Here is a 57,671-nt window from a genome sequence, read left to right as displayed (position 1 = left end):
GGAGCGCGAAGTTCGAGAAGGGCACGGTCGCCGGCGAATGGACCGTCAAGATCAGTGACGAGAAGGGCAGTGTCGCGACCAAGAACCTGAAGTTCATCGGCAGCGTCGTCGATCCCAGCACCGCCAAGATCGAGGTCGAGGATACCACCAACAACTTCAAGGTGACCTTGGATTTCTCGGCGGTGCAGTCCTATTCCTCGGGCGACGTTTCCAACCTGCGCGCTTCCTCGATCGACGGGCATGGCGTGGGCGCGCTCACCACGGTGACGGTCAATGCCACCGGCCATCTCGAGCTCGCCTATTCGAACGAGCAGAAGCTCGATCTCGGCGCGGTCGCGCTCGCGGACTTCCGCGACACCCAGTCGCTGATCGAGAAGGATGGTGGGCTGTTCACCTATAGCGGCAGCGGCGAGCGCATGTATCTCGCGAGCGACGATCCCAGGGTGGGCCTGGTCAAGGCCAAGCAGCTCGAGGCATCGAATGTCGACCTTTCCAAGCAGTTCGGCGACCTGATCCTGATCCAGCGCGGCTTCCAGGCCTCGTCGCAGATCGTCAGCGTCTCGAACGACATGATCCAGCAGCTCTTCGGCATCCGGGGGCAGGGATGACGCTTCCCTTCCGACTCTGGCTGCCCGACGGTGCGGCGACGCCGCCCGCGGCCCAGCGCGCGCTTGCCGACATGATCGAGAGCTGGTCGGGCGAATGGTTCGCGGGCGAGCCGATGCGCGTCGCCGGGGCGCTCGCGCGCATCGCGGCGCCGCGCGGCGAGTTGCGCAAGGCGGTGTGGCACAGCTGCGACGAAGGCCTGGCGATCGGCCTGCCGCCGGCGGGAGCGATGGCACTGGGCGCGATGGTCCTTGGCGTTCCGGCCGCGGCGGGCCAGCGCAATGCGCATGATCAGGCGCTGCTCGAGGCATTGGGCAAGGACTGCCTCGACGGCCTCAAGTCCCGCCTCGTCCAGTGCCTCGCGCTGGGCCGGCCGGTCTGGCACCAGTCGGAAGCCGGGCGCGGCGAGGGGCCGGTGCATCGGCTCGAGATCGTCACCGCCACGCGCGGGCTGACGCTCCAGATCGAGCTGTCGGCGCCCGTTTTCGCGCGCTTCGTCCGCGAAGCGCTGCCCGAACCGGCGATCGGTGCGCCCCTCGGTTCCGGCAGGGCGGCGCTGGCCGATATCCCCGTGTCGCTTTCCGCGCTGCTCGGCCGCAGCCGCATCACCGTTGCCGAGCTCGCCGGGCTCGGCTGCGGCGATGTGCTCGTGCTCGACCGGGCGACCGACGACATCCTGCCGCTCGCGGTGGACGGCGTGCCGCTGGCACGTGGTCGCTGCGCGGTGGTCGAAGGCGAGCGCGGCCCCGCGCTCGAGATCGTAGAAGCTCCAACCCGATGAGTGATCCCGTGACCGAACCGAGTGACATCCTGCCCGCCGAGACCCAGCCCGTCACAGCCAGGCCCGAGCGGCCGGCACCGGCACGCATCAGCAGCAAGCTGATCGAGAATGTCGGCGTCCAGCTCGAGGCGTTTCTGGGGGGCGCCCCGATGACCGTGGCCGATCTGACCGGCCTCGCCGCCGGTGCGGTGGTGACGCTCGACGCGCAGCTCAACACGCCGGTCGAGCTGCGCCTCAACGGCGTCGCGGTGGCGCGGGGAGAACTGGTCGCGGTGGGCGAGAAGTTCGGCGTGCGCCTCACCGAGATCGCGCAATGGCCCGATTGACCGCGGCATGGGCGGGCCTGGCGGTGTTTCTGGTTCATGCCCCCGTCGCCCTTGCGCAGCCGGGGCGGCTGGGCGGCGGCGGGAGCCTGAACCTTTCGCTCACCCGGATCGTGATGGCGCTGCTCCTCTGCCTGATGCTCGCGGCGCTGGCTGCCCTGGCGCTCAAGCGTGGCGGCGGGCGGATCGCGCTCCCGCGCTTGCGCGGGTTGGTCGCCGCGCTGCCGGCACAGCGGCGGGTGGAGGTGCTCGAAACGCGCCGCGTCAGCCAATATGCCGATGTCTGCCTGTTGCGCTGCGACGGCCGCGAATATCTCGTCCTGTGCGCACAGCAGCAACAGCTCCTGCTGCGCGAGAGCGAATGCGCGGTTCCGGCGCCGGCCCCCGCTTCGGCGGAGCCGGCAGGCGCGGAGGGGGAGGCCGGCTGATGCGCCCTGTCCGCGCCGCCCGGGCCGGCCTGCTGGCCGCCGCGCTGCTCACTCCTGCCGCTGCATTCGCCGCCAATGGCCCCGGCATGAGCACCGACCTGGTGCGCACCATGCTGCTGCTCACGCTGCTGGCCGTCGCCCCGGCGATCTTCATCAGCATGACCAGCTTCGTGCGCATCGTCGTGGTGCTGGCGATGGTCCGCCACGCCTTCGGCATGCCCGAGACGCCGCCCAACCCGGTGCTGATCAGCCTTGCGCTGTTCCTGACCGCGTTCACCATGGGGCCGACATTGACTGCGGTGAACAGCCAGGCGCTCAAGCCGCTGATGGCCGGCAGCGTCTCTGTCGAGCAGGCGATCGAGAAGGGCAGCGGGCCGCTGCGCAACTTCATGCTCGCCCAGACCCGCGACGGCGACATCGAGGCGATCTATGCGATCGCCAAGACGCCCGTGCCCGACCGGCCCGAGCAGGTGGACCTGCTCAAGCTGACGCCGGCGTTCATTCTCAATGAATTGCGCGTTTCCTTCACCATCGGCTTCGTCATCCTGCTGCCGTTCCTGCTGATCGACCTTGTCGTCGCCTCGATCCTGCTCGCGCTCGGCATGATGATGGTCCCGCCATCGACGATCTCGCTGCCGATCAAGATCCTCATGTTCGTCCTGATCGACGGCTGGGGGCTGATCCTGCAGGGCGTGCTGGGAAGCTTCAGATGAAGCAGCGCCGGCGCGGCACCTCCTCGGGGCTCGGCCTGTTGCTGGTGCCCCCGCGGGTGGAAGCGTCGCTGTGGCGGCGATTCCGCTTCGAGCGCGAGTTCAGGTGCCGGGAGCAGATATTCACGCAGTATCGCTCGCTGGCGCGCGCCATTGCCCGGCGCCAGCTGCGCGCGCGGCCGCGCAACGGCGTCGAGCTGAACGACATGGAGCAGTTCGCCTATGAGGGGCTGCTGGTCGCGATCGACCGGTACGATCCGTTGCGCGGCATTCCCTTCGGCGCCTTCGCGCGGCGCCGGATCATCGGCAGCATCGCGGATGGCGCCGCCCGGATGAACGAGAGCGACGCGCAATATAGCTATCGCCGCCGGATCGAGACCGAGCGGCTCCGCTCGATCGCGGCGGAGGCCGGCCCGGCCGATCCGCTCGACGCGCTCGCCGACCTCGCCGCCGGGCTCGCGATCGGCCTGATGCTGGAGGGAACCGGCCTGGTGGAGCCCGAGGACGGGATCGACCGGCGCCCCAATGCCTATGAGAGCCTGGCATGGCGCCAGCTCAACGCCCAGCTCGACCGCGAGATCGATCGCTTGCCCGAGCGCGAGGCAGCGATCATTCGCCAGCACTATGAGAACGGCGTAAGCTTCTCGCAGATCGCGCAGTTGCTCGATCTGTCCAAGGGGCGGGTCTCGCAGCTCCACGCCCATGCACTGGCGAAGCTGCGGACACGGATAGGATATCGTTGATGGAGACGGACATGACGCTTTGCAGTGACGAGGAGATGGCGCAGCTGCTCGCCGCGATGCATGCGGGCACGCCGGACGAGCTCGGCCTCGCCGAGCGGCTGATCGAAGCCTATCCCGACGATGCCCGGCTCCACTTCCTGCGCGGCTCGATGCTCGCCGGATCGGGCCGGCCGATCGAGGCGCACGCGGCGCTGAGCCGCGCCGTCGCCCTGGCGCCGGACTTTGCCCTGGCCCGTTTCCAGCTCGGCTTCTTCGAGCTGACCTCGGGCGAGGCGGCGCGTGCGCTCGCCACCTGGGAGCCGCTCGATACGCTGCCGTCCGATCATTATCTCGCGCATTTCGTCCGGGGGCTGCGGCACCTGATCCAGGATCATTTCGGCGAGGCGATCCGCGAGCTGACCGAAGGGATCGCGGTGAACGAGGAGAATCCGCCGCTGAACCGCGACATGCGCCTGATCATCGACGAATGCAGCCGCCTGGCCGGCGACGGGGCACCGGCCGCGCCCGCCGATGCGGAGGCTTCGGCCACGTCGTTCCTGCTCGACCAGATCGGGCGGGGAACCTCGCACTGAGCGCGCGCGCGACATGACTCGCATCGGCAATGTCGATCAGGTGCTGCTGCTCCTGCACGAGCAGCTGCAGCGGACCAGCCGCAACCGCGGCACGGCGCGGCAGGGCCGGACCTCCCGCGCCGAGGCAGCGTCCGCGCGCCCGCTCGACCGGGTCCGCGCGCTGGCGGCGCTCGACACGCTGGATGAGGAGGAGCTGCGCCGGGCGATGGTCCGCGGGCTGCTTGCCGAGCAATTCGGCGAAGCGGTGGGGAACGATCCGGCACTGATCGCGATCGTCGATCAGGTCAGCCGGATGATCGGCGAGACGCCCGAAGGGCGCCAATTGATGGACCGGGCCCTGGCCCAGTTGAGGGAATCTCGAGCATGAACCAGACCGCCGCCGCACAGAGCCGCCACGATCGCCTCGCGGCATTGCTGGCTGAGGATCCGGACAATGTCGCGCTGATCGCCAATGCCGCGGAAGCCGCCTTCGCCGAAGAGCGCTTCGATGCCGCCGAGGAGCTGCTCGATCGCCACGCCCGGCTGCGGCCGTTGACGCCCCAGGCCCAGCATCTGGCCGGACTTGTGGCGATGCGCCGGCTCGACTGGACGCGTGCCGCCGACCTTTACGCGGCCCTGCTCGCCGGAGGCGCGGACGCGCCGCCGGTGCGCTTCAACCTTGCCTGGTCGCTCGCCATGGCCAAGCGCTTCGACGAGGCGCTGGCGGCGCTCGACACGGCGACCAGCGCCGCGTTGCCCCAGGCCGCGCAGCTTGAAGTGCAGCTGCTGCACCAGCTCGGCCAGTTCGACCTTGCCGGAGAGCGCGCCCGCACGCTGATCTCGCTCCATCCCGAGCATCGCGGGCTCAACGCCATCGTCTCGACGCTCGCGATCGATATCGAGGACACCGATCTCGCGGCGCGCACGGCGCGGATGGCGGGCGATCATCCCGATGCCCTCACCACGCTCGGCACGCTGGCGCTCAGCGAGGACGATCCCACGGCCGCGGCGGAGCTGTTCGAGGCGGCGCTCGCCCGCGCGCCCGGCGCTCCCCGTGCCTGGATCGGGCTGGGGCTCACGCGCATGCTGGGCGGCGACCAGGCGGAGGCGGCGCGCGATCTCGACAAGGGCGCCGAGATGTTCGGCACGCATCTCGGCTCGTGGATCGCGGCGGGCTGGGCCCATGTCCTGGCCGGCGACCGCGTCGCCGGTCGCGCCCGCTTCGAGAAGGCGCTGGCGCTCGACGACAATTTCGGCGAGGCGCAGGGCTCGATCGCAGTGGTCGAGCTGCTCGACGGCCATGTCGAGGAGGCGCGCCGGCGCACCGCGATCGCGCTGCGGCTGGACCGCGAGAGCTTTTCGGCCGCGCTCGCCTCGATGCTGATCGCGGCAGGCGAGGGGAATAGTGCGCGCGCCGCCACGATCTTCGAGACCGCGCTCCACACGCCGATCGGCGCCGATGGCAAGACGCTGGCCCATTCGCTGGCCAAGCTGGGCGCGCGCTAGGGTCCGGACTCCACCGGCGAACCCATGACCCCCGCGAAACCCCGCCATCCCCGGGCGGGCGGGGACGGCCGGGCGCCTGGGCTCACCCTTCCAGCCGGACCACGTCGAACGACTTCAGATTCACGCGCATCGGGATCTCGCTCACCGACAGGATCGAGAGCTTGGGGATGCTGCGGCGGGTGAGGTTCTTCAGATGGCGACGGATCTCGCCGCCGCACAGCAGCACCGGGGCGCGGCCCTGGCGGAACATCTCCTCGCTCATCGGGGCGAGGCGGCGGATGATCTGCTCGGCCAGGCGCGGCTCGACCGCGAGCGAGCTGTGCCCCGCATTCGCGCCGATGCTGGCGACGATCTGGTTCTCCACGCGCGGATCGAGGCTGAGCACCGCGAGATCGCCATGGCTGCCGCGCAGCTGGTGGCAGATGGCGTAGCTCATCCGCTGGCGGATCTGCTCGGTCAGCTCGATCGGATCCTTCTGGATGCGGGCCAGGTCGACAAGATGCTCGACGATCAGGTCGAGATTGGCGATCGAAACGCCTTCGCCGAGCAGATTCTGCAGCACGCGCTGCACGTCGGAAAGCGTCAGCGTGTTGGGGATCAGGTCCTCGACCAGTCCGGGCTGGCGCTCGCGCACTTCGTTCAGCAGCCCGGCGACGGTGGCGCGGGTGAGCAGGGTCGAGGTCTCGCCGCGCACGATCTCGCCGAAATGCGTGACCATCAGCGTGATCGGATCGATGATCGTATAGCCCGCTTCGCGCGCGGCCTGGGTCTCGCCCTCGGCGATCCAGAAGGCAGGCATGCCGAAGGCCGGGTCCACCGTTTCCTCGCCGGCCAGCCTAGCCTTGGCGCCCTGGTTGGCGATTGCCAGCACGCGCTCGGGTCGTACTTCGGCCGCGCCGTAGCGGGAGCCGAACAGCCGCACCTCATATTCGAAGCTGCCCAGCCCCTGGCCGTCGACGAGCTTGACCGCCGGAAAGCCGATGCCGAGCTCCTGCTCCTGCGCGCGCCGCAGTCCGGCCAGGCGCTCGAGGATGATGGCGCCTTCCTTTTCCCAGGCCTGTCCGAGCTCGGCGCCGAAGCGGATCTCGACCGCGGGCACCGGCGCCGTGCCCGAGGCCATCGTCTCGCCGGCGGCGTCGTCGCCCGCGCCGCCCTGCGCGGCGGCGCGGCGGCGCAGGCGCCACCAGGCGAGCCCGGCCGCCGCGCCGATCAGCAGGATCGGCCATTTGGGCATGCCCGGCATCAGCATCAGCGCGAGCAGCACCGCCGCGACGATCAGCGGGATGCGCGGTTCGGACGCGAGCTGGCGGAAGACTTCGGTGGAAAGCTGCCGGTCCGCCGCGGACCGCGTGACGATGATGCCGGTGGCGATCGAGATGATCAGCGCGGGCAGCTGGGTGGCGATGCCGTCGCCGATGGTGAGCAGCGTGAAATGCTGCAGCGCCTCGGGCCATTCCATGCCCATCTGGCTGACGCCGACGACCCAGCCGGCGATGATGTTGATCAGCAGGATGATGATGCCGGCGATCGCATCGCCCTTCACGAACTTCGACGCGCCGTCCATCGCGCCGTAGAAGCTGGCTTCCTTTTCCAGCTCCTCGCGCCGGCGCACCGCTTCCTTCTGGTCGATCAGGCCCATGTTGAGATCGGCATCGATGCTCATCTGTTGGCCGGGCATCGAATCCAGCGTGAAGCGCGCGGCGACTTCGGAGACGCGCTGGGCGCCGCTGGTGACCACGACATATTGGACGACCACCAGGATCGCGAACACGACCAGGCCGATCACGAAATTGCCCTGCACCGCGAAGGCGCCGATCGATCCGATCACGTCGCCGGCGCTGCCGCCGGTCAGGATGAGGCGGGTCGCGGCGACATTGAGCGACAGGCGGTAGAGCGTCGCGACGAGCAGCAGCGAAGGGAAGGTGGAGAATTCCACCGGCTTGCCGACATAGAAGGTCAGCAGCATGATCGACAGGCCCAGACCGAAATTGAGGATGATCGCCAGGTCGAGAAAGGCCGGCGGGATCGGCACGAACAGGATCACCAGGATCGCGATCGTGGCCCCGACGAGCGCCAGGTCCTTCTGGTTGCGGAACAGCTTGTCGAACATCATGCGGTTTCCGGAGCATGCGAGGCGCGGCGGAGCGCGATGTAGAGCTCCGCCACTGCCTCATAGGTGGAAGGGGGGATCGCGCTGCCCGCCTGGCAGGCGCGGAAGAGGGCGCGCGCCAGCGGCGGCCGCTCGACGATGGGGATGCCCAGGCGGAACGCCTCGTCCTTGATCGCCAGCGCGAAGCGGTTGCGGCCCTTGGCCGAGACCTCGGGCGCGATCATCCGCCCGGCATCGTAGCGCAGCGCCACGGCGAAATGCTCGGGATTGACCACCACCAGGTCCGACCCCGGCAACGCCCCCATGCCTTCGCTCTGCTTGGCGAACTCGGCATGGAGCTGCTTGCGCTTCTGCTTGATGCGCGGATCGCCCTCGCGATCCTTGGCCTCGCGCGTCACTTCGCGGCGGCTCATCCGCATCTGCTTGAGGAACTCGCCGCGGACCAGCACCTGGTCGAGGATCACGAAGCCGATCGCGATCGCGATGAACACGAAGACCAGCCGCAGCCCCGCGCCGGCAAGCGCCTCGGCCAGCCGCTCGCCGTCGCTCGCGGCGATCGCGAAGCGGGCGATCGCGTCCTTGACGACGAACCAGGCGGCGATCGCATAGACCGCGGACTTGAGCACCGTCTTCAGCGTCTCCTTCAGCATCCGCATCGAGAAGAGCCGCTTGAGGCCGGTGGCCGGGTTGAGCCGGTTGAAGTCCGGCTTGAGCGGCTGGGTGGTGAAGATCAGCCCGCGCAGCTGGAGGATCTCGAGGAAGATCACCACCGCCATGATCGTGCCGCCCAGCAGCGCGAGCGGCTGGATCGCCGCCCAGGCGATGGTGCCGATCATCGCCTGGGCCTGTTCGGGATCGCCCGCCCGGTCGATGCCGGCGGAAAAGGCCTTGCGCATCAGCTCGGCGATCTCGCCGACCATGGCCGGCCCGGCCACCGCGCCGAAGCCCGCCAGCGCGATCAGGCCGCCCAGAAAGCCCAGTTCGGCGCTGCGCGCGACCATGCCCTTCTCGCGCGCCTTCTTCAGCTTGAAGGGGGTCGGCGCCTCGCTGCGATTCTGTTCCTGCTCGGCCATGTCAGATCAGCCGCGGCATGGTTTCGAGCGCGGTCCGCATCAGCCGGGCGAAGAGCGCGCCGGAGAAGGACAGGGCGAGCGGCAGCGCCGCGATGGTGGCGAGCGCCTTCACCTGGAACCCCAGGAGCAGCACGTTCATCTGTGGCAGAGTGCGCGAGAGGAAGGCGACGATCAGGTCGAGCAGGAACAGCACCAGCAGCACGATCCCCGCCAGCCCGATCGCCATCAGGAACACCGTGCCCATATATTCGATCAGCGGCGCCGGATCGCCGCCCAGGCTCGCGGCGCCGAGCGGCACTTTCTCGACCGAGGCGGCCCAGATCGCGAGCAGGTCCTCGGGCGCGCCGATCGCGAAGAAGATCGCGGCGCCGGCATAGGCGAGCAGCGTGCCCGCCAGCGGCATCTGCGCGCGCGTGGTGGGATCGACCAGCACGGCCAGGCCGAACCCCGCCTGGATATCGATCGCCCGCCCCGCGGTGAGCAGGGCCGCGAAGGCGAGCTGGAGCGCGAGCGCGAGCGACACGCCCAGGAAAAGCTCGCCCAGCACGACCACGGGCAGGCCGGCATCCCAGAAGGGCGCGCGCCAGGTCGCGTCCGGATTGCCGGAGACGAGCCAGGCGGAAAGCGCGATCGCCAGGATCAGCCGCACCATCGCCGGAATGCGCAGCAGCGTGAAGGGCTGGGCGAAGCTCAGCGTCGGCGCGATGCGCAAGCTCAGCAGCAGCACCGCCACCGCCTGGTCGGTCAGGTCGCCCATGATCAGCTCGCGAGAGTGGGGATCACCAGGTACAGACCGCGCGCGAAATCAGTGATGCGCGCGATCATCCAGGGGCCGAGCAGGATGAGCAGCATCGCCGCCACCAGCAGCTTGGGCACGTAGCTCAGCGTCATTTCCTGCATCTGCGTCGCGACCTGCAAGATGCTGATCAGCACCCCGACGACGAGCGTGGCGAGCAATACCGGCCCCGCGACGATCAGGCAATTCCACAACATGTCGTCGAGCAAGTTGAGCGCGCGATCGGCTTCCACGAAATCCCCCCGGATTTTCCGATTGCCGTGCCGAATCGATGCCTTGGCACGGATTCGTTAACCATAATTCCGCGCGCGTAGGGGCCAAAGCAAATAGCTTTGAATTCAACGACTTTGGTTCAAATTCCTTGGGGGCCGCGATTTCCGCCCGCCGAGTGGCGTGTGGCGCTGGCGAGCGGGGCCGCCGGCGCGTGCAGGCAGGCGATGACGGTGGCGATGACGGTGCGGGTCTCGGCGGGGTCGCGGACCTGGATGGCGTCGACGCCGGTCCGGCGCGCGGGTTCGTCATTGCCGCCGGGATACAGGGCATCGCCGACGAACAGCATGTCGGCGATGGGAATGCCGCTCTCCTTGGCGAGCCGTTCCAGGCCATGCGCCTTGTCGATGCCGCGGCGCGTCACGTCGATGGAGGTCGTGCCGCCGAGCCGGATCGACAGATCGGGCAGCAGGCGCTGCAGCTCGGCCTGCAGGGCGGCGCGCTTGCGCCGGTCGGGATCCCATGCGGCCTTGGCCGCCAGCGGTGCCTGCTGGCCGAGCCCGGAAAAGGTGAACTGGCTGCCGCGATCCTCGATCCGCTCGCCCCAGATCCTCTCCGCCGGAAGGGCGACCCTGGCCAGCGCCCGATCGAACGCGGCGTGGATTGCCGCGCGTTCGGCGTCGCTGAAGCGCTCGGCATAGATTTCGCGCCATTCGCCGGCATAGCGATAGAGCTTGGTGCCGGTCGTCGGCATCAGCCACAGGCTTTCCCGCCGGGTGCCGGCGGGCAATTGCTCCGCCACTTGCTTTCGGAACTGCGGCCAGTCGCCGCCCGAGATCACGGCGGCGTCGGCGACCGTGAGCAGCCGTGCCAGCATATCGGCCATGTCGCGCGTGAGCGCCTGCTTGCTCTCGGCGAGCGTGCCGTCGAGATCGAAGGCGACCAGGCGCTTCACCCGGCCGGCTCCGGAGTGGGGGACGGAAGCTGGCGGAACCGTGCTGTCCTCATGGTGCGGCAATCGATCCGAGCAGGCGATGGTTCCGCGGCCCGGATCGGGATTGCCGGAAAACCGGCCGGGCGCGGCGAAATTTCCTCCCTGGCCTAAACTATCGTCGAATTCCGCCGACAGGTCATTTCGGGACGGCGCCTGTGCCGCCCGTGTTTGAGTATGGGGGGAATGATGGTCGCGATCTTCACCGGCGCTGGAACGGGGTTCGAGCGCGGTTCGGGAGGCGTCCTGGGATCGTCGGGCCTGCTGGGCTCGGCCGGCTTGGGGCGCGGCGGCGAGCAGGTTTTCCTCAACGCGGCCAATGGCAATCTGCTGATCAGCCGTCAGGACGAGTTCCTGGTCGGTCGCGGCCCGGACGCGGGCGTCGGCCGCACTTATAACAGCCTGGGCAATCACAGCGACGACAATGGCGACAACTGGCTGCAGAGCACGGACCGGCGCGTCTTCGGCCTGACGGGGGCGGCGAACAGCTGGGGCAGCACGGTCAAGCGGCGCTCGGCGGACGGCAGCGAGATCAGCTATGGCTGGGACGGCACGAGCTATGTCACGACCGATGGCGCGGGGAGCTTCGACCGGCTGCGCTACAACGGCTCGGGCTGGACCTGGACCGATGGCGACAGCCGCGTCACCGAGACCTATTCCGCTTTTGCCGAGTGATCTCGGGCGACGGCGCCTCGACGGTCTATGCCTATGAGGGCCATGGCCGGCTCTCGCGGGTCACGGTGGCACTGAGCCCGGGCGGCGGTGCCTATTCGACCTGGTACAGCTATGTCGGCGCGACGACCCTGGTGTCGCGGATCGGGCAGAGCGACGGCTCGATCCTCGACATCGGCTATGACGCGGTCGACCGCGTCACCAGCCCGGTCCAGACGGTCGCGTCGGGCGTCACTCGCACCACCGGCATCGCCTATGGCGTGGGATATGCCATCGTCACCGATCCCGCCGGCCAGGCGACCCGGCTCGATTATGCGCCGGGGAACCTGGTCCCGGACATCGCGACCTGGCCCAGGAGCAACCTGATGGCCGTGCCCGCCACGATCGATGGCGGCGCGGCGACCCGGTTCGAGGTCACGGACGCGGGCTTGGCCGCGATCAAATGGGCAGAACATCGCGACGGCGCGTGGCTATACCGCGTTCGGCGAACTGGCCTGGGAAGACGACGCTCATGGCCGGCGCACCGACTATGGCTATAACACGATGGGTCGGGTCCTCCAGATCCGGCGGCCCATGGTTTCCGTCGCCGCCGGGAACGGCGCGGTCTTGAGCATCCGCCCGACCGAGAATTTCTTCTACGACATCTCGGGCCGGCTGTTCTGCACGCAGGACGCAAACAGTGTGTGGATGGGCTCGGGGGTGAAGACCACGCGCCAGCTGCTGGCCGGCACCGGCTATGGCGATGGCGCGGCGCTGGTGGTGCGCGAATGGCATGCGGATCGGGCGTCGCCCAGTGACGGCATCCATGTCGCGATCCAAGCAGACCTTGCAGGACGGGAGCGCGGAGTATGATGCGGCGGGCAATATGCGGTCGATCGTGACGAGCTATCTGCCGGTGCAGGCGGATGGCAGCCTGTCCGGGACGGCGACGAGCCAGAGCTGGTGGTATCGCTATGACAGCATGAGTCGGCTGGTGATGACCAAGGGGATGCCGGTCGGCCCGCCGCTGCCATTCACGGCTCCGCGCAGCCCTTCCGGTCCGTGAACCATATCGGCATCGTCAGGCGCGTGCCCGCCACCACCGTCCGCACGCCGTGGCGCAGCGATGCACCGTGGAACCCGACCAGCGTTCCGGTCCGCGGCCGGATCGTCGCGCCGTTCTCGAAAAAGGTCTCGCCGCCGAGAAAGTCATCATTGAGATACAGGATCGCGGCATAGGTCGTTGTCTCCCGGGTCATGTCCAGATGGAGCGGCTGTCCGTCGCCCGGCGACCAGCGCACTATCTGCGTTTCCTCGGGATGGATCCCGGGGTCGCGGAAGAACTCGCGGAGACGCTCGGTCACGAGCCATCGGATGGCGCGCATCTGCCGCACGCTCCGATCGCCGGCCGGGGCCGCGACGCTCAGCTGGCCCAGGCGCAGGACGCGATGGGCGAAGGCCGGCTGGTCGTCGGCGCCGCCCAGGTGCCGGATATGCCGCGCGAAGCAGCCGATGAGCGCATGGCAGACGGCATCCGGCACGAGGCCCGGCGAGACGCAGATCACGGACGGGCGCGCGCTTCGGCGGGCGCGAGCTCCTCCCAGAGCCGCGCGAGATCGGGGGGAGACAGGTCTTCGGCCCATTGCCGCAATTCCACGATACGATCCGCGATAAAGGCTTCCCGCGTTCGGCCGTCCTGCGCCGCCGCGCGGCACGGCAAGTTGCGCCGCCATGGCTCGCTCCGCAGCAGCGTCTCCCGCAGCAGCGGCGTCAGCAGCGCGGAAAAGTCATGGGTGCAGCAGGTGAGCGTCAGCGCCAGCGAATAGTCTCCCGCCGTGCCCTGGTGCCAGGTGCCCGGCGGCAGATAGAGCACGTCGCCCGGCCGCAACAGGCATTGGTGCCAGGCGCTAGCCCCGGGTTCCGCCAGCGCGATCGCCGGATATCGCTCGCGGAAACGCTGGCGCCCCGCATCGGGGCAGGCGTCCATCCCCTCCGGTGGAAATGCCACCGCCGGGCCGTCTCCATAGCGCCAGTGCTTCTCGCCCTCGAGCTGCAGGATGAAGACCGATTGCGTGTCGAAATGCAGGCCGAACCCGCGCCCGGCCGGGGACAGATAGGCGTTGACGCAGACCGTGCCGGCAAGGCCCAGGGCCTGGTGCGTGTCCCGCGCGAGGTCGAGCAGCCTGGGCGCGCAGGTCTGGAGCTCGGTCACGCAGATCGTCTGCCCCTGCTCGAAGCGATGCCGGCAATCTGCCGCGTCGATATAGGGATAGCGGCCGGTGCCGTCGCTCTCGACCGAGTTGGCGCGAATGCTGTTCGGCGGAAGATGGTGGATCGCCCTGGCGAACGCCGCAAAATCCAGATCGAGCCCCTGGAAGCGTTCGGGGCTGCCATGAAACACCATGGAGCGCCGCTCCCAGACGCCGGCGACGAAGGCCGTCATGTCCAGCGGCTCTATCAGCTGCCGGAAGGTGGCGGCCTTGTCGCGAACGGCCATGGCGTCACCGATCATCCTGATGGATCCAGCCGTTCACCGTGAAGCGCGCCGCCCCGAACCCGTCGGTGGGCGCCCGGACGGGCAGAACCTCGTGCGGGATCGACGAGTCGAAGAATATCATCCGGTTCGCGATCGGCGGAAACGCCAGCGGGCCGCGCCACGCTCCCCTGGGCGCGAAGCGCAGCTCACCGCCAAGCGGCTGCAACGGCGAGCAGAAGAAATAGAAGACGAAGGTCAGCCGCCGGGTCCGGGTCGCCGGATGGCTGTTGTCATTGTGCCGGCGGAAGAAGCCGCCATTGCGGATGGCGGTCAGCTGAAACTCGAACCCGTGCTGCTCGAACGGCGGCCATCCGAGATGGTCGCAGACAAAGGGCAGATAGCGTTCGATGCGCCGCTCGAACAGCGCCAGGAACGGGCCCAGGTCGAAGAGCGTCTCGGCCGCGCGGAAGCTGCGATCGACATAGATGTCGGGCCGCTCGTTGCCGACGAGCGTGCCGACGCCGAAATCCGCTTCCCGCGACAGGACGAAATCGACAAGAGCCGAAATCTCGCCGGGCCCGAGAAACTCGTCGCAGGTGAGCACGGGCGCCGGATGCGCCCAGTCCTCGATCGTGGCGGCGGGCGCGCGCGGATCCCCCGTCCATTGCTTCAGCCAGCGCGCGGCGGCGACGGTCACCTTGTCGCCGGCGGGGTCCGGCAGATCCGATGCGATCGCGGCATGATGGGCCAGCAGCTCCGCAAGGCCGTGGCGCTGGAGCGTGGCGGACAGGTCAGGCTCGCTCAATCGATCCTCCCGCGAAAGTCTTCGGGAACAAAGTGGAAGAAGATCGAGATCGACATGTGCCCGGCGGGCAATGCGGGTCTCGAATGCGCGATTTCCCGGCCGCGGAAGATCAGTCCCTGCCCAAGGCGCTGGCGGATCGACCGGGGCTCGCCATCGCCATCGAGGTGGAGATGCAGGGGCCAGGGCGATGGCCCTTCGATGTCGGGCAGGTAATCGATCAACAGCGACAGGGTGAATGCGCATTGTTCCCGGTCGGTATGCCGGGGCAGCGTCGACCCCTCCGCATATGCGCCGAGATATAGGTAGGACGGCTTGACCGGCTCGCCGACGACCGCGGACATGATCGGGGTGAGCGCCTGATGCAGCGGGCGCGCCGCCGCTTCATTATGGGCGATCCAGCGGGTCGGGCATTGAGGGTCGCCATAGGGCAGCGCGGCGTGGCGGGCCATGTGGCGATAGCGCTGCCGGAGGAACGCGACGACCGCCGGGCACAGGAGGCCGGACAGCTCGGCATGCCCGCCCTCACGGAACGCCTGCATGGCCTGACGGAGCGTCCGCTCCCACGCCGCATGCGCGGCCGCGCCGGCATCGCCGTCGACCAGCACGCCCAGCGCCGCCAGCCGCTCCCGCAGCGGATCGGGAAGGCCGTCGATTTCCGCCGGATCGGTGGAGATCCGCCCGATCAGCGCCAGCATGGCCTTTTCCGCGGTGAACCGCGCCTCGATGCCGGTGACGGGATCGGGGACGACGACTTCATCGCCGGTGACGCGAAGCGCCTGGTTCAGCTGCAATCTCGCGGTGTCGTTGCGGATGAGCAGGCGATCGCGCCACAGCCCCGCCTCCAGATAGCTGGGCGGCGCGCCCAGGCCGGGCGCGCGGGGCTGGTGAAGTGAGAACGGGTCTCCTGGCGGGGGCGGGCTCACACCCGCCCCGCCTTTCCGCCCGAGATCGGCCTCGTGCCGGGGCGGAGTCACTTCGCACCTCATGTCCGGCGCTAGTTTTTCGGCTTGCGCTTGGCGCCCGGCACCGCGTCATCGCCGGGCTCCCGCGGCTGGGCGAGGTTGCCGGGATTGGACGGCGACACCTGGCCCGTTTCCGGATTGCCCGGGTTGCTGGGCGATACCTGCGGCGCCATGTCGCTGCCGGGAGGCGTGGGCGAGACCTGGGTGCCCGGGCCGGGCGGCACCCGCGACCGCAGATAATTGCCCGGATTGTACGGCGACACCTGGCTTCCGGGATTGTTTCCCGGATTCCACGGCGACACTTGCGGCGCCATGTTGTTGCCGGGGTTGGACGGCGACACCTGGCCCGTTTCCGGATTGCCCGGATTGCTGGGCGACACCTGCGGCGCCCGATGCGTGTCGGGCCAATGCACACCGGTGCCATGCCCGTCCACCAGCTGGCGGACCAGCTCGTCGGCCAGCGCATTCACGATCTTCCCGCTCACCGATCCGATGGTCGCGGATATCAGCCGTTGCGATACGGCCGCGTCGAGTGCGGCATCCCCGGTAGATTCTTCGCGTGCCTTCTTGAGTAGATTGGTGATCAGTCCTCGCTCGTTTGAAGATAGAACCCTATCATCGTCGAGTAATTCTGTGACTAGATTCGCCAATATGGATCTATTGCTCGCAGTGTTTTCCATTGATCGACTCGCATGCCAATGAAGTTGTTGTCATCGATAATTGTGCGGTTGCGGTCGAACAAGGTTTGCAAGGGTCTATTGCGTCCAAACATCGATTTCATTCGACGAAAAACGCCGGTCGATATTATGGTTGATAATGGCTTGACGATGAGGGGTGCTGTGAAGGTTTTGATATATATTGGAAAAATGTGAACAGGCGCGAGGCGGGGCGATTGCGCGCATGCCGAGGCCATGGGGCGGGATATCTCCGTATCGAAGACGATCGGGCGCTTTGAGGGCTTGCCGGCGCATCGGTGATCGCCGTGCCGGTTGTTCCGGCGCGCCGTTCGGTGGGGAAGGCAGCCCGCGCCTTCCCCTTTCCGGTTCAGAAGCTGCGATCGATGCTGCCTCTCACTGGCCGAGGCGATAGGAAACGGACACGAAGCCGAGCGGCTGGGTCTTGTGGGCGACGATCGGGCTGTCCTTCACTCTTCCGAGCAGCGTGGTGACGCCGCCGGTGGCGGCAAGGCTGATGCGGTCGGTCAGGCGATATTGGGCGGTCAGCATGGCCGAAGCGTCGCTGAACCCGCTCCCCGGGCGATATTGCCGCAGGCCCGAAGCGCGGGACTGCGCGGCGTTCACCCCGAAGAACCGATCGTTGTGCTTGCCGTCGGCCCAGCTCGCCGCGACGCTGGGAACGAGCATGAAGCGGGACGACACGAAGACCGGCCGGGAGAGGCTGGCATCCGCGATGAGGCCCTTGGTGCCCCCGGCGAAGCCCTTGGTCGCGCCGATCGTCGCGACGAAGCCCGCGGCCTTGAGGCTCATGAAGCCGCGCGCGCCGGCACCGAAGGAGAGCTCGCCGATCCCGCGGGGCGCGTCCTTGCTGCGATAGCCGGGCATCATTGCCACGCTCGCGCCGATCGTGACGTGATCCGTGTCGACGGCGTTGATGCCGATGCCGTTGCGCAGATTGGCGAAGAAGGGTCCCCACGCAATGTCGATCACGGGAAGAGGCAAGGCGCGATAATCCTCGGCGCCCGGATAGGCCGGACCATAGCCCATGCCGACGCCGATCACGACATGGTCGCCATTGCGCTGTTGCTGCGGCTGGACCTGGTTCTGGGATTGTGCCGCCGACGGGGCGCTCGAGAGCGTCAGAAGCGCGGTGGCGATCGCGAGGCAGAAGGGCGTGCTGATTGGACCGTTCACGGATACTCTCACAAAAATGGCTCCGCGGGGTTCGCGGGAGCGGTTGGGGATGGGATGGCGCGCGCGCCGGCATCGAGGCCGTCGCCAGCCGATGAAGATCGTGCGCCAGCCTCGGGCGCTGCGCGCGGGCAGGCGCCATGCGCTGCCTTGCCGGAAGCCCGCCGGCGCGAGGAATTCCTCGATCGCGGCGATCTGGCGCGGTTCATAGCCGGCGGCCCGGATGCGCTCGCGTTCGGCCGCCGGCAGGTCCCGGCCGTGAAGGCGGTACAGGATCGCGAAACGGCGAAGCGCTTCCAGGCGCGGGTTCGCCAGGGGCGAATGGGGACGGGGACCGAGCGGATAGAGCGCAAGCCGTTTCCTCGGCAGAATGCTCGACAATGGATCGCGGCAGGCGAGCGCGAGCACCGTGATTTCCAGGCTGGTCAGCGTTTCGTTGCGCACCGTCTGTCTCCTTTCCTGCCTGAGACACCGGCGCCTTCGACCACCCTCATCAAAAAAAATCGGCGCCTCCGCGCGCCGGGATCGGGGCCGCTCGTTACGCTCTCGGCACCGGATTGTTAGTGGCCGGCTCCAGGGCTAGTACCGCGGCATGTCGGAGGATGAGCGCGATGGGCAGAGTCTCGCCGGTGGCGGTCTGGTTCGGACCTTCACCGAGAGCCGCTCCGCATTGTCGCGCTATCTCTCGCTGCGCGGCGCGACCGCGGACGAGGCCGAGGACATTCTCCAGGAAGTTCATCTCAAGCTGCTGGAGGAGAGGATCGGCCCGGTCGCCGAGCCGCGCGCCTATCTCTATCGCATGACGAACAACCATTTCCTCGGATGGCGCCGCACCGCGGGGCGGCGCGTGCGGCGCGAGGAGGATTGGGTCGACGCGCATAGCGGGGAGGAACGGGAGATTGACGAGCGGCCTTCGGTCGAGGCGCATCTGATCGCCCGTGAGCAGCTCGCGCTCCTGCAGCGCGTGCTCGACGGGCTGCCGGAGCGGACCCGCACCATTTTCCGCCGCTTCCGGATCGACGGCGAACCCCAGCGCCGGATCGCCGCGGATCTCGGCATCAGCGTCAGCGCGGTCGAAAAGCATCTCGCCCGCGCCTATGAGGCCATTGCCGCCGCGAAGTTTCGGCTTGATGGGGATGGCGGCGGTTCGCGGCATCTCAGGATCGAGAGAGGTCGTCATGACATCTGAGGCACAGGACAGCGTGCGCGCCCGCGCCATCGAATGGCATATCCGACTGCGCCATGGCGACGATGCGGCATGGGAGGGATTCGCCGAGTGGCTGGCCGAGGACCCGCTCCACGCGGCGCTCTACGACGAGATCGAGCGGGCCGATCTCGCGCTGGAGCCGCTATTGCCCGGGGTGACCTTCCGGGAAGCGGCGAACGACGCCGACGCCGACGCCGATGCCGATGCCGATGCCGACCTCCGGCGACAGCGGCCGGGCTGGCGCTGGTGGGGGATCGGCGGCGGCGCGGCGGCCGTCGCTGCGCTGGCCTTGCTGCCGCCGGCGGCCAGCAGCCGGTACGAAGTGACGACCGAACCCGGGCAGCACCGGACGATCAGCCTGGAGGCGGGCACGCAGGTCACCCTCAACGGCGCGACGCGCATGCGCTTCGACCGCAAGGATCCGCGCTTCGCTTCGCTGGAAGCCGGGGAGGCGCTGTTCCAGGTCCAGCATGACGGCGCCAGGCCGTTCACGCTCGAGGTCGCCGGCCGCAAGGTCGTGGATGTCGGCACCGTGTTCAACGTGGTGCGGGACGCGGCGGCGGTTCGCGTGGCGGTCGCCGAGGGCAAGGTGCTCTACGAGTCCGGGGGGCGGAAGATTTCCCTGGATGCCGGGCAGGCGGTGTTCGATCCGTCTTCGGCCGGGACTCCCCGGGTGTCTCGCGCCGCGATCGGTTCGGTCGGCGGCTGGCGGACGGGGCGGCTCGTCTATTCCGGGGAGCCCTTGTCGCAGGTGGCGGCGGATCTCGGCAGGGCGCTCGGCCTGCGCATCGCCGCCGCTCCCGATATCGCGGACCGCCCGTTTTCCGGTGCGATCGCCCTGCGCGGCACCGGCCCCGACGAGCTCAAGCGCCTGACGCCGGCCCTGGACGTGACGGTTGCGCCGAGCGCCGGAGGCTGGACGATGACCGCTGCCGGTGCGGAACGTTAACTGGGCGGCACTCGCCGCGGCTTCCTTTTTCGGTGTCGGCATCGCGCACGCGCAGCGGTTCGACGTTCCGCCCGGCCGCCTGGGCGCGGTCGCGGCCGCCCTGGGCGAGCAGGGCGGCGCCACCATCGCGGTGACCGACCCGGACCTTGCCGCCCGGCGCTCCCCCGGCGTCAGGGGCAATGTGTCCCTGCGCGCCGCGCTCGACCGCGCCTTGCGGGGGACTGGCGCGGAAGCGATATTCTACGACCGCAATACCGTCCGCATCGTGCGGAAACGCGTGCCGGCGAAGCAGGTCCAGAGGCGCCCGTCGCCGCCCGCTCCGCCGGACCTGCCCGACTGGGCGCCGGAAATCGTCGTCACCGCCAGCAAGCAGTCGATCCCGATCGACAGCTATCCGGGCTCGGTCAAGCTGGTCGCGCTCGATCCCGGCTGGGTGGCGCGCAATGCCGCCGGGGGCACGGCCGCGATCACCAAGCTGCTGCCCTCGGTCGGGTCCACCAATCTGGGCTCGGCGCGCAACAAGCTGTTCATTCGCGGCATCGCGGACAGCAGCTTCAACGGCCCGACCCAGGCCACGGTCGGCCAGTATCTCGGCGACGTGCGGCTCAACTACAACGCGCCGGACCCGAACCTGAACCTCTATGACATGCAGCGCATCGAAGTGCTGGTGGGGCCGCAGGGCACGCTTTACGGCGCGAGTTCGCTTGGCGGCATCATCCGCCTCGTGCCCAACGAACCGGACACGCATGCACTGTCGACGACGGTGTCCGCCGGGGTCAGCGGCACCCGGCTCGGCGGCGTGGGGGGCGATGGCGCCACGATGCTCAACCTGCCGATCGCCAATGGCCGGGTCGCCGTCCGCTTCGTCGCGTTCGCCACGCGCGAGGCGGGGTATATCGACGCGCCCGCGCGCGGTCGGCGAAACATCAACAATACGACCAGCTATGGCCAGCGCATGGCCTGGCGCGTCGAGGATCTGTGGGGCTTCACCGTCGATTTCGGCAGCGCCACCCACAACACGTCCACCCAGGACGGGCAGTATACGGTGCGCGGCGATCCGCCGCTGACCCGGGACAATGCGATCGCCCAGCCCTTCAGGAACACCTATTACCTGGCCTATCTCACCGCGCGCCGGAAGTTCCGGCGTGCCGAGCTGGTCTCGACCACGTCGATCGTCCGCCACGACTTGCGGACCATCTTCGACGCGACGGGCCATGACGGCTCCGGGGCGCCCGCGCGCTACGAGGAAAACAACAATATCACGCTCTTCAACCAGGAGACGCGGCTGTCCGGCGGCGGCGCGCGCTATCCCTGGGTGGTGGGCATTTCGAGCATCTACAACATCAGCGCATCGTCCCGTTCGCTCGGCCCTCCCGAGGCGCCCGCACGGATCGCGGGCGTTCTCAACCAGCAGGCGGAGGCCGCCATATTCGGCCAGCTCTCGCGGCCGTTGTTCCGTCGCCTCACCGGCACGATCGGCGGCCGAGTGACGTTCGCGCGCAACGTCGGCAATCTGCTCGACAGCCCGGTGGAGAAGTCGAAGGAGCCGTTCATCAATGAGCTGCGCTTCTCGCCGACCGTGGCGCTGGACTGGCACCCGAGCAGGAACTTCTCGGCCTTCCTTCATTACCAGCAGGGATATCGGGCCGGCGGCCTGGCCGTGGCGCCGTCCGGATCCGCGCTGGAATCCCGCAAGTTCGCGACCGACGACCTGATCATGAGCGAGTTCGGCATTCGCCTGGGCAACCAGGAGCGCGACCGCCTGTCGGTCCGCGCCGCCTTCTTCTATGCCGACTGGAACAATATCCAGGCCGACCTCATCGACCGCTCGGGCCTTCCCTATACCGCCAATATCGGCAGCGGGAGGATCTATGGCCTGGATGGCGATATCATATGGCGCGCGTCGCCGGACCTGACGATCACCGCATCGGCCTTCCTGAATAACAGCGATCTCTACGCGCCCGCGCCGGAGTTCGTCGCTCCGGGCGAGCGGACCCTGCCGAACGTCGCGCGCAACGGCGCGCGCGCCGTTGCGGCCTGGCGGCGCGAGATCGCGTCGGGCATCACGCTCAGCGGCGAGGCCTCTCTGCGTCATGTCGGAGCGTCGCGGCTCGGCGTCGGGCCGCTGCTCGATATCCCGCAGGGGAATTATTCCGTGGGCGACATTGGCAGCCGCCTGGGCTTTGGCAGGTTCGGCATCTCGCTGGACGTCACGAACCTCGGCGACGTCCGCGGCAACAGCTTCGCCTTTGGCAACCCGTTCGGCCTGGCCCAGCGCAATCAGATGACGCCGTTGCGGCCGCGGACCATCCGCCTGGGCCTCGACGCGCGCTTCTGAAGGTTCCGCGCGCCTATTCCGGCTCGATCATGGGCCGGTCCTTCACGCGTCCGGCGCGGTTGGAGCCGGGCAGCCAGTTGCGCAGCAGGGGCAGATAGGTCAGCGGCAGCAAGGCGATGTGCGCGGCGATGGTGAGTGCCGCCACCAGCGCGATCGCGCGCGAGGTATCCGATCCGGCGCCCAGCGCGAATATCGTCGCGCCGGCAAACAGCGCGTCCTTGTTCGGGAACAGCGGCAGGCGCGAAAGCATCAGGCGGACCGTGGCAAGCAGCAGCAGCCAGGCCACCGTGGCCTGGGGGACGAGCACGTGCCACATCACCGCGAGCAGCAGGATCGACAGGAACAGACGCAGCAGATGGGCGGCGAAGATCTGCCAGAGCTGGCGGCTCGACAGGCCGAACAGCGCGTTGCGGAACAGGAAGATCGCCAGCGAGACGAGAGTCACCAGCCCGATGGATATGCCCAGCGCGCGCAGCCAGCCGGTATCGATCAGCGACCAGAGCATCGGTGCCGTCGCCGCCATCATGGCCAGCGTCGCGACGTTGCCGGCGGCGGCGGAGAGAATGGCGACGTCCTTCACCGCGGCGGCCGCGCTGGCGCCGCCCCCGTGCTGGCGCACCCATAGATAGAGTTGCGCATCGCCCGAATAGCCGAGCAGCAGCTCGTTCGCGACCTGCTTGCGCAGCAACGGCAGCATGCCGCTCGGCGGCAGGCGCCAGAGCTTGCGATAGATCAGCCATTCCACGCCCGGGACGAGCAGGTACGAAGCGATGAAGGCCAGCCAGAACAGCGGGTCGCCGGGCGTGGACCGCAGCAGGTCGCCGAAATCCAGCCCGCGAACGGCGAACACGATGGCGCCCAGCGTGACGACCGACAGCGCGATGCCGAGCCAGCGCAGCACGCGCTGGCGCTGCGGGTGCTCCTGATCGGACCTCGGATCCTCGGGCATCGGGTGGTTTTCCATCACGGATGCGTCCGTCTCACCAATTGACGGAAATGCCAAGGCGCGCGCTGCGCGGCCGCAACGGCGTCGCCTGGTCGCGCACGACGAGCGTGAAGGGATTGCCGAAGGCAAACCGGTTGGCGGCGGCATTGAAGAGATTGTCGATATCGAGCGATACTTCGACGCGGCCGATGCGCGCGCCCGCCGAAGCGCCCATCACCCAATAGCGGCCCTGGCTGATGTCGAGGAAATCGCCCGTACCGAGCACCGAGCGCCCGACATAATTGGCGGTCATGCCGAAACGCGGCGCGAAACGATGGGAGGGCGCGCTATAGGAGAGGCTGGCGGCGGCGGCGAGCGGCGGTGTTTCCGGAAGGCGCCGGTTGTCGCGCCGGGAGGCATTGGCGATCGGCCCGGTCACCTGGTTGGCGGTGAAGAAGATCGATCCGCCGGCATGGAGGCCGGCGATCGGCACCCAATCGAAATTGGCCTCGATCGCGCGGATCCGGGCGTCGCCGATATTCGCGGTATAGGGCTGCCCGCGCTGGGTGATGAGGTCGGCCTGGATATTGCGCCAGTGCGCGGTCGACAGATCCAGCGAGAAGGCGAGGCCGGTCGGGCCGGCGCGCAGCTTGCGAAGGCCGATTTCGCCCACCTGGATGACATCGGAAAGATAGTCCGCGACGCGGCCCGTCCCCGCCGCGACCGCGAGGCCGCCGGTGCGGTAGCTCGTCTGAAAGCGGCCGAACATCGCGAGCATGGGGGCCAGCCGCCAGGAGAAGGCGAGGGTGGGATCGATCCGGTGCGTCGATCGCCCCTTGGTGAAGCTGCCGCCGCGCGGGGTGCTGGAGGGTTCGCCGTCGTTGCGGCCCATGGTGGCGCGCGCGCCCAGGGTCAGCGAGATATCGTCGAACACCGCGAAGCTCGCCTCGCCGAACAGGGAGGCGGCGCGCGACACGTTGGTGACGCCGATCAGCGAACGATCCGTGGCCGAGGTTTCGAGCGCGCGCGAGAGAATGTCGCGATCGCTGACCAGCGCGAAGCCGACCACCCAGGAATTGCCGTTGCCGAGCGAGCGCGAGAGGCGGGTCTCGTGGCTGACGAGCAGCTTGTCGCGGTCGGCGCGATATCGCGTCGTCGGCCCCGGGCCGCGCGGCGAGGCGTCGAACTGTTCGACCGAATGCTGCGCGACGATGCCGTTCGCGATGATCAGGCGCAAGCCGCTGTCCCAGTCCTTCGAAGCGACGACGCGGCCCAGCCAGAGCGCGCTGTGAAAGGGCTGTGCGAGGCGCGAATAGCGCACCAGGGACTTGCCGGCGGCGTCGGAATATTGGCCGTCGCGCATGTCGATCGACTGGATCGCGCCGCTGGCCTCGACGCGCCAGCCGACGCCCGGATCGAGGCGCAGCGCCAGCCGGCCGCCGGTGGTGTCGACGCGATTGGTGTTGCGCAGGCGCCGGGTCGCATCGTCGATATAGCCGCCGTCGCGCACGCGATAGGCGACCGCGCGCAGGCCCAGCCGGTCCCGCACCACCGGCACGTTGACGATCCCGGCCATGTCGAACCCGGGCTCGCTATCGTCGGTGACGGTGGTGCCGGCGATCATCGACGCGGACGTGTCGGTCACGCTGGCCGGATTGGAGGTCAGCCGGATCACGCCGCCGATCGCTCCCGAGCCGTAGAGCGTGCCCTGCGGCCCTTCGAGCACGTCGATGCTGCGCATGTCGTAGAGCCGCAGTCCCGCGTCCGGGCCGGAATAGTTCAACTGGACGTCGTCGAAATAGACGCTGGTCGGCGATTGGGTGCTGCCGTTGAAGCTGCTGTCGGCGACGCCCCGGATGAAGACCTTGTTGCGGCCGGGGCCGAGCAGGGTGCTCTGCAGGATCGGAGTGGAGCCGGCGATGTCCGACAGGCTGTTCCCCGAGGGTGCCGGTATGTCGCTGCCGCGCAGGGTGGTCAGGCTGCCCGGATAGCGGAGCAGCGGCACGCGCTGCTTGTTGGCCTCGACGACGATCTCGTCGGAGTCCGCGGGTTCCGTGGCCGGCGCGGGCGCCGGCTTGGGCCTCTGCCTGGGTCGTGGCGGAAGGGGAACGGGGGCGATACGCACACGCACGACGCGATATCCGTGACCGGCGCGCTCCGCCTTGTAGCCGGTGCCGGCGAGCAGGCGGGAGAGCGCCGCGGCCAGATTGGGAACGCCGCTGATCGCGACCGTGCGCACCCGCGACAAGCCGGGCTCGGTACTGATGATCTCCACGCCGGCCTGGCGCGAGAGCATCAGCAATGCCTGGTCGAGCGTCGTCGCCGGTATCGTCAGCGTGGCCCGCTGCGCGCATGCGGGCGGGGACGGCAGCGCCAGCAGCAGCGCGAGCGCCGGCGCCCATGCCGTGGCCCTATGGCGTTTCCGACAATATCCAGCGATTGCCCTCACGTCGCGACGTTGCCCTGATCAGTTCGGCCAGATGCGGTACGTCGCGATCGGCAGCTCCGGTGAAGCGGACCATGCCCGTAAAGGGTTTGTTGGACAAGTTCGGGGCAAGTACCAATTCGGTACCGTAGAGGCGCGTCAGCGCCGCCGCCACATCGCCCACCTGGGCGCCGTCGAAGGAAAGGCTGCCCGTGCGCCATCCGCCGACCAGCGCCGGCGCCAGGCGCGAGCGCGCGATCTTTCCGCTCCCCCGGTCGAGCGCCACCGCGTCCCCGGCGCCGAGGCGCAGCGCCTCGCGCTCCGGCCGGACCATGACCGAGCCCTCGGCCACGGCGACATGGACTCGCTTGTCCGCCACGGCGAGGTCGAACACCGTGCCGAGGTCGCGCACCGCGACGCCGCCGGCGTCGACCGTGAACGGCCGGGCCGCGTCGTGGCGCACATGGAATACCGCCTCGCCGCGATCGAGCGACGCGACGCGATCGTCGGCGCGGTCGAGCCGGATCGAAGTGCCGCCGCCAAGCTCGATGCGCGTGCCGTCCCCGAGCGTCACCGTCCTGCGCTCGCCATTGGCCGTGGCGACGACATAGGTGCTCGACGCCGGCTTGAGCAGGCCCGGCTGGAGCGCCGCCACCGCGAGCGCCGCGGCGACCGCGCCGCCGCCGAGCGCCCACCGCCAGCGGCGCGGCGCGGGCGGATTGTCGTTGTCGGCGACGGGCGCGGGGGCCGGGGCGAACGCCGCCGCGTCCAGCAGCCGGTCGCCGATTGCCAGGCGGTCATAGGCCTCGGCATGCGCGGGATCCGCCTCCAGCCAGGCGACGAACGCCGCCCAGCCGCTTTCGTCCGCTTCGGCGAGCCGCAAGTGCCAGGCGATCGCCTGATCGACGATGCCCACTCGGTCAGCCGTCATTGCTGCCCCCTTTCGTCTCGCCCGAAGCATCGGGCTCCGACAGCGAATCGTGAATTTTGCGATAGGCACGCGCCAGCAGCTTCTCGACGCCGCTCACGCTGATACCCAGATGCTCCGCGACCGCCCGTTGCGGCTGCTCCTCCAGCCTGAACATGCGCAGCGCCGTCGCCATGCGCTCGGGCATCGCGGCGATCGCCCGCTCCAGCGCCCGCCGATCGTCCGCCGCGGCCATCGTGCTTTCCGGGTCGGCGATCGCGGGCGGCGGCGACTGCGCCGCGAGCCACGCACCGTCGCGCGCCACGCGGCGCGCGGCCGCGATGCGGCGATCCGTCGCGTGGTTCGCGGCCATCCGGTACAGGAAGGCCGCGGGCTGCGCGATCGGCGCCTGAACCTGGTCGAGCTTCAACCATAGGTCCTGGAGTGCATCTTCGGCATCGTCGCGACTACCCAGCCGCGCGGCCAGAAGCCGCCGCAACATGGGCCGCTGCGCAATGAAAATGGCCTTCAGATCTTCTTGCGACACTTTCGCGCCGACCCTCCGCTCGTCCGGGGAACGCCATCCCTGCGCGCGCAGCCATGTCGGCGATCGGGAGTTTGATCAAGGTCTCCGCTTCACGGCACCGCGCGCCGGCGATCGTGTCGTCCGCGCGCGTGCCGGCGCCGGGGTGGCACATCACCAGATGCATGCCGCGCCCGCCGCGCAGGAAACGGTGGAAGAGCCGGGCATAGTCCCTGGCGAAATCATAATGGCCGCCGAAGCTGTCATTGGTCGCGATGCCATAGGCGGCGGCGGCGCGGCGGAAGCCCCTGGTGTGGAAGCTGCTGCCGATCGCCTTGCCCAGGAAAGGGCGTTGCACCATCGAGGAGAACCGGTCCGAGCAGGCGCGGACCCAGCTCTGGGGCGCCCGGCAGGCGACTTCGGCGAGCACGATCTCGCGTATGCCGGGCAGGGCATGCGCATGCTGGTGGCCGTCCACGAAATCGGGCGCGCGGCCCATCGCCTGGACGAACGCCGCGAACTGCGCGCGGATCTCGTCGGCGATCTCGCCGAACGGCAGGTTCCAGCGCGCCGCCCTGCGCTGAAGCGTGTTGATGTCGGGCAGCACGCCGCGCGGCGCGAGCTCCGGCATCGCCGTGAGCGGCCGCTCGCCGGTGAGGGTGAGGTGCAGGCCGATCTGGACATGCGGCGGCACCGTGCGGAGCAGCAGGCTGTCCTCGTGCCAGCCCGGCATGCCGGTCATGCAGCTGATGGCGTTGAGCTTGCCCGCCTTGGCGAGCTCGACGATCGTCTCGCTCACCCCCCGCGAATAGGCGAAATCGTCAGCGCACAGAATGAGTCGGGACAAGCTCGGTCTCCTCGATCTGCTGGAACTGGCGCTCGCGGATGCACTGGCTGAGCAGCCGGCGTCGGCGGAGGCGCCGTGAAAGGAAGGAATAGAAGAACCAGTCGCCCGCCCAGGGCGCGGTGACGGAATAGGTCAGCCGCTCGAGCAGGTTCCAGCGGATCGAATGGCGATCGCGCTCGCGGGGCGACGGCATGCACCAGAATGCCTCGGAATAGAGCATCCTGCCCCTGGGCATCATGCGGTGGACCACCTCATGATCCTCCAGCACGAAGTTCCAGCGATCGGGATCGAAGCCGCCCACGGCGCGCAGCGTCGCGGTGCAGAAGGCCTGGCCGGCGCCGCCGGCGTGCGACTGGCGCGGCAGCAGGCGGGCGGCCAGGCGAATCGTTCCCGCCCGCGCCGCGCGGTCGTCCGCGTTCGCGCCGGGGTCGACGAAATAGGCGCCGGCAGTCACGCAATTGCGCCGCGACAGCAGCTCGCCCGCGGTGGCGAGATAGTGCGGCGGATACAGCGTGTCGGCGTCGCAGGTCGCGGTCCAGCGCGTGCGGGACCAGCCGAAACCGGCACGCAGCGCGGAAACCTTGCCGGGCGTGCGCTCGGTGACCAGCATATAGTCGAGGCGATGCCTGCGCGCCGCCGCCTCCGCGACGGCCGCGCTGCCGTCGGTCGAGCCGTTGTCGACCAGGATCAGCCGGAAGGGCACGATCTGCCGCGCGAGGCTGGCGATGGTGTCGGCGAGAAGCTCCCGCTCGTTGAAGAACGGGACGATCACGGTCCAGTCCACGGCGGCGTCTTCCGCGCCGCGGCGCATCGATAGCGGCAACTCGCGTTCCAGATCGACGTACATATTCCGTCCCAATCCCCGGCAACCTCTCGAGATCGAGCGCGGCGGCGGCGGGATTTCTCGCCCGGCGTCGCGTTTCGCTCTCCCCGATATCGCCCTGACGACACCGCGAGAGGCGATCCCCACATCGCTTCCCGAAAATAGTTTCCATGACGGCGCGGGCCGGACCGCATAGGATTTGGCGGGGCCGAACGGTGAAGGGCGAGGGGAATGACGAGGGGGCAGGCGCGCCGGAACGCGGTGTGGTTCCTGATTCTGCTGGTGTTCGCGGTGGCGGTGCGCTGGCGCGATTTCGGCAATCCGGCGATCCATGTCGACGAGCAATATTATCTGCTCGTCGGCGACCGGATGCTGCACGGGGCGCTACCCTATCTCGACATCTGGGACCGCAAGCCGGTCGGGCTGTTCCTCCTCTTCGCCGCCATGCGGCTGCTGCCCGGTGACGGCATCCTCGCCTATCAGCTGGTCGCGACGCTGTGCGCGGCGGCGGCGGGGCTGATCGTGGCGCTGGGCGCGCGGCGCCTGGGCGCCCGCCCCCTCGGCGCGCTGCTCGCCGCCTGCGCCTATGTGTTGTGGCTGTCGTTCCTGAGCGGGCGCGGCGGCCAGACGCCGGTCTATTACAATCTGCTGATGGCGGCGGGGGGATATCTGGTCCTGTGCCTGCCCGAGCGGGCGCGCCGCCGCGAGATCGGCGCGATCATCCTCAGCGGCGCGGTCGCCTGCCTGCTCGCCGGCCTCGCCATCCAGATCAAGTACACGCCGCTGGTGGAGGGGGCGTTCTTCGGGCTCGCTCATCTCTGGTATCTCCACCGGGCCGGCGCGCGGCCGGCGCTCACCCTTGGCGCCGGCATCCTGTGGGCGGCGCTCGGCATCGCGCCTACCTTGGCCGCGATCCTCTATTTCGAGGCGCTGGGCCCGGCGGCGTTCGACAGCTTCTGGTTCTCCAACTTCGCCTCGATCGCCCTGCGAAGGGGCTATCCGGCCGGCAAGATCGCCGCGCGGCTGGCGGGAACGACGGCGCAGCTCTCGCCCTTCATCCTGGCCGCCATCCTCGCCCGCCGCTTCGCCGATCGGCGCGAGGAACTGGCGCTCTGCTTCGCCTGGCTGGCGGCCGCGCTGATCGCCTTCGCGATGATCGGCGCGTTCTTCGATCACTATGCGCTGCCGCTGCTCGCGCCGCTGGCGATGATCGCCGGCCCGGCGCTGGGCGCGTCGCGGCTGGCCCAGGGCTTCGCCGCGCTCGCCGCGCTCGCGCTGGGGGTCTTTCATCTCTCGACCGAGCACGATTATCGCACGGGCATCTATGCGGCGGCGCGGGAGATCGAGGCGCATTCGCAGGCCGGCTGCCCCTATGTCTTCGCCGGGGATTCGGCGCTCTATGTCCTCGCGCATGCCTGTGTCCCCACGCGCTACGCCTTTCCCTCCACCCTGGCCTATGCCGCCGAGCAGGGCGCGACCGGCACCGACGAGGCGGCGGAAGTCCGCCGGATCGTCGCGGGGCGGCCGCCGGTGATCGTCACGCTGGATGCGCCGCTGTCGCCCTGGAACGCGGACAGCAAGGCCGTGATCGATGCGGCGTTGCGGCGCGACTATGCGCTCGCGCTGTCGCAGCCGCGCGAGGACGAGCGCCTCCTCGTCTATGTCCGCCGTGACCTGCCGGCGCGCCGATGAGGATTTTTCGCGGGCGGAAGTGAGAGTCGGTCCGTGCCGCGTCGTCTGACCCCGGGAAGACGATGGGGGATGGCGCGGAATGCACTGCACGCGGATTGGGATCGCCTTGGCAATCGCCTGGACTGCAATCGCCTCCGCGTCGGCGGCGAGCGCGCAGATCGGCGAGGATTCGGATTTTTGCCGGAACGGCCATGGCCCGGCCATCCAGGTCAATGTCCAGGGACTGAAGGATCGCAGCGGCGAACTCTGGCTCGAGCTCTATCCGGCGAACGAAAGCGACTATCTGCGCTCCGACACGGACCTGGTCGCCGAGGGGAAGGTCTTCCGCCGGACCCGGTCGCGTCTGCCCAACGCGGGCAATGTGGCGATCTGCGTGCGGGTCCCGCAGCCGGGCACCTATGCGGTCCTGCTCCGGCACAACCGCGTGGGGCGCGACAAATTCTCCTTCTGGAGCGACGGCGCGGGCATACCCGCGAACCGGGCGCTGGTGCGCAGCAAGCCGACCATCGAGCAGGCCAGGGTGGTCGCCGGCGCCGGCATCACGACCGTGAACGTGCAGATGCAGTATCTGCACGGTTTCGGCTTCTCGCCGCGGAGCTGACGTGATCGGCGGCATCTTCGATCGGTACTGGGGCGCGAAGATCGCGGTCCGGTTCGCCGTGATCGTTTCGATCATTCCGGCGATCCTTGCCCTGGAGAATCTGCGCCGCCTGCTCGCGGAAGTGGAAAAGAGCAGCGACGCGATGGCGCTGCTGGTCCGGCTCAGCGTCGCGCTGGTCCCGGAGCATCTGAGCGCCGCGGTGCCCGTGGCGCTGATGCTGGCCTCGGCGCTCACCGTGCGGCAGATGATCCTGCGCGGCGAATGGCAGATCGCGGCGGCGGCGGGCATGAGCCGCCTGCGCATCATGGCGGTTCCGCTCGCCTTCGCGGCGCTCGTCGCCGGCGCTCAGTTCGCCATCCGGTTCGAGCTGCGGCCCGCCGGCGAGCGGGCGCTCGACGCCATCTACCATGAGCTCCAGACGGGGGAGCATGGATTGCCCCTGCCGGTCGGCCAGCCGATCGAGCTCGATGCCGGGACCACGATCTTCGTCGGCGGCATCGGAGGCGGGGGCACGCGTCATCTCGAGGATGTCGTCGTCCGCCGCGGCGAGGACAGCTTCAGCGCGCCCCGCGCCGATATCGGCTTCTCGCCGGACGGCGGCGTGCGATTGCGGCTCCGCAACGGTGTCGGCGTGATCGGCGCGGGGCCGGGCCAGGCCCGCGCCGTTCGCTTCGATCGCATGGATTTTTCCGGCAGACCGCCCGCGAGCGGCGTGGTCGACAATGATGCGATGCATCAGTTCGACATGCTTTCGGGCGGCGCCCTGCTGCAAAAGGCGCGCGACGGGACGCCCCTGGAGCGCCGCCTGGCGCTGACCGCGCTGGTGATGCGGGCGGACAGCGTGCTGTTCTGCCTCCTCATCCCCTGGTTCGCGATCCTGCTGGGCAAGCCGCCCCGGCGCAAGGAAAGCGCGGCCGGGATCCTCGTGGCGATCGTGCTCGTCGTGCTGCATCTGAAGCTCGCGGCGTCGATCGAGGCCAATTTCGCCGCCCATGTCCTCTTGGCCGAGATGCTGAACCTGGGGTTGTGGACGGCGGCCGCCGCCGGGCTGGTCTATCTGGAGCAGGCCCATGGCGAGGGGGTCGTGGACGTGCTCGTCGCGCGCCTGGTGGAACCCCTGCGGCGGCTGCGGCGCGACCGGCGCGCCCTGCGGGGCCGCCCCGCGGCGCCCCGGGTCGGCGGAGCGGAGGTCGTTCCCTTCTCTCCCGGTTCCCGCCGCCCGGCCATGGGCGGCAGCTTCGTGCCCGGTCCGGAACGTTCCGTCTCGGCGGTGCCGCTTCCCAAGGCCGCCGCGCGCTGAGCCGCTGCCCGGCCGGGCCTGGACAGCGATTCGGATCGAGCCAAGTCTTGCATCGATCCATCGCGGCTTTGGTTTGGACGGCATGCCGCGGACTCAATAGCTAGCGATCGAACCAAGACCGCCCTCGAGCGATGGGCGGCGACTAGGAGACGATCGTGACGAGCTGGAATCCGGTTGAAATGGCACGCAGCCTCGGCGGCGGCCTCCTGTCCTTTCCGGTCACGCATTTCGATGCCGATGGCGGCTTTGTCGAGCATGCCTATCGCGAGCATTGCGCCTGGATGCTGTCGCACGAGCTGTCGGGCCTGTTCGCCGCCGGGGGCACCGGCGAGTTCTTCTCGCTGACGCCGGCCGAGGTCGTCACCGTCGTCGCCGCCGCGGTGGCGGAGGCGGCGGGCAGGCTGCCGGTGATCTCGGGCTGCGGCTATGGCACCGCCATCGCCACCGAGATCGCCCGGGGCGCGGAAAAGGCGGGCGCGGACGGCCTGTTGCTGCTGCCGCCCTATCTGGTCGGCTCGAGCCAGGAAGGGCTGGCCGCGCATATCGAGGCGGTTTGCCGCTCCACCGGCCTGGGCGTGATCGTCTATAATCGTGACAATGCGGTGGTGAACGACGAGACCCTGGCCGGCCTGTGCGAGCGCAACCCCAATCTGGTCGGCTTCAAGGACGGCGTGGGCGATATCGAGCTGATGACCCGCATCTTCGCGCGGATGGGCGATCGGCTCACCTATATCGGCGGCCTCCCGACGGCCGAGACCTTCGCGACCCCCTATCTCACCATGGGCGTCACCACCTATTCCTCGGCGATCTTCAACTTCATGCCCGAATGGGCGCTGGACTTTTATCGCGCCGTCCGCGCCGGCCAGCAGGACGAGGTGATGGCGCGGCTCAAGGCGTTCGTGCTGCCCTATATCGCGCTGCGCAACCGGGGCCGCGGCTATGCGGTGTCGATCGTCAAGGCCGGCATGCGCGTGGTCGGGCGCGATGCCGGACCGGTGCGCACGCCGCTCACCGACCTCACCGCCGCCGAGCATGACGAACTGCGGGCCCTGGTGGAGCGCGTCTCCGCCAAATCCGTCGTCCACGCGGCGTGACAGCACGCACGGAGGTGCGATAGACCCGGGGCATGTTCGAGCTCAGCCAGCTCCGCTGTTTCGTCGCCGCGGCCGAGGAACTCCATTTCGGCCGCGCCGCGCAGCGCCTGAACATGACCCAGTCGCCGCTCAGCCGGCAGATCCAGCTGCTCGAGCGCATCCTGGGCGTCATGCTGCTCGAGCGCACCAGCCGCCAGGTGAGCCTGACGCCCGCCGGCCAGGTCTTCCTGATCGAGGCGCGGCGCATCGTGCGGCTTGCCGAAAGCGCCTCGCTCTCGGCCCGGCGGGTCGCCCAGGGCGATGCCGGCAAGGTCGCGATCGGCTTCACCGCGGTCTCCGGCTATGGCCTGGTCCCGCACATCGTCGCCAATGCGCGCGCGAGCCTGCCCAATATCGATCTCGATCTCCACGAGATGGTGAGCGGCGACCAGGTCGATGCGCTGCTCACCGGCCTGATCGATATCGGCTTCGTCCGTCCGCCGGTGGACCGGCACGAATTCGACACGCTGTGCGTGCTGCGCGAGCCGCTGGTGGTGGCGCTGCCCCCCGGCGATCCGCGCCAGTCCCGCCCCGCTTTCGAGCTGGCCGATTTCGATGACGAGCCGCTGATCATGTATGCCCGCCAGGGCGCGGGCTATTTCCACGACATGCTGGTGCGGCTGTTCGACGATGCCGGCGTCTCGCCGCTGCATGTGCAGCACGTGACCCAGATCCATTCGATGCTCGGCCTCGTCCATGCGGGCCTTGCCGCGGCGCTGGTGCCGCAATCGGCATCGGGCCTGCACCTGATGGACGTGCAGTTCCGTGCGCTGCGCACCGATCCGGAGAATCCGGTGGAGCTCCACATGGCCTGGCGCCGCGACAACGCCAATCCCGCGCTCGAGCCGATGCGGCAGCTCTGCGCGCAGACGGCCGGCGCGTGATCGACCGGCGCGGCGTGATCGGCGGCGCGATGCTGCTGCCCGCCGGCGCGGCGCTGGCGCGGGCGCCCGGCGATCCGGTCGCGGCCACGCGCCATGGCCGGGTGCGGGGCGTGCACGAGCAGGGCGTGCTCGTCTTCCGGGGCGTTCGCTACGGCGCCGACACGCGTGCCCGTCGCTTCCGCCGCGCGCTGCCGCCGGAGCCATGGCCGGGCATCGCCGATGCCACGCGCTACGGGCGTGCCGCGCCGCAGACCAGGGCGGAGGAGCCGACCGGCGAGGACTGCCTGTTCCTTAACGTCTGGACGCCCGCGCTCGATGCCGGGAAGCGCCCGGTGATGGTCTATCTCCATGGCGGCGCGCATGCGCATGGCTCGGGGGCCGACCCGCTCTATGACGGCAGCCGGCTGGTTCGCCGCGGCGATGTGGTGGTGGTGACGCTTAACCACCGGCTGGCGGCGCTCGGCTATGCCTATCTCGCCCAGCTCGGCGGACCGGCGGAATCGGGCAATGTCGGCAATCTCGACATCGTGCTGGCGCTGCAATGGGTGCGCGACAACATTGCCGGCTTCGGCGGCGATCCCGGGCGCGTGACGATCTTCGGCCAGTCGGGCGGGGGCGCCAAGGTCGTGACGCTGATGGCGATGCCCGAGGCGCGCCCGCTCTTCCATCGCGCCGCGACGATGAGCGGCCAGCACGTCACCGCCGCCGGCCCGATGCACGCCACCGCGCGCGCCAGGGCATGGATGGCCCGGGCCGGCGCGGCGGATGTCGCCGCACTCGAGGTGCTGCCCGTCGAGCGGCTGGTCGAGGCGATGGGGATGACCGATCCGCTGGAGGGGAAGGGCGAGATCAGCTTCGTCTCGACGCTCGATCATGGGGTGCTGCCGCGCCATCCCTTCGTGCCCGACGCCCCGCGCGAGGCGGCGCATATCCCGTTGATCGTCGGCAACACGCGGGACGAGACCGGCTTCTGGATCGGCGATATCCTCCGGCGCGGCGACACCAGCTGGGACAATCTGGCCGAGCGGATCGCGGCGCAGGTCACCAAGGATGTCGCGCCCGATTGGGTGGTGAAGCGCTACCGCGAGATCTATCCGGAGAAGACGCCCGGCCAGATCCTGCTGGCGGCGAGCACGGCGGGACGCTCCTGGCCCGGCCATCTCATCCAGGCCGAGGAACGGGCGCGGATCGGCGCGCCGACCTGGATGTATCAGCTCGATTTCCCCGCGCCCGAGGCGGGCGGCATCCTGGGGGCGTTCCACACGCTCGATATCCCGCTGGTGTTTGACAATATCGGCGTGAAGGGCGCCCGCACCGGCGATGGGCCCGAGGCGCGGCGGCTGGCCGGGCGGATGGCGGACGCCTTCCTCGCCTTCGCTCGCACCGGCGATCCCAATTGCGCGAGCCTGTCCGCCTGGCCGCGCTTCGATCTCGAGAAGCGGGCGACGATGCTTTTCGATACCGACAGCCGGGTGGTGGACGATCCCCGGCGGGAGGAGCGGCTGCTCTGGTCGGTCGCGCCTTATATCAAGCCGGGCGGCTAGCCTTGCTTGCAATGTAGGATTGCGCCTGCTTCGCTCCCCAGGCGCGATGCGCATGCCGGCCGCTCTTTGAACCGTTGGGGAAATAGGATCACGCGCGCGCAAGGAAGTTGCGTGATTCGCTCATTTGCCGGGAAATCAGGGAAAATAGGCGTGCCGAAAAGCCGCCACTGGCGCGACTTCTGCGACCCTTTGCCCGGCGACTGGCCTCGCATTGCAGGATGCGCGTTTCCCGCTTAGTCTCGCCGCGAATACCCGACAGGAGATCGCGCATGGCGAAGCTGGTCTACGCGTTGAACCAGTCGCTGGACGGCTATGTCGATCACATGGCGTTCGCGCCCGATCCCGCGCTCTTCCGACATTTCATCGACGATGTGCGAGGCCTGGCCGGCAGCATCTATGGGCGGCGCATGTACGAAGTGATGCGCTATTGGGACGACGAGCATCCGGAATGGGATGCCCCCAGGCGCGACTATGCCGCGGCCTGGCGAAACATGCCGAAATGGGTGGCATCGCGCACCCTGGAATCCGTCGGCCCCAATGCCACGCTGCTCGGGGAGGATCTCGAAGCGGCGGTGCGCGAGCTGAAGGCGCGGCATGAGGGCGTAATCGAAGTCTCCGGCCCGGAACTGGCGCACAGCCTCACCGGGCTCGGCCTGGTCGACGAATACCGGATGTACCTGCATCCCGGCGTGCTGGGCGGCGGCAAGCCCTATTTCGCCGGCCCCCGGCCGCCACTCCGGCTGGTGGCCAGCGAGCGTATCGGCGAACAGGTGATCCGGCTGACCTATGTTCCTGCGTAACGCTTGTCGGCATCGAGCAAGACCGGTCTCGAGGATCGACGCGGTCGAAAGCCTGCCGGGGAGCCGGAATGGCCGCTGGCGGGTGGTTTGCGATATGTCCGCTTGATGACCGGAAGCGGGCCTACTGCTCGTTTCCGTCCGCGTCCTTCTTTAAGAATAAAACGCGAAATTTCATTACATCGTTGACCGTCGCCCTGATCAAGAATGCGATGAGCGGTAGGCCCACAAACGCAACGAGACAAAGGCGCGTCAGCGACTCCGTCATCCCGATATCCGTTGCGAAGTCAGTGAGAAACATAGACGCGCCAATCATGCCGATCGTCACGATCCAAACTGGTGTTGCCCATCCGAAAGCCTTCATCCATGTCATCGGCTGATGATGCCGTCCTTGTGGAATGTCCGCAACTGGGGCGCGAGTGGTCAACTTCGCAGCTGCCCCTCCACCCACTCCGCTCACCGTCCCCAGGGGAACGCCAGTGTCGGCCGGTTGGCAAAGCGCCGCATCGCCAGCCTGAGCCGCGCGCCGCAGCCGGGCTCGAGCCGCAGCGTGAAGTCCGGCCGGCCGATCCGGGTCTCGATCCCGTCCAGCGTCACGCTCTCGATCCGGTGCTCGGCCCAGGCGCCGCCCTGCACGATCACGGTACGGGCCACCTTGCCCAGATTGACCAGCGTCACCTCCGCCGAGGTGTCGCCCAGCGCATGGACCAGCGCCGCCACATCCTCGGGCACGCCCGCGCGCCGCTTGTCCGCGTCGAAATAGCGCAGCCGGCAATGCAGCGGCACCCCGCCCTGGTTGGGCGAAGTGGGTGACCAGGGCGGGCGAGCGATGTGCAGCCCGCCGGTCATCAGCTGGATCAGGCTGGTGACGCTTGCCGGGCTGATGTCGAGCGGCCAGTCGGCGAGCCGCGTGTCGGGCGTGGTCGGGTCGTCCGCCTGGGCCTGTTCCCGCGCGGCGATCCGGTCGAGATCGGCCTGCATCGCCGCGATCGGATAGCCGGGGTTCCGGCCCTCGAGGAACGACACCCAGGGATGCTCGCCCGCCGCCGCGCGATCCTTCGGGTCCTGGGTGAAATACCAGATCTCGAAGCCGTTGCTGCGATAGGGGCCGGGCTTCCAGCCATACCAGCCCTGGGCGCCAAACATGGTCGGCGCCTCGAAACTGCCGTCCTTCTGCCGGCCCGCCTCGTTGATCCGCGCATTCTGGCGGCGCCACAGCTCGATATAGGAAAGGTCGCCGGTCAGCACCGTGCCGTTGAAGAAGGCCGTGATCGAGCGCGGCACGCGGTTGCGGTCCTCGCGCTTGCCGGTCTGCGGCACGACCGGCGAGAAGCCCCAGCCATAGACGCCGCGCCACCAATTGGCGCCCACGCTGCCGTCCAGCCCGATATGACTAGGCAAAATATCGTTGTTCGCCCTGGCGCGATCCACCCAGGCGTCGAGATAGTCGAGGGCCCAGCGGCGATAGCGCTCGCCGCCGCCCAGCGCATAGGCGTTGAGGCCCAGCGTGGTCGCCTGCAGGTTGAGCGGATTGTCGCCGACCACCTCGCCATATTCGTCATAATGGTCGAGCGTCTGCTGATAGGTCGTCTCGCCATGCTCCATGTGGAAGCGCTCGCCCGCTTCGAACGGGTCGCCGGCCCAGTCGAGCGGGGTCGCCCGGCGGAGCATCGGGCCGCGGCTTCCGTTCATCACGCTGCGGATGATCCGGCGCTCGGGATCGTAGTTCCGCACCGTCGGGTCGCGGCCGGTGTAGAAATCGGCATAGCGCATCGTGCGCGCCAGCAGCCTGGGATCGCGGGGGATCGAGAGCCCCATCACGTTGAAGCTGGTCAGCCCTTCGCTATTGTGCTGCCAGTCCATCTGGACCGGGAATTCGCGGTAATACATGCCCTGCCGCGCGATCGGCACGTCCATCGTCCGGGCGGCGGTATATTGCTTCAGATGCCCTTCCCAGAAACGCCGGGCGAGCGTCAGGATCCGGTCCGATCCGCCCAGGGCGTGCAGCACCAGCCAGTCGTTGGTCGCCTCCGCCGCATCGTCGGGCCCGTCATTGGCGCCCCAGCGCTCGAACACCTTCAGCCAGCCGCGCGCATCGACATATCTGGCGTAGAAGGCCTCGCAGGCGGCGGCGTTGCGGGCGAGCAGCCGGCGCTGCATCACGGCCCAGCCCGGCGCGGCCATCCTGGTCCTGGCGATCAGCCGGGCCGGGGCGGCGTGGGCCGTGGCGGGCAGGGCGATCGCACCGGCGGCGCTCCCGAGCAGGAACTGGCGGCGGTCGACGGTCATGCGGCGATCTCCACCCGGCGGATCGGGCCGGCGATGACGAGGAAGGCGAAGATCGTCAGCAGGCAATGCGCCCCGACAAAGACCAGCGCGAGGTCGAACGATCCGGTGCCGGCGACGATATAGCCCACCACGATCGGCGTGACGATGCCGGCGATGTTGCCGAACATGTTGAACACGCCGCCCGAAAGGCCCGCGAGCTTCTTCGGCGCCACGTCCGCCATCACCGCCCAGCCGAGCGAGGCGACGCCCTTGCCGAAAAAGGCGACCGACATCAGCGTGACCACCAGCCATTCCTGCTCCACCCACACACAGGCGATGATCGCCGTGGCGAGCAGCATGCCGATGGTGAGCGGCGCCTTGCGCGCCCAGTCGAGCGAGCCGGTGCGCTTCAGGATGCGATCGGAGACATAGCCGCCCGCCAGCCCGCCGACAAAGCCGAACAGGGCAGGGGCCGCGGCGGCGAAGCCGGCCTGCATGATGTTCAGTCCGCGCTCCTTCACCAGATAGATCGGGAACCAGGTGACGAAGAAATAGGTGAGCACGTTGATGCAATATTGGCCCAGATAGATGCCCAGCATCATCCGGTTGGCGATCAGCTTGCCGATATTGGCCCAGTCGAACGCGGCCGATGCGCCGGCCTGGTCCTCCATGTGGATCAGCCCGCCGCCGGCCTCGATATGGTCGCGCTCGGCCCGGTTGATCGCGGGATGCCGGGCCGGGCTGTGGATGAAGCGGAGAAAGGCGAGGGTGGCGAGCAGGCCCAGCCCGCCCATCGTCCAGAACACCGATCGCCAGCCGAAGCTGTGCGCCAGCCAGCCCATCAGCGGCACGAAGGCGACGATCGAGAAATATTGCGCCGAGTTGAAGATCGCCGACGCGGTGCCGCGCTCGGCGGCGGGAAACCAGGCGGCGACCAGCCGGGCATTGCCCGGAAACGAGGGCGCCTCGGCCAGGCCGACCAGGAAGCGCAGCGCGAACAGCATCGCCGTGGCGGAGAGGATCGGCACCAGTCCCGCGAGCCCCTGGCTGGCGGTGAAGACCGACCAGAGCGCGATCGCGGCGGCATAGACGCGCTTGGTGCCGAACCTGTCGAGCAGCAGCCCGCCCGGGATCTGCGAGAGCGCATAGGCCCAGGCGAAGGCCGAGAGAATATAGCCGGTCTGCACGGGGGTGAGCCCCAGCTCGCCCGCCGCCGCATTGCCCGCGATCGAGAAGGTTGCGCGATCGGCATAGTTGACGCTGGTGATCACGAAGATCAGTGCGATGATCGCATGGCGCACGCGCGTGGGCCGGCTGCCCTCGGTCAAGTCTCTCTCCTTCGCACTGCGCGCCTGTTGCCGGCGCCTTGGTGGCCATTGCAGGCCTACCGGGCGGCCGGGGCCGGGTCCAAGCCAAAAACGGGAATGATCCAGTCCCGGCTTGGCTTGATCATGGCGGCCCTTGGCCAGGTCGCTGGGGATCAGTGCAAGAAGCGCATCGATCCATGTTCGATTGAGGTTGGCCTGTCGCGCGCCTTCACGGCTAACCAGCCTGCAATCAAATCCGCTCGGCAAAGAAGCGGCATCTCATGGGGAGACTGAAGGCGATGTCCCGCACCCGAATCCTGAAATCCGTCCTCGCGCTGTCCAGCGCGGCCGCCGTCCTCGCCGCTGCCGATGCCCGCGCGCAGGACGCCGCCGCCGATCCGGCGGCGGCATCGGTGCCGGCCCAGGACGAAGGTGCCGCCAACGAGATCGTGGTCAAGGGTTTCCGGGCCAGCCTCAACAGCGCGCTCAACCTGAAGCGCAACGAGACCGCGACGATCGACGCGATCAAGGCCGAGGACATTGCCGAATTCCCCGATCTCAACCTGGCGGAATCGCTCCAGCGCATCCCGGGCGTGGCGATCAGCCGCGTCAATGGCGAGGGCCGCAACATCTCGATCCGCGGCCTGGGCCCGGAATATAGCCGGGTGCGCATCAACGGGATGGAAGCGATCGGCACCACCGGCGGCACCGACAATTCGGGCGGCGTGAACCGCGGGCGCGGCTTCGACTTCAACATCTTCTCGTCGGACCTGTTCAACAGCCTGGCGGTGCGCAAGACGGCGACGGCGGACGTCGAGGAAGGCTCGCTCGGCGGCACGGTCGATCTCCAGACCGCGCGTCCGTTCGACTATCGCAAGCCCACGGCCGTGGTGCAGGCGGCGGCGAGCTACAACGACCTTGCCCGCAAGGCCAGGCCGCGCGTCTCGACCCTGCTCACCACCAGCACCGCGGACGGGCGGTTCGGCGTGCTGCTCTCGGTCGCCTATGAGGAACGTGCCCTGGTCGAGGAGGGCGCCAACATCACGCGCTGGACCTATGGCGGATTCAACAACGGCTTCAACACCGCCTCGACATTGCCGGGCTACACCATCGCCCAGATCAACGACAGCAATCCGGCCACCGCGCTCTATCACCCGCGCATCCCGGGGCTGGTGAGCTATGCGATCGAACAGAAGCGCCTGGGCGCGGCGCTGGGCGTGCAGTTCCAGCCGAGCGAGAAGACGCTGATCTCGATCGACGGCCTCTATTCGCGGCTCGACGGCACGCGCCAGGAAGCGCAGTTCCAGGCGATCAGCTTCAGCCGCTCGGGCACCGGCAAGCCGCAGACGATCATCCGCTCGGGCATTGTCGACGCCAACCGCAACATCATCAGCGGCACGTTCGACAATGTGGATCTGCGCACCCAGGCGCGCTACGACAAGCTGGTCACCGATTTCTACCAGCTCACCGGCACGCTCGACCAGAAGATCGGCGAGTCGCTGAAGTTCGGCGCGGTGGTCGGCTATTCGAGCTCGCAGTTCCGCAACCCGGTCCAGACCACGGTGACGATCGACGCCGCGAACACCAACGGCTTCTATTATGATTTCTCGACGCGCTTCCCGACGATCCGGCCGGGCGTGGACGTGAGCAGCGCAGCCACCTTCGCCTTCACCAACGGCACTTCGGAAGTCCGCATCCGGCCGCAGACGGTGGACAACAGCTTCACCAACGCCAAGGGCTTCCTCGAATGGACGACCGCGCCCGAGCTGAAGCTCAAGGCGGGCGTGGACTGGCGCCGGTTCGACTATAGCTCCACCGAGCAGCGCCGCCTGCAGGGCGAGACGGTGGTGACCACGCTCACTGCGGCGCAGCTCGCACCGCTCACCACGGTCTTCTCGGGCTTCGGCCGCGGGCTGAATGTGCCCGCTGGCACGCCCACTGCCTGGGTGGTGCCGAACCTCGCGGCGTTCCAGGCCTATCTCAACACCTATAGCAACCCGGCCTATGCGATCGGCGGGATCGAGAATGCCACCGCGCGCGGCTCGTTCGTCACCGTGCGCGAGGAGGATCTGGGCGCATGGGGCATGATGGAGTTCAACTTCGCCGATGCCGGCATCCCGATCCGCGGCGATGCGGGCCTTCGCTATGTGAAGACCGACCAGTTCTCCACCGGCTATGCCAGCCAGGGCAGCACGGTGAACCTGGTCGGCGCGGACCGCAGCTATGCGAACTGGCTGCCCTCGGCCAATCTCGTGGTCGATGTGCGCGACAATCTGATGGTCCGCTTCGCCGCCGCGAGGACGATCGCGCGGGCCGGCATCGGCTCGCTCACGCCGGGCGGCAACCTCAACGTCTCGGGCGGCAACCGCACCTTCAGCTCGGGCAATCCGGCCCTGAAGCCGACCAGGTCGACCAATCTCGACGCCTCGATCGAATGGTATCCGATGCGCGGCGCGATCTATGCCGTCTCGGTGTTCCAGAAGGACATCGGCACCTTCGTCCAGACGCTGAGCACCACCGTGCCCTTCAGCGACCTGGGCCTGCCTGCCTCGCTGCTCAACGGCACCACGGCGAGCCCCACCGACGCCTTCATCGTCAGCCAGCCGGTCAATTCGAAGGGCGGCCTGCTGCGCGGCCTCGAGGTCAATGTGCAGCAGCCGCTCAGCTTCCTGCCCGGCTTCCTCAGCAATTTCGGCGTGCTGGCCAACTACACCTATGTCAGCTCGGACATCGAGTATCTGACTTCGGCCAGCGGCGCGACCACGGTGAAGGCGCCGCTGCTCGGCCTGTCGAAGCACGCCGCCAACGGCACGCTCTATTTCGAGACGAAGAAATTCTCGATCCGCGGCTCGGTCGCCTATCGCTCGAAATACCTGACCGCCGTGCCGGGCACGGAGGGCAATTCGTACAACGGCACCAATGCGACGACCAACATCGATGCGCAGGTCTCGTACAACATCACCGACAAGTTCAAGGTCAGCCTGGAGATGATCAACCTCACCGACGAGCTGAACGACCAGTTCGTGGATGCGACCAATCGTCTCAACGTGCTCACGCATAGCGGCCGCCAGTTCGTCTTGGGCGCGCGGCTGGCCTTCTGACGCTTCCGGGCCAGCTTCCCTCCGCTTCCCGGATCGGGGTCAGCCAATGCACTTGGCTGGCCCCTTTTTTTGGGGATGGCTGGCATTCCCAGGACGCAAGGCACGCGCCGTGCCGCATAGGGCCTCGCGCGCTTTTCGTAAGGCGTTGCGGTTGAAGGAAGATCGCGTGCCGTATCGGCAATGGCAGGGGCGCTCGGATTCGAACCGAGGGCCTTCGGTTTTGGAGACCGACGCTCTAACCAGCTGAGCTACGCCCCTGTGCGGAAACGCGCATCTAGCGCGACGGAGGGGAGGGAGCAAGGGTGCTGTTGCGTTTCTCCTAAGTTACCAGAAATATTTGTGATTTATCGATATCGGGGTCGTTCTTCCGGTTCGGCCGGGCCATGCGCGCTCGGCCCGGTTGCGGTGGGGCCAATGGCAAGAGAGCCCGCGCAGTCCTCCTGCGCGGGCTCTCGGCCCCCCAAAGCGAGGCCGGCAACGGTGCCTGGTGCGGAGCGGGATTCCAGGCCCTCCGCACCCTGGCGCCGACTGTCGTCAGAAGCCGATCTTCACGCGGACCGATGCACGGCCCTCGCGCGTGTTCTCGCCCGCCGAGCCTTCCAGCGCGATGCCCAGGCGGACATTCCTGCTGGCCCGGGCATCGATGCCCACGCCCAGCGTGCCGAGCACCGGCGCCATCCGCACGCCCGTCACGCCGAAGCTGCCGGTGCCGCTCGGCGCGCCCGAGAAGCGCACGGTGCCCGCCGTATCGAGATCGCCCGAATTGTAGCGCACGCCCATGCTGACCCAGGGCATCGCCATGCCCGCGCCGGTCTTCACCCGGGCGCCGAGGCGCAGCTCCGCGCCCGCGGTGAACAGGTCGCGGTTCGCCGAAGCCATCTCCAGGCCCAGGCCGCCGGTGGCATTCTCGGTGAAGCCGTCGCGCTGGTCGCGGACCTTGCTCGCGCTGCCGATCAGAGCGAGGCGCAGGCCGTTCGCGAGCTCGGTGCGGAAGCCGCCCGAGACGCCCACCGAATAGCCATTGGCATGGATGTCGCCGGTGGCGAGCGCCGTGGTGGTGCCGATGGCCAGCGTGCGCTTGCTGTTCAGGTCGCTCGAATACCAGCTGCCCGAAGCGGCGATGAAGGCGCTGCCCGCATCGTAGCTCAGATAGCCGCCCAGCTGATACTGGTTGCCGCTCACCGTCGAGTAGCGGCTGCTCATGTCCGCATCGATCTGCGCGACGCCGCCGGCGATGCCCGCGGTGAACCCGTCGAGCCGGGTCTCCACGCCCATGGCGACGCCCGCGACGGTCGTGTCGAGGCCGGCATGGGCGCGGTCGCCCAGCAGCTTCTGATAGCCGCCATAGACCTGGCCCCAGATGCCGCCATTGCCCGCTTCGCCATTGTCGGTGCCCGGCAGCGTCGCGCCGGAGAGCGCGCTGGCGAAGCCGTTGCCCGCCGTGCTGGTGGTACGGACATCGGCCAGGCTCGCGCTGGCGAACCCGCCGCCGATCAGCGCATCGCCGCCATCGCCCACCCGTCGGCGTAGCAGGTCGGTGAACAGATTGTTCGCCGAGATGGTCGCGGTCGAGATATTGGCCAGGGCTTCGCCGCTGAAGGTCTTGAACGCCGCGACGCGCTGCTGCGTATCGAGCGAGGTGATCGTGTTGAGCGTCGCCGCCCATTGATCCGAGGCATTGCCGGTGGTCGAGTTGCCGAGCGCATTGGCGACCGCGAGCGTGTTGGTGTCGCCCGCCGCCACGCCGTCGTTGAACTCCATGTTCTTCTGGACCTGGAGGACAACGGCATTGGCGGCCAGATCGTAGCGAAGGCGCCACTTCAGGTTCGGATTGCTCGCCACGGTGGCGAACACCGAGCCGTTGGCGAAGGTGCCGGTGAGGGCGTTCGCCTGGACGATCGTGTAGAGCTGGTTGAAGCGATAGTCGCTCGCTGCCGCGGTCAGCGCGTTGACCTGCACCGTGCCGCCCGTGAGCGTGGCGGTTCCGTTCACCTTGATGCTGTCCGAAGCGAAGTTCAGGCTGGTGCCGCCGAAGTCGAAGAGCAGGGTGCCGCCGCTGACGGTCAGGCTGCCTGCGGTGAAGCTGCCGATCGGGTTGATCGCGCCCAGCCCATTGGTGGCGAGGCCGCCCGGCGAGAAGGTGCCCGAGCTGATCGTCAGCGCGCCCGCCATCGTGCCGCCGCCGATCAGCGTGCCGCCCTGGACGCGCATGCCGCCCTGGGTGGAGCCCGAGAAGGCGAGCGTGCCCGCCGACACGTCGAAGCGGCCGGTGGTGGCGAAGGTGCCGGCCAGCGTGAGCGTGCCGGCGCCCTGCTTGTCGATCGAGCCCGATCCGGTGATCGCGCCGCCAAAGCCGGTGTTCGAGCCGCTCGACAGGGTCAGGCGGCCGGTGCCCAGGGCGATCGTGCCGGTGCCGGCGATGGCCGTCACTGTCTGATTATAGGCGCCGAGATCGAAGGTCGCGCCCGAGGCGAGGCCGATCGTCGCGGTGCTGGCTAGACGATCGCTGGCGCCGAGGCGCAGCGTGCCGCCCTGGACGGTGACGGTGTTGGCCCCGGCGGTGCCGTTCAGCGTCGAGTTGCCGCCCAGATTGTAGAGCGTGCCCGCGCCGAGATTGGCGTTCACCGTCGCGCCCGTCAGCTGATACTGGCTGGCGGTGAGCGCGCCGGTGCCGGCCAGGGTGCCGCCGAGCGCCAGGGCGCCGATGGTGTCGCTGTACGCGCCGAGGTTGAGCGTCGCGCCGGACGCGACGGCCACCGTGGCGGCATCGGCCAGGCGGTTTGCCGCGCCGAGCGTCAGCGTGCCGCCCTGGACCGAGACGTCGCCGGCGGCAGTCCCGTTCAGCGTCGAGTTGCCGCCCAGATTGTAGAGCGTGCCCGCGCCGAGATTGGCGTTCACCGTGGCGCCGGTCAGCTGGTACTGGCTGGCGGTGAGCGTGCCAGTGCCGGCCAGGGTGCCGCCGAGCGCCAGGGCGCCGACCGTGTCGTTGTATGCGCCGAGATTGAGCGTCGCGCCGGATGCGACGGCCACCGTGGCGGTGTCGGCCAGGCGGTTTGCCGCGCCGAGCGCCAGCGTGCCGCTCTGGACCGAGACGTCGCCGGCGGCAGTGCCGTTCAGCGTCGAGGTACCGCCCAGATTGTAGAGCGTGCCCGTGCCGAGATTGGCGTTCACCGTCGCGCCGGTCAGCTGATACTGGCTCGCGGTGAGCGTGCCGGTGCCGGCCAGGGTGCCGCCCAGCGCCAGGGCGCCGATGGTGTCGCTGTACGCGCCGAGATTGAGCGTCGCGCTGGACGCGACGGCCACCGTGGCGGCATCGGCCAGGCGGTTTGCCGCGCCGAGCGTCAGCGTGCCGCTCTGGACCGAGACGTCGCCGGCGGCAGTCCCGTTCAGCGTCGAGTTGCCGCCCAGATTGTAAAGCGTGCCCGCGCCGAGATTGGCGTTCACCGTGGCGCCGGTCAGCTGGTACTGGCCCGCGGTGAGCGTGCCGGTGCCGGCCAGCGTGCCGCCGAGCGCCAGGGCGCCGATGGTGTCGCTGTAAGCGCCGAGGTTGAGCGTCGCGCCGGACGCGACGGCTACCGTGGCGGCATCGGCCAGGCGGTTCGCCGCGCCGAGCGTCAGCGTGCCGCCCTGGACCGAGACGTCGCCGGCAGCGGTGCCGCTCAGCGTCGAGTTGCCGCCGATGTTGAAGACCGTGCCTGCGCCGAGATTGGCGTTCACCGTCGCGCCGGTCAGCTGATACTGGCTCGCGGTGAGCGTGCCGGTGCCGGCCAGGGTGCCGCCCAGCGCCAGGGAGCCGATGGTGTCGTTGAAGCCCTGGAGATCGAGCGTCGCGCCGCCATCGACCTGCACGGTGGCGCTATCGGCGATCCGGCCATTGGCGGCGAGCTGCAGCGTGCCGCCGCTCACCCACACGTCCATGTCGACCGTGCCGGCGATGCGCGAGGTGCCCGAGGCCTGGGTGAGCAGGTTGCCGGACAGGTTGCCGTTCACCGTGGCTGCATTCAGCGCGATGTCATGCGCGGCGAGGGTGCCGGTGCCGTTGAGCGTGCCATCCAGCCGCGCCGCGCCCACCGTGATCGCGGTGGTGCCCAGGTCGAGCGTCCCTGCAGTGTCGACGAGCAGGGTCGAGGTTGCATTGAAGCGCGCGCCGGTCGTCAGCGTCAGCGTGCCCGAGCGGACCTCGGTGAGGCCGGCATAGTTCACTCGGCCGCCGAAGCTCAGATTCGCGCCGTCGATCAGGAGACCGCCGCTGGTTCCGTTGAAATTGCCGGTGAAGCTGCCGGTGCCGCTGGTGAGCACCAGGGTGCTGGTGCCGAGCGCCACATTGCCCGAGCCGGTCAGCACGCCGATCGCCTCGCTGCCGCCGAGCTGCAGCGTGCCGCCCGTCAGGGCGACCGAAGCGGTGTCGGCAATGGCGCCGCCATTGGTGACGAGCGTGCCGCCGGTCACGGTCCAGGCCGCGACATCGGTGGCTCCGCCCAGCGTCCAGGTGCCGCTGCCCGACTTGGTGGCGCTCCCGAAGTTCGCCACCGCGCCCAGTGTCGCCGAACCGGTGCCGGTCAGCGTCAGCGTGTTGTTGCCGGCGCCACCGTCGAGCGTGCCGTTGACGACCGCGCCGGTGTCCAGCGTGATCGCGTCGGCGCCGCTGCCGCCGGCATAGCCGCCGTTCAGCGTGCCGAGGATGTTGATCACCCGGTCGCCGGTGCCGCCCGAGCTGATCTTGCCGGTGGTCGAGCCGGCGTCTAGGTTCACCGTGACCAGAGTGGCGCCGTCGAGATACATGCCGCCCAGGCCGCCGGTGATCGTGCCGCCCGCCTGGTTGGTGAAGGTGCCGCCCGCGCTGGTCCACAGGCCGAAGCCGCCGGTGCCGCCGGTGAGGCTGCCCGAGTTGGTGACCGTGCCGCCCGCCGCCAGATAGACTGCGGTCTCGTTGCTCGAGGTCACGCTGCCCGCATTGGCCAGGCTCGAGCCGGCGCCATAGGCGGCGATGGTGGTGCCCTGGCTGGTGATCAGGCCGCCGGCATTGTTGGTGATCGCGGCCGTGCCCGCGACATAGACGGCGGGAGAGCTATTGAGCGCCTGGATCGTGCCCGAATTGTCGATCGTACCGCCCTGGCCGAGATACAGCGCGAAATTGCTGTTGCCGGTGATCGTGCCGCCCGCGCGGTTGATCAGCTGGGCGTCGCCGCCATTGACCCAGACGGCGCGGGTGCCGGCGATCGTGCCGCTATTGTCGAGCAGCCCGTCGGTGCCGCCGAAATAGATCGCGACATTGTTGGTGCTGGTGATCGCGCCGAGATTGTAGACGCTCTGGTTCGCACCGTCGGTGCCCACCGTGTTGGCGCTGCTGGTCAGGCTGCCCGTCGCCGTCACGTCGAGACGGCTGCCGGCCCCGAAGAGATCGACGCTCTGGAAATTGCCGGTGCTGGTCGCGCCGCTGATCGCGATGTTCGACCCGTCGGACACCATGAAGGTGCCGTTGAGATTGTTGGTGCCCGAGAAGGTGAGGGTGTTGCCTGTCGCCAGGCCGCTCACGCTCACATAGCCGTTGCCGGTGATGTTCTGCGCGACGGTGCCGCTATAGGCCTGCTGATAGGCAAGGGTGCCGTTGTTGACGATCGTGGAGCCGGAGATCGTGTCGCTCGCGCCCTGGAGAGTCGCGCCCGACTTGATCGTGGTGGTGCCCAGCCAGCTGTTGGCGGTGTTGGTGAGGATGATCGTGCCCTGGCCGCCGATCACCAGGTCCTGGCTCGGATCCACGCCCGCGCCGGCGCCGGTGGTGATCGCGCCGGTCAGCGTCGCGGTCACGCCCGCATCGGCGTTCAGCGTCGACGGGTTGGCCGAGGACGGGGTGACGACTTCGAGCGAGATGTTGTTGGCATAGCTGCCGGTGGCGCCAAAGGTCGCGGTCGGGTCGATCATGTGGATCGTGCCCGTGCCGAAGGCGCCCGCCGTTGCCGCGCGGATCGAGCCGCCATTGACATAGATGTCGCCGGTGAGGCCGCTGGTGCCGTCGAAGGTGATCGTGCCGGCGGGCATGCCGCCGATGCCGGCATAGATCGCCTGGTCGGGATCGTTGCTCGGGCCGGTCAGCGTCATGTCGCCCGAGATCAGGCCGATGCTGTCGAAGTTGATGAAGTTGGCCAGGCTGACATTGTAGCTCTGCCCGGCGCCGAAATCGGCGAACAGCCGGTCATAGCCCGCGCCGCCATCGACGATGCCGGTGATCGTGCCGCCGAAATAGGTGAAGCTGTCGTCGCCGTCGCCCAGATACACGTTGCGGATCTGGCCGGAGCGCATGGTGACATTGTTGCTGCCGGTGGCCGAGCTGGCGTCGTAGTCGCCATAGACGATGCCCGACAGGTCGATGTTGCGCGTGCCGTTGCCGGTCGAGACGATGCTGCCATACATCGCCGAGCCGACCTCGTTGGTCATGTTGATCGTGCCGTCGCCGGCGAGCAGCACCGCGCCCGTGGTGCCGACGAACGCGCCGCTCATATGGTTGGTGATCGTCGAGGTCTGGCCTGCGGTGGTGTCCAGCGAGACGCCGTAGCCGCTGCTGCCCTGGATGGTGCCCGAATTCTCGATCGTCGCCGCGCCGCCGGTGATGACCAGGCCGTTGGCGCCGCCGACGATGGTGCCGCCATTATTGGCGCCGCGGGTGTTGGTCACCGTGCCGCCGGCCGTGAACCGAACGCCGTCGCCGGCGCTGTAGTCCTGGTTGATCTGCCAATATTGGGTGACCGTGTTGGCCGCGGTGCCGACGGCGATGATGCCGGTGTTGTTCAGCGTCTGATAGTCGTCGCCGCCGATCACGCCGCCGGCGCGGCCGACGATGATGCCGGCATTGGTGATCGTGTTCGCGCCGGCCGAGACGGTGACGCCATTGCCTTCGGCGACGATCAGGCTCCCAGCCTGGTTCCCAAGCGTAGCGCCGACCATGGCGACGCCGCTATAGTTGGCGTCGGTCGAGCGGATCAGGCCGGCATTGGTCACGATGGTCCCGGCTTGAGCGAAGACGCCGTTGCCGAGATTGCCGATCACCGTGGCGCCATGGGCGATGGTCACGCTCGTGCCGCTGTTGGCCAGCGTGACCGCGTTGCCGTTGCTCCCGATCTGGACAGTCCCGTCGAGCGTCAGCGTGCCGTCGTTGACGGTCCAGCCGCCGATGTTCGCCGACGCGCCGCTCAGCGTCAGATCGCCGCCGTTGAGGGAAAGCTGCTCGAAATTGCGGACCTTGGTGAGGTCGAGCGTGGTCGGGGTGTAGACGCTGGCGTTGAACCGGTCGAAGCCGATGGCGCCGGCTTCGATGCTGGTGAAGCTGCCGCCATACCAGTTGACCGTGTCGTTGCCGTTGCCGAGCACGATCGCGCCATTGGTGACCGAGCCGGCGTAGAGGCTGACCGTGTTGTCGTTGTCGCCGGTCAGGTAGATCGCATAATTGCCGCCGGTGATCGTGCCGCTGTTGTTGATGTTCACCGCGGTGGTGCCGCCTGAATAGACGCCATAATTGCCGCCGACGATCGTCGCGCCGGCACCGTTGGTGAGGTAGCCGCCGTTGAAGACGACGCCGCTGCCGGTGCCGCTCGCCGTGAAGGTGCCCGTGGTGCCGCCCGAAAGCGTGCCCGCGCCGATGAAGCCGGCGTTGTTGATGTTCACGGTGGCGCCGCCCTGGATGCCCCAGCCCTGGCCGACGATCACGCCGCTCGCCTGGTTGGTGACCGTGGCGTTGCCGAACTGCTGATAGACGCCGCGGCTCCCCGCGCCGGTGCCGACGATATTGCCGCCATTGTCGACGGACACGCTCGCGCTTCCCGAATAGACGCCGCCCGCGGTGCCGCTGATCAGGCCGCCCGGCTGGTTGTTGAGCGTGCCCCCGGCAGCGGGGACGAAGCGCACGCCATAGCCCAGCGTCGCATTGGTGCCGCCGGTAATCGTGCCTCCGTTGTAGATGGTGTTGCCGGTGCCCAGCAGGTTCACGCCGGCATAGGTCGTGGCGGTGATGGTGCCGTTGTTGCCCAGGCTCAGCGCGCCGGTCGCGCCGATGCCGACGGCGCCCGTGATGGTGCCGTTATACTGGTTGGAGACGCTGCCCGAGCTGAGCGTGAGACCGGTGCCGGCGCTGAGGGTGTAGGTGTCGGTCGTCGCGTTGTAGGTCGCCGCGGCGATCAGGCCGCTGTTGTTGACGATCCCGCCCGCCAGCATCGAAGCGCCTCCGGCGACGCCCAGGAGGCGGCCGCCGGCATTGTTGGTCAGGGTGCTGGCGTTCTCGACGCCATAATATTGATAGCCGGCGATTGTGCCCGAATTGGTCACCGTGCCGCCCGCCGTGACGTACACGCCGTCCCAGCCGCCGGTGATCAGGCCGGTGGCATAGTTGGTCACCGTGCCCGCGCCGCCCGAGACATAGACGCCGTTGGTGCGCAGGTTCGAGGTCGAACCGAACGCGACGCCCAGGATCTGGCCGGAATTGTTGACGGTGGTCGCCGCGGTCGAGGTGATCGCGTTGGTGTTGTCGCCGTTGCCGGCCAGGAACGAGCCGCGGATCACCCCGCCCGCCTGGTTGGTGATCGTGCCGCCCACGGCCTGGATGCCGTTGCCGCCACCCGCGACCAGCGTGCCGCTGGTGCCGCCCGAGAGCGTGCCGGCCGCGATCGTGCCGCTGTTGGTGATGCTGGCCGCGCTGCCGGTGAGGACGCCGCCGACGCGGCCGACGATCAGGCCGGCATTGGTGAGGCCGAGCGTGCCCGTGCCGATCGCGTAGATGCCATAGCCGTTCGTGCCGCCGGCATTGCCCTGGCCGACGATCCTGCCGGTGCCGTAGTTGGTGACGGTGAGGTTGCCCGAGCCGTTCTGGTTCTCGATCGCGTTGGCGAGGTTGCTGGCGATCAGGCCGTAATTGTTGACCGACAGCTGGCCGGTGGCGATCACGCCGTCCGAGCCGAGATGGTTGATGCCGGTGTTCCGGCCGTTGATCGTCGCGGTGGCGTTGCTCGCCGAGCCGTTGTTGATGGTCGAGGAGCCGCTGGTCGCGGCGACGCCGATCGCGCTGCCCCAGTCCTGGTCGAGGGCGGTGCCGGTGTTGCTGATCGTGCCGAAATTGTCGACGCCGTTCCCGGTGCCGCCGAGATAGACGCCGAGATACTGGCCGCCCGCGACCGTGCCGCTCTGGCCGACGCGCAGGATGTTGTTGGCACCGCCCAGGGTGACGGCCGCGGCAGTGGCGCCGCCGCTATAGGCGCCGCTGCGCGCGCCGGTGAGCGTGATCGTGCCGCCGGTGGCCGAGTTGATGTTGAATGCGCCGGTGTTGGTGATCGGGCCGCTCAGCGTGACCGTGCCGAGCGCCTGGACGTCGCCCGCGCCGCTGATCGCGCTGGCGAAGTCGTAATTGTCGCTGCGGCTGAAGATCAGCGTGCCGCCGGAATCGACGGTGATGGCGCCGGTGATGCGGCCGTTGGTGGTGCCGTCGCCCACTTGCAGGCGGCCGCCGGCGACGGTGGTGCCGCCGGTATAGGTGTTGGACCCGGTCAGCGTGACCTGGCCGCTTTCCAGCCGCAGCGCGCCGGTGCCCGAGATCACCGTGCCGCTCGAGCTGCTGCCCGACTGGGCATAGGTGACCGTGCCGTTGTTTACGATGTCGCTGCCCGAGATCGCGGTGGTCGAGCCCCGCGCCGTCACGCCCGAGTTGATCGTGGTGGTGCCGGTCCAGCTGTTGGTGCCGGTGAGGTTGAACAGGCTGCCCCCGATACCGGCGAAGGTCACGGCCTGCGAGGTGCCGATCGCCTGGCCGGCGGCGTTGGTGCCGCTGCCCGAGGTGATGTTGCCGCTCAGGATGGCGTTGCCGCCGAACAGGTTCTCGAACACGACCGGCTGGCCGTTCAGCACCGCGGGAATGTCGAGCACGAAGCTATTCGCATAGACGCCGGATGCGCCGAACTGCACGTTCGAGGTGAGCATATGGACGGCCGCGTTGCCGAAGGCGCCGGCGCCGTTGGCGCGCAGGATGCCGCCATTGACGTTGATCGTGCCGACCCCGCTGGTGCCCTGGAAGTTCAGCGTGCCGCCATTGGCGTTGACGGTGATGCCGGGCACCGCGGCCGCGCCGGTGAGGGTCCAGGTGCCGCCGTCGAGCTTGGTGATGGTCCCCGCGCCGGTCGAGATGGCGAGCGAGAAGCTGCCCGCCTGGGCGCCGGTGCCCGCGCCGCGCAGCTGCAGCGTGTTGTTGCCGCCGCCCAGATCGATCGCGCCGAACATCGCCGCCGCCAGCGTGCCGCTGTTCTGCAGCGTCACGCTGCCCGCCGCGCCGCTCACCGCGTCGGTGTAGCCCTGCGTGACCGCGCTGGCATTGGTCTGGCCGTTGTAGATCGCCAGCGTGTCGTTGCCGGCGCCGCCGGTGATGCTGCCCGAGGCCGAGCCGGCGAACAGGTTGATCGTGCCGCCGGCATTGCCGGTGATCACGGCAGCGCCGGTCCCGCTGCCGGCCTGGCCATAATTGTTGAACGTGCCGCCGTTCAGGAAGACGGCAGCGCCGGACGTGGGAATGGTACCGCCGCCCAGCGTGGCACCCACCGCATTGGTGATCGTGCCGCCGGCATTGGCATGGATGGCCGCGCCGCTGCCTTCGCTGATCGTGCCGGCGTTCAGGATGTTCGCCACGCCGCCGACATAGACGGCGTCGAGATTGAGCGTGCCGGTGCCGGTCCCGTGGATCATGCCGGTGTTGACGAGGGTGAGGTCGCTGCTGGCCTGGATGCCGCCCGACGCGCCTTCGATCAGGCCGCTATTGGTGATGTTGGCGGTGGCGCTGCGGATCGCCGTGGTGGTGCCGCCCTGGACATAGTTGTTCGAGCCGTCGAGCGTGCCGGTGGCGATCTTGCCGGCATTGCTGACGCTCAGCAGGCCGGTGCCGCCATTGTAGATGCCGGCATAGCCCGCACCGACGATCTGGCCGCCGGATGCGTTGGTCACGCTGACGGCGCCGCTGTTGATCAGCACGCCCGCGCCTTCGCTCGTCGCGCCATAGATGCGGCCGGTGGCGTTGTTGAAGACCACGCTGGTGCCGCTGATCTCGACGCCGGCGAAGCGGTCGCCCTGGATCAGGCCGTCATTGACGACATAGGCGCCGCTGTTGGCGCGCGCGCCGTCCCAGCGGCCATAGATGCTCGCGCCGGCATGGTTGGTGAGGGTGAGCTGGTTGGCGCTGGCAAAGACGCCGTTACCCTGGGTCGCGGTCGAGCCGCCGGCGGCATAGGTGATCAGGCCGAAGTTATCGACCGTGCCGCTGCCGATCGCGATGCCCGAGGACATGCCGGTGCCCGAGGTGATCGTGCCGCTGGTCTGGATGTTGTTGCCGGTGGCGGTCGAATAGATGACGTCGCCGGTCGCGCTCACCTGCGCGCCCGCCTTGATGAACATCAGGTCGGCGGTGGTGAGCGTGACCGCCTTGCCGGCGACATTGGTCAGCGCGCCGTCGATGGTGAGCGCCGTCGCGTTGCCGCCCGCCACCGTCCAGCCCGGTCCGCCGTCGCTGCTGCCGGTGAGCGTCAGGTTGCCGGAGACGAGATTATAGGCTTCGAAATTGACGATGTTGGCGAAGAAGCTGCTCTGGTTGATCGTGCGGTTGGTCGTGGAACCGAGGTCGACCGCGAAGGTGTCCGTGCCCGCGCCGCCGTCGATCGTGCCGCCGATGCTGCCGCCGCCCCAGGTGAAGGTGTCGTTGCCCGAGCCGAAGGTCGCGCCCTGCATCGCGCCGGTCGCGCCGAGCGTGAAGCTCTGGGTGCCGGTAGCGGCGCTGGCGTCGTAATTGCCGTTCAGCGTGCCGCCGAGATTGGTGGTGGTCGCGCCGCTGCCGGTGACCTGGATCAGGCCGTTCGTGGTCGATCCGGCATTGAGGCTGAACAACGAGGCGGTGGTGGCGTCGAGCCGGATCGCACCTGCGCCGCCACCGGTGATGGTGCCGTTGTTGGTGACCACCTGGCCCCCGGAGAAGGTGCTGCTGTCGAAGCGAATCGCCCAGCCGGTGGTCGCGTTGGAACCACCGGTGATGGTGGCGCCGGCATTGTTGGTGATCGCGCCGCCGCGGCCCGAATAGATCGCCATGGCGTTGGTCGCGGTGATCGTGCCGGCATTGGTGACGTTGGTGGTTCCTTGTCCGCTCACCACGGTGCCGCCGGCGCTCATCGCGCCGTTGTTGGTCACGCTGAGAGTGGATGGCGCCTGGGAATTGCTCACGCCCGTTCCGGCGCCGCTGGTCGCGCTGACCGTGCCGTTGTTGACCACGGTGATGTTGCGGCCGGCGCGGATCGCGAAGGAGCCCTGCGAAGTGACGGTCACACCCGAGGCCACGTTCACCGCGAGATCCGAGTTCACGGTGTTGGAGCCGATCGCGGCGAAGCCGGTGCCGCTGCTGATATTGGCGTTGGCGTTGACGGTGTTGGTGCCGCCGACCACGCCGGTGCCCTGGAACACCACGCCCGAGCTCGGGCGCGTCGAATTGCCGATCGCGGCGCCCACCGTCACGGTGCTGCTCTGGCCGGTCAGGGCCGCATTCACCTGGATGCCGACGCTGCCGCCATTGATCGTGCCGCCCGCAGTGGTGATCACGCTGGTGATGCCGTTGTTCGACGAGGCGTTAATGCCGATGCCGGCGATGCTGGTGCTGATCGCCGAACCCGAGCTGACCATGACCAGGGCCCCGGCGTTGCTCGCGGTCGCGCTGATCCCGGTGCCGCTGGCCAGGGTGCTGATCGAGCCGCCGGTAGTGGTGACGATGGCGCCCGCGGCCGAAATCGCGGAGATGCCGGTGGCGAAGCCCGAGATGACCGGCGCCTTCAGCGACAGGTTCACCGTGGAGCCGCTGGAGCTGGCATAGATGCCCGCCACGCCGGCGCCGTCGGCGGTGACGTTGCGCAGGCTGCTGACGGTGCCGAAATCGACGACGTTCACGAAGCCGTTGGCGATCAGATAAGTGCCATAGGTGGCGGTGAGGTCCGTGGTCGAGGATTCGTCGAACTGGCCGATGGCCCAGGTGACGTTGCCATTTGCCGCCTGCAGCGAAAGTGCCGCGCCGTTCTGGTCGCTGCGCAGCGTGTTGGCGCCCGCGGTGTAGAGGACCGCGCTCTGGCCGTCGGCGGAGACCTGCTTGTAGGCGATGCCGTTGGGGTCGCCGGTGGTGTTGTTGATCGTGACATCGGCCATGACGACGCCGGCGTTGACCGTGTTGGTCACCGTCACGCCGCCATTGGTCGCGGTCGCGTCGGTATAGGTGCCGGTGCCCGAGATCGTGCCGCCGTCCGTGGGGTAGGTCGACTGGGCCAGCGCCGGCGTGGCCAGCGCGACGCCGATCAGCGCGGTCGAGCCGAGCAGCGCCTTGCGCAGCAGCGCCTCGCGACCCATGCGCGCCGAAACCGTCTTGGACGCACGCGCGCCGTTGCCACGATCGATCATTTCAGAAGCCCCCGAAATCTTGAGAACCATGGGCCCCGCGACTCAGCGGGACACATGGCAGACATGGGGAATTCCTTAGTCCCGAGGGGGGATTTCGCTGTTGAACGCCTGTCTCACCGAATTGGACCGATGTCGCATCGCGGCACGGGTCCCGCTTCGGGACATCAACGGCTTAGCAGGCTCCGCGCGCGGCAGTCGCTGGGGGTTTCGCCGAAGCGCGCCTTGAACAGCCGGCTCAGATGCGCCGCGTCGCTGAAGCCCAGCCGCTCGGCGAGGTCGCCGATCCGCTCGGGATTCTCCGGGTTGAGCAGGGCCTGGCGCGCCGCCTCCAGCCGCATGTCGCGAATATAGGCCTGGACGCCGCCGCCTTCCTCGAACAGCCGGTGCAGCGTGCTGCGCGAAACGCCCAGCTTGCGGCACAGATTGGCGACGGTGAGCGCGGGCGAGCCGAGATGCGCCTGCACTTCCTTGCGCGCGCGCATCATCAGCGTGGCGGGCTCCTCGCGGAAGCCCGGTGCCTCGGTGCGGCTCGCACCCTTGAGCGTCAGCACGAGCACGTCGAGCATCGACTTGCCGAGCTGGGGCGCATCCCCCTCGGTGAAGCGGGGCAGGGCCTCGCGCACCTGCAGCATGTGCGAGGCGAGCATCGCGCTTTCCGCGGGGTTCAGCGCCACGCCGTGCAGGCTGGCCGGGTCCAGCCCCGCTTCGATCGCCAGCCGGCGCGGCACGGAAAAACCGATGCTGCGCCCGCCGGCGGAATCGTGGAGCGATGTTTGGCTATGGTCGACGAGAACCGCGGAGCCGGGCATCTGCACCCAGTCGTTCCTGCCCGCGATGCCGGCTGCCTTGCCGTCCAGGTTCACGACGGCCGCGATGGTGTCCTGTCCCATGTCGACGAGCCGCCTGTCGCGTTTCCAGCGCTGCGAGGCGATGTCGGTGTACATGAAACCGATCTCGCCCAGCCGCACCAGCTCGCTCGATACCCGGAAGGTCTCCAGCGGCTCGGTGCGGAAGAGCGAGCCTATGTTCGGCCAATAGCCCTGCCACGCGTCAAAGCGGTCGCC

Annotated in this window: 47 protein-coding genes and 1 tRNA gene (2 of these 48 cut by a window edge); 25 read left to right on the top strand and 23 right to left on the bottom strand. The window is 68.7% G+C overall.

Annotated features, from left to right (window positions below; translation table 11 throughout):
* The 9 genes in view from OMP43_RS10930 to OMP43_RS10890 are tightly spaced (at most 13 nt apart) and all read left to right on the top strand, a layout consistent with a single transcriptional unit that may run on beyond the window.
* Positions 1 to 608: the 3' portion of a flagellar hook-basal body complex protein gene (locus OMP43_RS10930; RefSeq protein ID WP_280279754.1), read on the top strand. 565 nt of this gene lie to the left of the window's left edge; 608 of the gene's 1,173 nt are visible here — the last part of the coding sequence; its start codon lies beyond the left edge, outside the window; the stop codon is at positions 606 to 608.
* Positions 605 to 1,387, top strand: coding sequence for a FliM/FliN family flagellar motor C-terminal domain-containing protein (locus OMP43_RS10925; RefSeq protein ID WP_280279753.1), 783 nt, complete (start codon positions 605 to 607; stop codon positions 1,385 to 1,387). Before OMP43_RS10930 ends, OMP43_RS10925 begins: the two co-directional genes overlap by 4 nt.
* Before the next feature lie 8 nt (positions 1,388 to 1,395).
* Positions 1,396 to 1,713: a FliM/FliN family flagellar motor switch protein gene (locus OMP43_RS10920; RefSeq protein WP_280279752.1), complete on the top strand. Its 318-nt coding sequence runs from the start codon at positions 1,396 to 1,398 to the stop codon at positions 1,711 to 1,713.
* Complete coding sequence (locus tag OMP43_RS10915) at positions 1,701 to 2,138, top strand: hypothetical protein (RefSeq protein ID WP_280279751.1); 438 nt, start codon at positions 1,701 to 1,703, stop codon at positions 2,136 to 2,138. The genes OMP43_RS10920 and OMP43_RS10915 overlap by 13 nt, the downstream gene beginning before the upstream one ends.
* Complete coding sequence (gene fliP / locus OMP43_RS10910) at positions 2,138 to 2,851, top strand: flagellar type III secretion system pore protein FliP (RefSeq protein WP_280279750.1); 714 nt, start codon at positions 2,138 to 2,140, stop codon at positions 2,849 to 2,851. Before OMP43_RS10915 ends, fliP begins: the two co-directional genes overlap by 1 nt.
* Complete coding sequence (locus OMP43_RS10905) at positions 2,848 to 3,591, top strand: sigma-70 family RNA polymerase sigma factor (RefSeq protein WP_280279749.1); 744 nt, start codon at positions 2,848 to 2,850, stop codon at positions 3,589 to 3,591. Before fliP ends, OMP43_RS10905 begins: the two co-directional genes overlap by 4 nt.
* Before the next feature lie 11 nt (positions 3,592 to 3,602).
* Positions 3,603 to 4,163, top strand: coding sequence for a hypothetical protein (locus OMP43_RS10900; RefSeq protein WP_280279748.1), 561 nt, complete (start codon positions 3,603 to 3,605; stop codon positions 4,161 to 4,163).
* Positions 4,164 to 4,176: 13 nt separating this feature from the next.
* Complete coding sequence (locus OMP43_RS10895; RefSeq protein WP_280279747.1) at positions 4,177 to 4,530, top strand: hypothetical protein; 354 nt, start codon at positions 4,177 to 4,179, stop codon at positions 4,528 to 4,530.
* On the top strand, positions 4,527 to 5,648 hold the full coding sequence (locus tag OMP43_RS10890) for a tetratricopeptide repeat protein (RefSeq protein ID WP_280279746.1): 1,122 nt from the start codon (positions 4,527 to 4,529) through the stop codon (positions 5,646 to 5,648). Before OMP43_RS10895 ends, OMP43_RS10890 begins: the two co-directional genes overlap by 4 nt.
* A gap of 82 nt (positions 5,649 to 5,730) precedes the next feature.
* On the opposite strand, the gene OMP43_RS10885 is transcribed toward OMP43_RS10890, so the two are convergent.
* The 5 genes from OMP43_RS10885 to OMP43_RS10865 all read right to left on the bottom strand — a co-directional run bounded on the left by OMP43_RS10885 (position 5,731) and on the right by OMP43_RS10865 (position 10,792).
* The gene (locus OMP43_RS10885) at positions 5,731 to 7,758 is read right to left on the bottom strand and encodes a flagellar biosynthesis protein FlhA (RefSeq protein ID WP_280279745.1); all 2,028 of its coding nucleotides are present in this window, start codon (positions 7,756 to 7,758) and stop codon (positions 5,731 to 5,733) included.
* Positions 7,758 to 8,831: an EscU/YscU/HrcU family type III secretion system export apparatus switch protein gene (locus OMP43_RS10880; protein WP_280279744.1), complete on the bottom strand. Its 1,074-nt coding sequence runs from the start codon at positions 8,829 to 8,831 to the stop codon at positions 7,758 to 7,760. Before OMP43_RS10880 ends, OMP43_RS10885 begins: the two co-directional genes overlap by 1 nt.
* Before the next feature lies 1 nt (position 8,832).
* The gene (locus tag OMP43_RS10875) at positions 8,833 to 9,588 is read right to left on the bottom strand and encodes a flagellar biosynthetic protein FliR (protein WP_280279743.1); all 756 of its coding nucleotides are present in this window, start codon (positions 9,586 to 9,588) and stop codon (positions 8,833 to 8,835) included.
* A gap of 2 nt (positions 9,589 to 9,590) precedes the next feature.
* A complete protein-coding gene (gene fliQ, locus OMP43_RS10870) occupies positions 9,591 to 9,860 on the bottom strand; it encodes a flagellar biosynthesis protein FliQ (RefSeq protein WP_086130312.1) in 270 nt (89 codons plus the stop codon).
* Between the two features lie 119 nt (positions 9,861 to 9,979).
* Complete coding sequence (locus OMP43_RS10865) at positions 9,980 to 10,792, bottom strand: HAD-IIB family hydrolase (protein WP_280279742.1); 813 nt, start codon at positions 10,790 to 10,792, stop codon at positions 9,980 to 9,982.
* A gap of 225 nt (positions 10,793 to 11,017) precedes the next feature.
* Here OMP43_RS10865 and OMP43_RS10860 point away from each other — a divergent pair, with 225 nt between their 5' ends.
* The 4 genes from OMP43_RS10860 to OMP43_RS10845 are packed head-to-tail and all read left to right on the top strand — an operon-like array spanning position 11,018 to position 12,545.
* Positions 11,018 to 11,503, top strand: coding sequence for a hypothetical protein (locus tag OMP43_RS10860; RefSeq protein WP_280279741.1), 486 nt, complete (start codon positions 11,018 to 11,020; stop codon positions 11,501 to 11,503).
* Complete coding sequence (locus OMP43_RS10855) at positions 11,500 to 12,039, top strand: hypothetical protein (RefSeq protein ID WP_280279740.1); 540 nt, start codon at positions 11,500 to 11,502, stop codon at positions 12,037 to 12,039. Before OMP43_RS10860 ends, OMP43_RS10855 begins: the two co-directional genes overlap by 4 nt.
* A 4-nt stretch (positions 12,040 to 12,043) precedes the next feature.
* On the top strand, positions 12,044 to 12,352 hold the full coding sequence (locus tag OMP43_RS10850; protein WP_280279739.1) for a hypothetical protein: 309 nt from the start codon (positions 12,044 to 12,046) through the stop codon (positions 12,350 to 12,352).
* Between the two features lie 13 nt (positions 12,353 to 12,365).
* On the top strand, positions 12,366 to 12,545 hold the full coding sequence (locus tag OMP43_RS10845) for a hypothetical protein (protein ID WP_280279738.1): 180 nt from the start codon (positions 12,366 to 12,368) through the stop codon (positions 12,543 to 12,545).
* On the opposite strand, the gene OMP43_RS10840 is transcribed toward OMP43_RS10845, so the two are convergent.
* From OMP43_RS10840 to OMP43_RS10815, 6 genes are all read right to left on the bottom strand, one after another.
* A complete protein-coding gene (locus OMP43_RS10840) occupies positions 12,514 to 13,044 on the bottom strand; it encodes a hypothetical protein (protein WP_280279737.1) in 531 nt (176 codons plus the stop codon). The two genes, OMP43_RS10845 and OMP43_RS10840, sit on opposite strands and share 32 nt — an antisense overlap.
* Entirely contained in the window at positions 13,041 to 13,991 is a 951-nt protein-coding gene (locus OMP43_RS10835; protein WP_280279736.1) for a cupin domain-containing protein, read from the bottom strand. The genes OMP43_RS10840 and OMP43_RS10835 overlap by 4 nt, the downstream gene beginning before the upstream one ends.
* Entirely contained in the window at positions 13,981 to 14,760 is a 780-nt protein-coding gene (locus OMP43_RS10830; protein WP_280279735.1) for a 2OG-Fe(II) oxygenase, read from the bottom strand. Before OMP43_RS10830 ends, OMP43_RS10835 begins: the two co-directional genes overlap by 11 nt.
* Positions 14,757 to 15,683, bottom strand: coding sequence for a hypothetical protein (locus tag OMP43_RS10825; protein WP_280279734.1), 927 nt, complete (start codon positions 15,681 to 15,683; stop codon positions 14,757 to 14,759). Before OMP43_RS10825 ends, OMP43_RS10830 begins: the two co-directional genes overlap by 4 nt.
* 71 nt (positions 15,684 to 15,754) lie before the next feature.
* Entirely contained in the window at positions 15,755 to 16,207 is a 453-nt protein-coding gene (locus OMP43_RS10820; RefSeq protein WP_280279733.1) for a hypothetical protein, read from the bottom strand.
* 585 nt (positions 16,208 to 16,792) lie between these two features.
* A complete protein-coding gene (locus OMP43_RS10815; RefSeq protein WP_280279732.1) occupies positions 16,793 to 17,593 on the bottom strand; it encodes a MipA/OmpV family protein in 801 nt (266 codons plus the stop codon).
* A 147-nt stretch (positions 17,594 to 17,740) separates the two neighbouring features.
* Here OMP43_RS10815 and OMP43_RS10810 point away from each other — a divergent pair, with 147 nt between their 5' ends.
* The 4 genes from OMP43_RS10810 to OMP43_RS10795 are packed head-to-tail and all read left to right on the top strand — an operon-like array spanning position 17,741 to position 22,084.
* Complete coding sequence (locus OMP43_RS10810) at positions 17,741 to 18,154, top strand: hypothetical protein (RefSeq protein ID WP_280279731.1); 414 nt, start codon at positions 17,741 to 17,743, stop codon at positions 18,152 to 18,154.
* A gap of 28 nt (positions 18,155 to 18,182) precedes the next feature.
* Positions 18,183 to 18,779, top strand: a complete 597-nt coding sequence (locus tag OMP43_RS10805; RefSeq protein ID WP_280279730.1) for a sigma-70 family RNA polymerase sigma factor — start codon at positions 18,183 to 18,185, stop codon at positions 18,777 to 18,779.
* The gene (locus tag OMP43_RS10800) at positions 18,769 to 19,746 is read left to right on the top strand and encodes a FecR domain-containing protein (RefSeq protein WP_280279729.1); all 978 of its coding nucleotides are present in this window, start codon (positions 18,769 to 18,771) and stop codon (positions 19,744 to 19,746) included. The genes OMP43_RS10805 and OMP43_RS10800 overlap by 11 nt, the downstream gene beginning before the upstream one ends.
* Entirely contained in the window at positions 19,733 to 22,084 is a 2,352-nt protein-coding gene (locus tag OMP43_RS10795) for a TonB-dependent receptor (protein ID WP_280279728.1), read from the top strand. Before OMP43_RS10800 ends, OMP43_RS10795 begins: the two co-directional genes overlap by 14 nt.
* Before the next feature lie 13 nt (positions 22,085 to 22,097).
* Here the strand turns inward: OMP43_RS10795 and OMP43_RS10790 are convergent, their stop codons facing one another.
* The 6 genes from OMP43_RS10790 to OMP43_RS10765 are packed head-to-tail and all read right to left on the bottom strand — an operon-like array spanning position 22,098 to position 28,558.
* Positions 22,098 to 23,033, bottom strand: coding sequence for a hypothetical protein (locus OMP43_RS10790; RefSeq protein ID WP_280279727.1), 936 nt, complete (start codon positions 23,031 to 23,033; stop codon positions 22,098 to 22,100).
* 31 nt (positions 23,034 to 23,064) lie between these two features.
* Positions 23,065 to 25,458, bottom strand: coding sequence for a TonB-dependent receptor (locus OMP43_RS10785; protein ID WP_348538604.1), 2,394 nt, complete (start codon positions 25,456 to 25,458; stop codon positions 23,065 to 23,067).
* Complete coding sequence (locus tag OMP43_RS10780; RefSeq protein ID WP_280279726.1) at positions 25,421 to 26,365, bottom strand: FecR domain-containing protein; 945 nt, start codon at positions 26,363 to 26,365, stop codon at positions 25,421 to 25,423. Before OMP43_RS10780 ends, OMP43_RS10785 begins: the two co-directional genes overlap by 38 nt.
* Positions 26,355 to 26,843, bottom strand: coding sequence for a sigma-70 family RNA polymerase sigma factor (locus OMP43_RS10775; RefSeq protein WP_280279805.1), 489 nt, complete (start codon positions 26,841 to 26,843; stop codon positions 26,355 to 26,357). The genes OMP43_RS10780 and OMP43_RS10775 overlap by 11 nt, the downstream gene beginning before the upstream one ends.
* On the bottom strand, positions 26,809 to 27,711 hold the full coding sequence (locus tag OMP43_RS10770) for a ChbG/HpnK family deacetylase (RefSeq protein WP_280279725.1): 903 nt from the start codon (positions 27,709 to 27,711) through the stop codon (positions 26,809 to 26,811). Before OMP43_RS10770 ends, OMP43_RS10775 begins: the two co-directional genes overlap by 35 nt.
* Positions 27,686 to 28,558 carry a glycosyltransferase family A protein gene (locus tag OMP43_RS10765; RefSeq protein ID WP_280279724.1) on the bottom strand — a complete coding sequence of 291 codons (873 nt, stop codon included), beginning with the start codon at positions 28,556 to 28,558 and terminating at the stop codon, positions 27,686 to 27,688. The genes OMP43_RS10770 and OMP43_RS10765 overlap by 26 nt, the downstream gene beginning before the upstream one ends.
* Before the next feature lie 207 nt (positions 28,559 to 28,765).
* Between OMP43_RS10765 and OMP43_RS10760 the strand changes: the two genes are divergently transcribed.
* From OMP43_RS10760 to OMP43_RS10730, 7 genes are all read left to right on the top strand, one after another.
* Entirely contained in the window at positions 28,766 to 30,226 is a 1,461-nt protein-coding gene (locus tag OMP43_RS10760; RefSeq protein WP_280279723.1) for a hypothetical protein, read from the top strand.
* Positions 30,227 to 30,332: 106 nt separating this feature from the next.
* The gene (locus tag OMP43_RS10755) at positions 30,333 to 30,827 is read left to right on the top strand and encodes a DUF2141 domain-containing protein (protein WP_280279722.1); all 495 of its coding nucleotides are present in this window, start codon (positions 30,333 to 30,335) and stop codon (positions 30,825 to 30,827) included.
* Position 30,828: 1 nt separating this feature from the next.
* Positions 30,829 to 32,127: an LptF/LptG family permease gene (locus OMP43_RS10750; protein ID WP_280279721.1), complete on the top strand. Its 1,299-nt coding sequence runs from the start codon at positions 30,829 to 30,831 to the stop codon at positions 32,125 to 32,127.
* Positions 32,128 to 32,306: 179 nt separating this feature from the next.
* Positions 32,307 to 33,221, top strand: a complete 915-nt coding sequence (gene kdgD / locus OMP43_RS10745) for a 5-dehydro-4-deoxyglucarate dehydratase (RefSeq protein WP_280279720.1) — start codon at positions 32,307 to 32,309, stop codon at positions 33,219 to 33,221.
* Between the two features lie 32 nt (positions 33,222 to 33,253).
* The gene (locus tag OMP43_RS10740; RefSeq protein WP_280279719.1) at positions 33,254 to 34,144 is read left to right on the top strand and encodes a LysR family transcriptional regulator; all 891 of its coding nucleotides are present in this window, start codon (positions 33,254 to 33,256) and stop codon (positions 34,142 to 34,144) included.
* Positions 34,141 to 35,688 (top strand): carboxylesterase/lipase family protein, encoded by a 1,548-nt coding sequence (locus tag OMP43_RS10735; RefSeq protein WP_348538603.1) that lies wholly within the window; start codon positions 34,141 to 34,143, stop codon positions 35,686 to 35,688. The genes OMP43_RS10740 and OMP43_RS10735 overlap by 4 nt, the downstream gene beginning before the upstream one ends.
* 269 nt (positions 35,689 to 35,957) lie before the next feature.
* Positions 35,958 to 36,488, top strand: a complete 531-nt coding sequence (locus tag OMP43_RS10730) for a dihydrofolate reductase family protein (RefSeq protein WP_280279718.1) — start codon at positions 35,958 to 35,960, stop codon at positions 36,486 to 36,488.
* Between the two features lie 121 nt (positions 36,489 to 36,609).
* Here the strand turns inward: OMP43_RS10730 and OMP43_RS10725 are convergent, their stop codons facing one another.
* From OMP43_RS10725 to OMP43_RS10715, 3 genes are read right to left on the bottom strand one after another with little or no spacing between them, the layout of a single operon-like run.
* Positions 36,610 to 36,912 carry a hypothetical protein gene (locus tag OMP43_RS10725; RefSeq protein WP_280279717.1) on the bottom strand — a complete coding sequence of 101 codons (303 nt, stop codon included), beginning with the start codon at positions 36,910 to 36,912 and terminating at the stop codon, positions 36,610 to 36,612.
* 29 nt (positions 36,913 to 36,941) lie between these two features.
* A complete protein-coding gene (locus OMP43_RS10720) occupies positions 36,942 to 38,774 on the bottom strand; it encodes a hypothetical protein (RefSeq protein WP_280279716.1) in 1,833 nt (610 codons plus the stop codon).
* Positions 38,771 to 40,081: an MFS transporter gene (locus tag OMP43_RS10715; protein WP_280279715.1), complete on the bottom strand. Its 1,311-nt coding sequence runs from the start codon at positions 40,079 to 40,081 to the stop codon at positions 38,771 to 38,773. Before OMP43_RS10715 ends, OMP43_RS10720 begins: the two co-directional genes overlap by 4 nt.
* Positions 40,082 to 40,359: 278 nt before the next feature.
* On the opposite strand from OMP43_RS10715, the gene OMP43_RS10710 reads away from it, so the two are divergent.
* The gene (locus tag OMP43_RS10710; protein ID WP_280279714.1) at positions 40,360 to 43,161 is read left to right on the top strand and encodes a TonB-dependent receptor; all 2,802 of its coding nucleotides are present in this window, start codon (positions 40,360 to 40,362) and stop codon (positions 43,159 to 43,161) included.
* A gap of 181 nt (positions 43,162 to 43,342) precedes the next feature.
* Here the strand turns inward: OMP43_RS10710 and OMP43_RS10705 are convergent.
* From OMP43_RS10705 to OMP43_RS10695, 3 genes are all read right to left on the bottom strand, one after another.
* Positions 43,343 to 43,419 (bottom strand) — tRNA-Trp (locus OMP43_RS10705).
* Positions 43,420 to 43,695: 276 nt separating this feature from the next.
* Complete coding sequence (locus tag OMP43_RS10700) at positions 43,696 to 56,607, bottom strand: autotransporter-associated beta strand repeat-containing protein (protein ID WP_280279713.1); 12,912 nt, start codon at positions 56,605 to 56,607, stop codon at positions 43,696 to 43,698.
* Positions 56,608 to 56,771: 164 nt separating this feature from the next.
* Positions 56,772 to 57,671: the 3' portion of an AraC family transcriptional regulator gene (locus OMP43_RS10695; RefSeq protein WP_280279712.1), read on the bottom strand. Its footprint extends 54 nt past the window's final position; the window shows 900 of its 954 coding nt (coding positions 55-954); its start codon lies off the right edge, out of view; it ends in the stop codon at positions 56,772 to 56,774.

Origin of the sequence: Sphingomonas sp. CBMAI 2297 (assembly GCF_029870595.1) — a bacterium.
In the GTDB taxonomy this organism is placed as follows: domain Bacteria; phylum Pseudomonadota; class Alphaproteobacteria; order Sphingomonadales; family Sphingomonadaceae; genus Sphingomonas.
Note: the sequence above shows the minus strand (reverse complement) of the source record. Positions and strands in the feature narration are given on the sequence as shown.

Coding starts and splice junctions, on each gene's coding strand:
- OMP43_RS10905 (WP_280279749.1), top strand. CDS start 2,848: ATGAAGCAGCGCCGGCGCGGCACCTCCTCGGGGCTCGGCCTGTTGCTG.
- OMP43_RS10730 (WP_280279718.1), top strand. CDS start 35,958: ATGGCGAAGCTGGTCTACGCGTTGAACCAGTCGCTGGACGGCTATGTC.
- OMP43_RS10710 (WP_280279714.1), top strand. CDS start 40,360: ATGTCCCGCACCCGAATCCTGAAATCCGTCCTCGCGCTGTCCAGCGCG.
- OMP43_RS10800 (WP_280279729.1), top strand. CDS start 18,769: ATGACATCTGAGGCACAGGACAGCGTGCGCGCCCGCGCCATCGAATGG.
- OMP43_RS10805 (WP_280279730.1), top strand. CDS start 18,183: ATGTCGGAGGATGAGCGCGATGGGCAGAGTCTCGCCGGTGGCGGTCTG.
- OMP43_RS10760 (WP_280279723.1), top strand. CDS start 28,766: ATGACGAGGGGGCAGGCGCGCCGGAACGCGGTGTGGTTCCTGATTCTG.
- OMP43_RS10895 (WP_280279747.1), top strand. CDS start 4,177: ATGACTCGCATCGGCAATGTCGATCAGGTGCTGCTGCTCCTGCACGAG.
- OMP43_RS10780 (WP_280279726.1), bottom strand. CDS start 26,365: ATGACGGCTGACCGAGTGGGCATCGTCGATCAGGCGATCGCCTGGCAC.
- OMP43_RS10860 (WP_280279741.1), top strand. CDS start 11,018: ATGGTCGCGATCTTCACCGGCGCTGGAACGGGGTTCGAGCGCGGTTCG.
- OMP43_RS10775 (WP_280279805.1), bottom strand. CDS start 26,843: ATGTTGCGGCGGCTTCTGGCCGCGCGGCTGGGTAGTCGCGACGATGCC.
- OMP43_RS10885 (WP_280279745.1), bottom strand. CDS start 7,758: ATGTTCGACAAGCTGTTCCGCAACCAGAAGGACCTGGCGCTCGTCGGG.
- OMP43_RS10850 (WP_280279739.1), top strand. CDS start 12,044: ATGGGTCGGGTCCTCCAGATCCGGCGGCCCATGGTTTCCGTCGCCGCC.
- OMP43_RS10890 (WP_280279746.1), top strand. CDS start 4,527: ATGAACCAGACCGCCGCCGCACAGAGCCGCCACGATCGCCTCGCGGCA.
- OMP43_RS10720 (WP_280279716.1), bottom strand. CDS start 38,774: ATGACCGTCGACCGCCGCCAGTTCCTGCTCGGGAGCGCCGCCGGTGCG.
- OMP43_RS10835 (WP_280279736.1), bottom strand. CDS start 13,991: ATGATCGGTGACGCCATGGCCGTTCGCGACAAGGCCGCCACCTTCCGG.
- OMP43_RS10790 (WP_280279727.1), bottom strand. CDS start 23,033: ATGCCCGAGGATCCGAGGTCCGATCAGGAGCACCCGCAGCGCCAGCGC.
- OMP43_RS10915 (WP_280279751.1), top strand. CDS start 1,701: ATGGCCCGATTGACCGCGGCATGGGCGGGCCTGGCGGTGTTTCTGGTT.
- kdgD (WP_280279720.1), top strand. CDS start 32,307: ATGGCACGCAGCCTCGGCGGCGGCCTCCTGTCCTTTCCGGTCACGCAT.
- OMP43_RS10880 (WP_280279744.1), bottom strand. CDS start 8,831: ATGGCCGAGCAGGAACAGAATCGCAGCGAGGCGCCGACCCCCTTCAAG.
- OMP43_RS10765 (WP_280279724.1), bottom strand. CDS start 28,558: ATGTACGTCGATCTGGAACGCGAGTTGCCGCTATCGATGCGCCGCGGC.
- OMP43_RS10740 (WP_280279719.1), top strand. CDS start 33,254: ATGTTCGAGCTCAGCCAGCTCCGCTGTTTCGTCGCCGCGGCCGAGGAA.
- OMP43_RS10700 (WP_280279713.1), bottom strand. CDS start 56,607: ATGATCGATCGTGGCAACGGCGCGCGTGCGTCCAAGACGGTTTCGGCG.
- OMP43_RS10845 (WP_280279738.1), top strand. CDS start 12,366: ATGCGGTCGATCGTGACGAGCTATCTGCCGGTGCAGGCGGATGGCAGC.
- fliP (WP_280279750.1), top strand. CDS start 2,138: ATGCGCCCTGTCCGCGCCGCCCGGGCCGGCCTGCTGGCCGCCGCGCTG.
- OMP43_RS10925 (WP_280279753.1), top strand. CDS start 605: ATGACGCTTCCCTTCCGACTCTGGCTGCCCGACGGTGCGGCGACGCCG.
- OMP43_RS10900 (WP_280279748.1), top strand. CDS start 3,603: ATGACGCTTTGCAGTGACGAGGAGATGGCGCAGCTGCTCGCCGCGATG.
- OMP43_RS10875 (WP_280279743.1), bottom strand. CDS start 9,588: ATGGGCGACCTGACCGACCAGGCGGTGGCGGTGCTGCTGCTGAGCTTG.